Origin of the sequence: Streptomyces sennicomposti, from assembly GCF_019890635.1 — a bacterium.
GTDB classification, from domain to species: domain Bacteria; phylum Actinomycetota; class Actinomycetes; order Streptomycetales; family Streptomycetaceae; genus Streptomyces; species Streptomyces sennicomposti.
In genome coordinates, this window is record NZ_JAIOAB010000044.1 from 1 (window position 1) to 57,671 (window position 57,671).

General features: G+C 73.6%; 39 protein-coding genes. 19 read left to right on the plus strand and 20 right to left on the minus strand.

What is annotated here, in order from left to right; genetic code table 11:
- Positions 1 to 206 precede the first annotated feature (206 nt).
- Both K7787_RS22310 and K7787_RS22315 read left to right on the plus strand, forming a co-directional pair.
- Positions 207 to 971, plus strand: a complete 765-nt coding sequence (locus K7787_RS22310) for a bestrophin-like domain (RefSeq protein ID WP_009191755.1) — start codon at positions 207 to 209, stop codon at positions 969 to 971.
- 309 nt (positions 972 to 1,280) lie between these two features.
- Entirely contained in the window at positions 1,281 to 1,703 is a 423-nt protein-coding gene (locus K7787_RS22315; protein ID WP_223002719.1) for a hypothetical protein, read from the plus strand.
- Positions 1,704 to 1,805: 102 nt separating this feature from the next.
- Here the strand turns inward: K7787_RS22315 and K7787_RS32305 are convergent, their stop codons facing one another.
- Positions 1,806 to 2,876 carry a hypothetical protein gene (locus tag K7787_RS32305; protein WP_308036430.1) on the minus strand — a complete coding sequence of 357 codons (1,071 nt, stop codon included), beginning with the start codon at positions 2,874 to 2,876 and terminating at the stop codon, positions 1,806 to 1,808.
- A gap of 330 nt (positions 2,877 to 3,206) precedes the next feature.
- Here K7787_RS32305 and K7787_RS22325 point away from each other — a divergent pair, with 330 nt between their 5' ends.
- Complete coding sequence (locus K7787_RS22325) at positions 3,207 to 3,890, plus strand: class F sortase (RefSeq protein WP_009191753.1); 684 nt, start codon at positions 3,207 to 3,209, stop codon at positions 3,888 to 3,890.
- A gap of 93 nt (positions 3,891 to 3,983) precedes the next feature.
- Here K7787_RS22325 and K7787_RS22330 read toward each other — a convergent pair whose 3' ends face one another.
- On the minus strand, positions 3,984 to 4,820 hold the full coding sequence (locus K7787_RS22330) for a polysaccharide deacetylase family protein (RefSeq protein WP_223002693.1): 837 nt from the start codon (positions 4,818 to 4,820) through the stop codon (positions 3,984 to 3,986).
- Between the two features lie 169 nt (positions 4,821 to 4,989).
- On the opposite strand from K7787_RS22330, the gene K7787_RS22335 reads away from it, so the two are divergent.
- The gene (locus tag K7787_RS22335) at positions 4,990 to 5,469 is read left to right on the plus strand and encodes a universal stress protein (protein ID WP_009191751.1); all 480 of its coding nucleotides are present in this window, start codon (positions 4,990 to 4,992) and stop codon (positions 5,467 to 5,469) included.
- Positions 5,470 to 5,592: 123 nt separating this feature from the next.
- A complete protein-coding gene (locus K7787_RS22340) occupies positions 5,593 to 7,038 on the plus strand; it encodes an amino acid permease (RefSeq protein WP_223002694.1) in 1,446 nt (481 codons plus the stop codon).
- Between the two features lie 122 nt (positions 7,039 to 7,160).
- On the opposite strand, the gene K7787_RS22345 is transcribed toward K7787_RS22340, so the two are convergent.
- Positions 7,161 to 8,315: a CapA family protein gene (locus K7787_RS22345; protein ID WP_223002695.1), complete on the minus strand. Its 1,155-nt coding sequence runs from the start codon at positions 8,313 to 8,315 to the stop codon at positions 7,161 to 7,163.
- Between the two features lie 334 nt (positions 8,316 to 8,649).
- Between K7787_RS22345 and K7787_RS22350 the strand changes: the two genes are divergently transcribed.
- The 3 genes from K7787_RS22350 (at position 8,650) to K7787_RS22360 (ending at position 10,768) form a co-directional block, all read left to right on the plus strand.
- Entirely contained in the window at positions 8,650 to 9,198 is a 549-nt protein-coding gene (locus K7787_RS22350; protein WP_019985435.1) for a sigma-70 family RNA polymerase sigma factor, read from the plus strand.
- Between the two features lie 146 nt (positions 9,199 to 9,344).
- On the plus strand, positions 9,345 to 9,860 hold the full coding sequence (locus tag K7787_RS22355; protein WP_019985436.1) for a hypothetical protein: 516 nt from the start codon (positions 9,345 to 9,347) through the stop codon (positions 9,858 to 9,860).
- Positions 9,861 to 10,108: 248 nt separating this feature from the next.
- Positions 10,109 to 10,768, plus strand: a complete 660-nt coding sequence (locus K7787_RS22360) for a zf-HC2 domain-containing protein (RefSeq protein ID WP_223002696.1) — start codon at positions 10,109 to 10,111, stop codon at positions 10,766 to 10,768.
- A gap of 95 nt (positions 10,769 to 10,863) precedes the next feature.
- Here K7787_RS22360 and K7787_RS22365 read toward each other — a convergent pair whose 3' ends face one another.
- Positions 10,864 to 11,727: an Fpg/Nei family DNA glycosylase gene (locus K7787_RS22365; protein WP_223002697.1), complete on the minus strand. Its 864-nt coding sequence runs from the start codon at positions 11,725 to 11,727 to the stop codon at positions 10,864 to 10,866.
- Between the two features lie 111 nt (positions 11,728 to 11,838).
- Complete coding sequence (locus tag K7787_RS22370) at positions 11,839 to 13,926, minus strand: SpoIIE family protein phosphatase (protein ID WP_223002698.1); 2,088 nt, start codon at positions 13,924 to 13,926, stop codon at positions 11,839 to 11,841.
- A 166-nt stretch (positions 13,927 to 14,092) separates the two neighbouring features.
- Here K7787_RS22370 and K7787_RS22375 point away from each other — a divergent pair, with 166 nt between their 5' ends.
- Complete coding sequence (locus K7787_RS22375; protein WP_223002699.1) at positions 14,093 to 15,514, plus strand: lipase maturation factor family protein; 1,422 nt, start codon at positions 14,093 to 14,095, stop codon at positions 15,512 to 15,514.
- A gap of 63 nt (positions 15,515 to 15,577) precedes the next feature.
- On the opposite strand, the gene K7787_RS22380 is transcribed toward K7787_RS22375, so the two are convergent.
- Positions 15,578 to 15,958 carry a hypothetical protein gene (locus tag K7787_RS22380; RefSeq protein WP_009191743.1) on the minus strand — a complete coding sequence of 127 codons (381 nt, stop codon included), beginning with the start codon at positions 15,956 to 15,958 and terminating at the stop codon, positions 15,578 to 15,580.
- Positions 15,959 to 16,279: 321 nt separating this feature from the next.
- On the opposite strand from K7787_RS22380, the gene K7787_RS22385 reads away from it, so the two are divergent.
- Positions 16,280 to 17,623 (plus strand): amidase, encoded by a 1,344-nt coding sequence (locus tag K7787_RS22385; RefSeq protein ID WP_223002700.1) that lies wholly within the window; start codon positions 16,280 to 16,282, stop codon positions 17,621 to 17,623.
- 44 nt (positions 17,624 to 17,667) lie between these two features.
- On the opposite strand, the gene K7787_RS22390 is transcribed toward K7787_RS22385, so the two are convergent.
- Both K7787_RS22390 and K7787_RS22395 read right to left on the minus strand, forming a co-directional pair.
- Complete coding sequence (locus K7787_RS22390; protein ID WP_223002701.1) at positions 17,668 to 18,150, minus strand: GNAT family N-acetyltransferase; 483 nt, start codon at positions 18,148 to 18,150, stop codon at positions 17,668 to 17,670.
- A 128-nt stretch (positions 18,151 to 18,278) separates the two neighbouring features.
- Entirely contained in the window at positions 18,279 to 18,452 is a 174-nt protein-coding gene (locus K7787_RS22395; RefSeq protein WP_009191740.1) for a hypothetical protein, read from the minus strand.
- A gap of 429 nt (positions 18,453 to 18,881) precedes the next feature.
- Here K7787_RS22395 and K7787_RS22400 point away from each other — a divergent pair, with 429 nt between their 5' ends.
- Positions 18,882 to 19,325: a hypothetical protein gene (locus K7787_RS22400; RefSeq protein WP_223002702.1), complete on the plus strand. Its 444-nt coding sequence runs from the start codon at positions 18,882 to 18,884 to the stop codon at positions 19,323 to 19,325.
- Positions 19,326 to 19,349: 24 nt separating this feature from the next.
- On the opposite strand, the gene K7787_RS22405 is transcribed toward K7787_RS22400, so the two are convergent.
- From K7787_RS22405 to K7787_RS22415, 3 genes are all read right to left on the minus strand, one after another.
- The gene (locus K7787_RS22405) at positions 19,350 to 20,873 is read right to left on the minus strand and encodes an SDR family NAD(P)-dependent oxidoreductase (RefSeq protein WP_247721171.1); all 1,524 of its coding nucleotides are present in this window, start codon (positions 20,871 to 20,873) and stop codon (positions 19,350 to 19,352) included.
- Positions 20,874 to 20,978: 105 nt separating this feature from the next.
- The gene (locus K7787_RS22410; RefSeq protein ID WP_043261575.1) at positions 20,979 to 22,352 is read right to left on the minus strand and encodes a wax ester/triacylglycerol synthase family O-acyltransferase; all 1,374 of its coding nucleotides are present in this window, start codon (positions 22,350 to 22,352) and stop codon (positions 20,979 to 20,981) included.
- Positions 22,353 to 22,497: 145 nt separating this feature from the next.
- Positions 22,498 to 24,819, minus strand: coding sequence for a GH92 family glycosyl hydrolase (locus K7787_RS22415; RefSeq protein ID WP_223002703.1), 2,322 nt, complete (start codon positions 24,817 to 24,819; stop codon positions 22,498 to 22,500).
- 262 nt (positions 24,820 to 25,081) lie between these two features.
- On the opposite strand from K7787_RS22415, the gene K7787_RS22420 reads away from it, so the two are divergent.
- Positions 25,082 to 25,459 (plus strand): cupin domain-containing protein, encoded by a 378-nt coding sequence (locus tag K7787_RS22420; RefSeq protein WP_169436280.1) that lies wholly within the window; start codon positions 25,082 to 25,084, stop codon positions 25,457 to 25,459.
- Between the two features lie 19 nt (positions 25,460 to 25,478).
- Here the strand turns inward: K7787_RS22420 and glgC are convergent, their stop codons facing one another.
- From glgC to K7787_RS22435, 3 genes are read right to left on the minus strand one after another with little or no spacing between them, the layout of a single operon-like run.
- A complete protein-coding gene (glgC, locus tag K7787_RS22425) occupies positions 25,479 to 26,699 on the minus strand; it encodes a glucose-1-phosphate adenylyltransferase (protein WP_027758698.1) in 1,221 nt (406 codons plus the stop codon).
- Positions 26,700 to 26,749: 50 nt separating this feature from the next.
- Positions 26,750 to 27,925: a glycogen synthase gene (gene glgA, locus K7787_RS22430; RefSeq protein ID WP_223002716.1), complete on the minus strand. Its 1,176-nt coding sequence runs from the start codon at positions 27,923 to 27,925 to the stop codon at positions 26,750 to 26,752.
- Positions 27,926 to 27,979: 54 nt separating this feature from the next.
- Positions 27,980 to 28,948, minus strand: coding sequence for a (2Fe-2S)-binding protein (locus tag K7787_RS22435; RefSeq protein ID WP_308036432.1), 969 nt, complete (start codon positions 28,946 to 28,948; stop codon positions 27,980 to 27,982).
- Positions 28,949 to 29,265: 317 nt separating this feature from the next.
- Here K7787_RS22435 and K7787_RS22440 point away from each other — a divergent pair, with 317 nt between their 5' ends.
- On the plus strand, positions 29,266 to 30,696 hold the full coding sequence (locus K7787_RS22440; RefSeq protein ID WP_223002704.1) for a DMT family transporter: 1,431 nt from the start codon (positions 29,266 to 29,268) through the stop codon (positions 30,694 to 30,696).
- Between the two features lie 380 nt (positions 30,697 to 31,076).
- Here K7787_RS22440 and K7787_RS22445 read toward each other — a convergent pair whose 3' ends face one another.
- Complete coding sequence (locus K7787_RS22445) at positions 31,077 to 32,354, minus strand: transglycosylase family protein (protein ID WP_223002705.1); 1,278 nt, start codon at positions 32,352 to 32,354, stop codon at positions 31,077 to 31,079.
- A gap of 352 nt (positions 32,355 to 32,706) precedes the next feature.
- Here K7787_RS22445 and gnd point away from each other — a divergent pair, with 352 nt between their 5' ends.
- Positions 32,707 to 34,140, plus strand: coding sequence for an NADP-dependent phosphogluconate dehydrogenase (gene gnd, locus K7787_RS22450; RefSeq protein WP_223002706.1), 1,434 nt, complete (start codon positions 32,707 to 32,709; stop codon positions 34,138 to 34,140).
- 876 nt (positions 34,141 to 35,016) lie between these two features.
- On the opposite strand, the gene panD is transcribed toward gnd, so the two are convergent.
- Entirely contained in the window at positions 35,017 to 35,439 is a 423-nt protein-coding gene (gene panD, locus K7787_RS22455; protein WP_027758700.1) for an aspartate 1-decarboxylase, read from the minus strand.
- Between the two features lie 164 nt (positions 35,440 to 35,603).
- Between panD and K7787_RS22460 the strand changes: the two genes are divergently transcribed.
- Positions 35,604 to 36,824, plus strand: a complete 1,221-nt coding sequence (locus tag K7787_RS22460; protein ID WP_223002707.1) for a metallophosphoesterase — start codon at positions 35,604 to 35,606, stop codon at positions 36,822 to 36,824.
- A gap of 37 nt (positions 36,825 to 36,861) precedes the next feature.
- Here the strand turns inward: K7787_RS22460 and K7787_RS22465 are convergent, their stop codons facing one another.
- The 3 genes from K7787_RS22465 to K7787_RS32150 all read right to left on the minus strand — a co-directional run bounded on the left by K7787_RS22465 (position 36,862) and on the right by K7787_RS32150 (position 47,381).
- Positions 36,862 to 37,020: a hypothetical protein gene (locus tag K7787_RS22465; RefSeq protein ID WP_223002708.1), complete on the minus strand. Its 159-nt coding sequence runs from the start codon at positions 37,018 to 37,020 to the stop codon at positions 36,862 to 36,864.
- Positions 37,021 to 37,412: 392 nt separating this feature from the next.
- Complete coding sequence (locus tag K7787_RS22470) at positions 37,413 to 37,706, minus strand: hypothetical protein (protein ID WP_164389646.1); 294 nt, start codon at positions 37,704 to 37,706, stop codon at positions 37,413 to 37,415.
- A gap of 18 nt (positions 37,707 to 37,724) precedes the next feature.
- Positions 37,725 to 47,381 (minus strand): polymorphic toxin-type HINT domain-containing protein, encoded by a 9,657-nt coding sequence (locus K7787_RS32150; RefSeq protein WP_223002709.1) that lies wholly within the window; start codon positions 47,379 to 47,381, stop codon positions 37,725 to 37,727.
- A 484-nt stretch (positions 47,382 to 47,865) separates the two neighbouring features.
- Here K7787_RS32150 and K7787_RS32155 point away from each other — a divergent pair, with 484 nt between their 5' ends.
- Positions 47,866 to 49,833 carry a DUF8189 domain-containing protein gene (locus tag K7787_RS32155; RefSeq protein ID WP_282107278.1) on the plus strand — a complete coding sequence of 656 codons (1,968 nt, stop codon included), beginning with the start codon at positions 47,866 to 47,868 and terminating at the stop codon, positions 49,831 to 49,833.
- A 179-nt stretch (positions 49,834 to 50,012) separates the two neighbouring features.
- Positions 50,013 to 53,387 (plus strand): LamG-like jellyroll fold domain-containing protein, encoded by a 3,375-nt coding sequence (locus tag K7787_RS22485; RefSeq protein WP_223002711.1) that lies wholly within the window; start codon positions 50,013 to 50,015, stop codon positions 53,385 to 53,387.
- Here the strand turns inward: K7787_RS22485 and K7787_RS22490 are convergent.
- Positions 53,344 to 55,263, minus strand: coding sequence for an ABC transporter ATP-binding protein (locus K7787_RS22490; protein ID WP_223002718.1), 1,920 nt, complete (start codon positions 55,261 to 55,263; stop codon positions 53,344 to 53,346). The two genes, K7787_RS22485 and K7787_RS22490, sit on opposite strands and share 44 nt — an antisense overlap.
- 152 nt (positions 55,264 to 55,415) lie before the next feature.
- On the opposite strand from K7787_RS22490, the gene K7787_RS22495 reads away from it, so the two are divergent.
- Positions 55,416 to 56,180 (plus strand): crotonase/enoyl-CoA hydratase family protein, encoded by a 765-nt coding sequence (locus K7787_RS22495; RefSeq protein WP_223002712.1) that lies wholly within the window; start codon positions 55,416 to 55,418, stop codon positions 56,178 to 56,180.
- Between the two features lie 364 nt (positions 56,181 to 56,544).
- Complete coding sequence (locus K7787_RS22500) at positions 56,545 to 57,633, plus strand: mechanosensitive ion channel family protein (protein ID WP_223002713.1); 1,089 nt, start codon at positions 56,545 to 56,547, stop codon at positions 57,631 to 57,633.
- The last annotated feature ends 38 nt before the right edge of the window (positions 57,634 to 57,671 follow it).

Consider the following 57,671-nt stretch of genomic DNA (forward strand, 5'->3'; position numbering starts at 1 on the left):
AAACCCGCGCCGAAGCCGAGACCGACGCCCAGTCCGCGTCCCCGCCCGTCGGTGAAGCCGGTGACATACCCGAAGTACCACGCCCAGCCGCACCGGCGGACCCCGCCGCGCGCCCCGTCGCCGATCACCTACGTCCTGCTCATCGCGGTGCCCGCCCTGGCCGCCGTAGTCGCGCTCCGCCCGCGCTGACCCTCTGGAGGAACCCGTTGTCGGAATGGCTTGTTCTGCTCCTTGCGATGCTGGCCGCCTGCGCCGTGGTGGTCGTCATCACCCTGCTGCGGCACCGCACGGCGGCCGAGGACGACGATCCCAGTGAGACCCCGGACGTCATCGAGTACATGACGATGTGGATCGGCGTGGTGTACGCCATCGTGCTGGGGCTCGCCATCGCCGGCGTCTGGGAGGCGCGCGTCGCGGCCCAGGACCATGTGCAGGCCGAGGCACTGGCGCTGCACGAGATCTCCGAACGGGTCCGGGTCTACCCGCCGGACGTGCGCGACGGCATCCGCGCCGACGTCCACGCCTATGTCTCGCACGTCGTGGACACCGAGTGGAAGACGATGGCCGAGCACGGGCGGGTCACCCCTGAGGGCGACCGGCTGCTGGAGAAGATCCGCGCGGACGTCACCGACTACCAGCCGAAGTCGGACTTCGAGGCGCAGGCCTACCAGCCGCTGGTGGACCAGGTGACCGCCGCCGACCAGGCCCGCGCGGCGCGCGCCGACTCCACCGGGGCCACGATGCCCGGCGTGGTCTGGTTCGGTCTGATCGCGGGGGCCGTCGTCACCATCGGCATGGTGTTCGTGCTCCAGATCCGGCGCACCGCGCGCGAACTGGTTCTGGCCGGGCTGTTCTCCGCGCTGATCGCCTTCCTGCTCTTCCTGATCTGGGACTTCGACGCGCCCTACAGCCGGGGCGTCGGGGCGTCGGCGGGCGCCTTCCTGGACCTGTTCCCGAACCTCACCGGGTGATGGGCTGACGCCCCCTCACCGGCGCGGGGGCGGCGGGGCGCCTGACGCCGCCTCACGACCGCCGGGCCCCGGCCGCCGCACCGTCGTCGTCTCCCCTGCCTCGCCCCCGGTCCCGCCTCCGCTCCCGCACCCGGCCCCCGGTGGCCCCGGCGGAAGCCCCGTCCCCCGTGCGGCGCACACCGTTGCCCCGTTCGCCCGAGTGTGATCGCGCCGCGGCGCACATGTTCCTAGCGTTTCGATCATCGAGGCGCATTTCCGGCATACGCGGAAAAAGTCCGCGGCTGCTCCTCGGGGACCGGAGGAACCATCATGCGCGTAATAGGCGTCGTTTCGGCCGCGGTGCTGGGCGTCAGCGCCCTCACCTTCGCCGCGCCCGCCGCCCTCGCGAGCGGCGGTGACGGCCACTCCTACGGCAGCGACAGCGGCGGGGGCGGCGGCGACCGCTCCTACGGCGGCGGTGGCGGCGGGTCGTACGGCGGCGGGGGCGGCGGCGGGTCGTACGGCGGTGGCGGCGGCTCCGACGAGGGCGACGACGGCGGCTACGGCGGCGGCCGGGGCGGCGGCGGTGGCAAGCCGGAGCACTTCCAGCACGGTGTCCGTGCGGGCGAGGGCGGCACCATCGCCGGCTTCGACCTGAAGGAGATCGGCATGGGCACCGCGCTGATCGGCGGCTCGGTGGGCGCGGCGTACTACCTCTCGCGCCGCCGTACCGGCGAGGAGGGCACCGCCTGACCGCGCCTTCCGCCTCGGCGCACAGCACACGGCTTTCGCCCCGGACCTCGGAAGGTCCGGGGCGAAAGCCGTGTGCGCCGTGTGCTGTGTCCGGTCGCGTCGTCAGACCCGCTTGCCGGCGCGGCGGCGCAGCCAGAACACCCCGCCGCCGACGGCGCCCGCGGCCAGCAGTCCACCGCCGATGGCCACGTCGGCCTTGGTGGCGCCGGTGGTGGTGCCGCCGCCGACACCGCCGTTGACGCCGCCGACGACGGTGAAGGCCGCGGGTCGGGTCAGGGAGCGGCCCTCGCAGTTGGCGGTGATGTCGTAGGTGCCGGGGCGGGCGTCGAAGCGGATCGTGGCGGTGCCGCGGGCGGTCTCGCCCGCCGCGTTGAAGGGCCTGAGCGGGGTCGGGGCGAAAGCGGGCGAGGACGCGGTGCCGCCGTTGCGGCAGCCCTCGACCGTGATCGTCAGCCGTCCGCCGCGGGCGATCGCGGCGGGCAGGGCCGTGATGTTGCGGACGCCGCTGCCCCCGCCGACCCCGCCGCCCGGGCCGCCGCCGACGCCTCCGACACCGCCCACGCCGCCGCCCCAGCCGCCGGGGCCGTTGCCGAGGCCGCCGCCGGGGCCGGGTCCGGGGCCGTTGCCCGGTCCCACCTGGCCGTTGCCGAAGCCGTTTCCGGGGCCGAAGCCCCCGGGACCGCCGCCGGGACCGAAGCCGGGTCCGTTGCCCGGCTGCCCGTGGTGGAAGCCGTGCCCGTGCCCGCGGCCGTTCTCCACGCCCCCGGACCGGCCGTTGCCCGGACCGTTGCCGAAGCCGTTGCCCGGACCGTTGCCGAAACCGTTCCCGGGCCCGACGCCGGGGCCGTTGCCGAAACCGTTCCCAGGCCCGACGCCCGGCCCGTTCCCCGGTCCGTTGCCGGGTCCGTTCCCGAAGCCGTTGCCCGGGCCGACGCCCGGTCCGTTGCCGGGGCCGTTGCCGAAGCCGCCCCCCGGCCCGGTCCCGAAGCCGCCCCCGGGAGCGTTGCCGAAGCCGCCGACCTGCCCATTGCCGCCGACCTGACCGTTTCCGGGACCGCCTCCCGCGTTGGCGCCGGGGACGTCGCCGCCCTTCGCGACGGCCGCCGGCGCCGCCAGCCCGACCGCCGCCAGGGCCGCCACGAGGACCGGCAAGGGGGTACGAGTAGTGCGCATGTGCTCCTCCGCGGAAGGCGCCCCGGGACCCGTACCCGGACGTTCGGCGAGAAAGCACCTCCCGAAAGGAACCCTCGGCCGCCCTGTTCCGGGCCGCATTTCGGAGCTGGTCCGTATCGGTGAGCCGATACGCCGCGGAATTCACCCCGTTGGACAACGGTGCAGGTCACCACTTGCGGGGAAACACCCGCCCGGCTCGTCCCGGATGGCGCACGGGAAGTGCGGCGGCCACCCGTTCGCCGCCGTCCCGTCGCCGGTTGCGCGTGCGCGACTTAGCGTTCTCGTATGCGCGAACGGCGGGGCGACGGCCACGCCGAGAGGGGATGGCGAATGTCTGTGAGCGAGCTGTCCGTTGGTGCCGCCGAGGAGGAGCACGAGCCGCGGCGGAAGCGTGCTCCGTGGGGCGTGATAGCGCTGGTTCTGCTCACCGGGCTCGCTCTCATCCGCAACGGCTCCGGGGAGTTCGACGTCGGCCCGCCCCAGCCCGCGAAGGCCGCCGCCCCGGACATCACCCACGCGCCGCCCAGCGCCCCGCCCGCGAGCGGAGTGCAGGCGCTGGACCGCTCGGTGCCCGACCGGGTCAGGATCCCCGTGATCCAGGTCGACGCGCCGGTCACCCCGGTCGGCGTGGACGCGGACGGCTGGGTCGCCGCGCCGCCGCCGGACGACCCGAACCTGGCCGGCTGGTTCAACGGCGCGGTCACGCCCGGCGAGAAGGGCACGGCGGTCGTCGTCGGCCATGTGGACAACAAAATGGGCCCGGCGGTGTTCTACGGACTCGGCGCCCTGAAAAAGGGAAACCACGTCGAAGTCCAGCGGCAGGACGGAAAGACGGCCGTATTCGAGGTGTACGGCGTGGAGGTGTTCGAGAAGGACGATTTCCCCGGCGACCGGGTGTACGGCTCGAAAGGGACGCCGGAATTGCGGCTCATCACCTGCGGCGGCGAATACACCAAGCAGACCGGATACCAGGGGAACGTCGTCGTCTTCGCCCGCCTGATCCAGACCCGTTGAGCGGTCCGGGCCCGTGCACCGGTCCGCGTCCATGCACCGGTCCGGGTGGGCGCACCGATCCGGCCCGGCCGGGCGGTCGGGCCGCGCCCGGCGTCAGGTGTACGTCCGGCGCGGCACCGTGAAGCGATAGCCCTTGTCCAGCAGTTCGGGCAGGTACTTGCGCAGCGCCCGCACCGTCTGCGTGCGGTCGCCCCCGGCGTCGTGGGAGAGCACCACGACGCCGGGAGCGGCGCCGCGTTCGACCCGGCGGACGATGGTGCCGGTGCCGGGGGTGGTCCAGTCGAGGCTGTCGACGGTCCAGGCCAGCGGTTCCATGCCCATCTCGGCGTTGAGCTGGAACACCGTGCGGTTCCAGGCCCCGTAGGGGGCGCGGAACCACAGCGGGCGTGAGCCGTACGCCTTCTCGATGACGTCGCTGGTGCTCTCGATCTCGTCGCGTACCTCGCTGCGGCTGAGCTGGGTGAGCAGCGGATGGGTCCAGGTGTGGTTGCCGACGACGTGCCCCTCGTCGGCCATCCGGGCCAGCAGGTCCCCGTTCCAGTCGGCCATCTCCCCGCACACCATGAAGGTCGCCCGGATGTCGTACTTGGCGAGGGTGTCCAGGATGTGCGGCGTGTACTCGGGGTTGGGGCCGTCGTCGAACGTCAGCAGCATGGTGTTGCCGCGGCCCGAGAAGTGCAGGATCGGCGCGGTGCGCACCTTGGTCGGCAGGGGCTGGGCGCGTTGCGGGACGTCGCCGGTCAGGGGCCGCAGCCGGTAGGCGGAGGAGTTCTGGGGGCCGCGCGCCTGGGGGCCCGCGGCGGGGGCGGCGGACCGGGTGTCGGAGGAGCCGGTGAGCAGCAGGCCGGCCGTGCCCGCAGCGCCCGCCCCGAGAGCGGCGGCGCCGGCGAACAGCAGTCGGCGCCGTGTGATCAACTGATCCTTCTGCATGACTCATCAGTGACCGGAGCGTCCGCCCTGCACCGGTACGGCGGCACGAAAGCACCCGCCCGGCCCATTCGCGGCGAACCGCTTCGACAACCGCCCGCTCGGCTCCCGTCCCGCACTCGGGCACCGCCCGGGCCTCAACGGGAACGCGTCCTTCCGATAGCCTCGCGGCGTGACGGAACAGCACGAGGAGCACGAGCGGCAGCAGCACCGTTTCGAACGGGGCACGGACGGGCCGAAGGTCATCGTGGCCGGGGTGGACGGCTCGGAGTCCTCGATGCGGGCCGCCGCGTACGCCGCCGGACTGGCCCGGCGTCAGGGCGCGTTGCTCGCTCTGGTGTACGTCCAGCCGGTGATGACGGCGGGGGCGGCGCTCGGGGCGCCGGTGGCGGACACGACCGACGAGATCGCCGAGGACCTGGTCCAGCAGATCCGGGAGTCCGCCGAGCGGCTGAAGGGGATATTCGCCGTTCGCTGGGAGTTCCACACCTTCCGCGGGGACCCGTACAACGGCCTGGTGAAGGCGGCGGACGAGCTGAAGGCGGACGCGGTGGTCGTCGGCGCCTCGGAGCAGGCGGGTCATCGCATCATCGGCTCGGTGGCGGTCCGCCTGGTGAAGGCGGGACGATGGCCGGTGACGGTGGTGCCGTAGACCGGTGCGACCGGCCGGCCGCCGCGCTCGGCGTCCGGCCGGTACGCGGTCTTCGGGGGCCGGCGGCCCTGGGCCGTCATGATCCGCCGTCAGCCGACTGCCGTCTGCGAAGAGGTGAGGCTCATGGCCGGACTCCGGATGGGTGAGGGAATCCTCCGCCGTAAACCCATCGAACACATCGAGGAGACGGAAGCCGCCGAGGGACCCCGGCTCGAACGTTCGCTCGGTCTGTTCCAGCTGACCGCGATCGGGGTCGGCGGCATCATCGGCGCGGGCATCTTCACCCTGGCGGGCACGGTCGCGAACGGCACGGCGGGCCCCGCGGTGCTGGTGTCCTTCCTCATCGCGGGCGTCGCCAGCGCGGCGGCGGCCCTGTCCTACGCCGAGTTCGCGGGCATGATCCCGAAGGCGGGCTCGGCCTACACCTACGGCTACGCGGTGCTCGGCGAGTTCGCCGGCTGGTTCATCGGCTGGGACCTGCTGCTGGAGTACACGGCGATCGTGGCGGTGGTCGCCATCGGCATCTCCGGCTACTTCAGCTTCCTGGTCGAGGACATGGGCGCGCATCTGCCCGCCTGGATGCTGGGGGCGCCGGGGACCGGGCCGGGCCACAAGGTCGACCTCTTCGCCGCGATCCTGTGCCTGCTCATCGCCTGGCTGCTGACCCTCGGCATCCGCAGCGCCGCCCGCTTCGAGACGGTGGTGGTGGCGCTGAAGGTCATCGTGGTGCTGGTGGTGATCCTCGTCGGCGTCTTCCACATCGACACGGCCAACTACCACCCGTTCTTCCCCTACGGCGTCGGCGGGGCCTTCACGGGCGCGGCGACGGTGTTCTTCGCGGTGTTCGGCTACGACGCCATGTCCACGGCGGCCGAGGAGTCCAAGGACGCGCAGCGGCACATGCCGAAGGCGATCATCTACTCGCTGGTGATCGCGATGGTGCTGTACGTGGCGGCCTGTCTGGTGCTGACCGGGATGCAGAACTACAAGGACATCGACAAGGAGAGCGGCTTCTCGACCGCGTTCAAGTCGGTGGGGCTGAACCGGCTGGCGGACGTGATCGCGGTGGGCGCGATCATCGGCATCCTCACGGTCATGTTCACGTTCATGCTGGGCGTGACCCGGGTGTGGTTCGCGATGTCGCGCGACGGGCTGCTGCCCCGCTGGTTCGCCAAGACCCATCCCACGCGGCACGTGCCGACCCGGGTGACCTGGATCGTCGGGGTGGCCTCGGCGCTCATCGCCGGGTTCCTGCCGATCGCGGAGGCGGCGGAGCTGACCAACATCGGCATCCTGCTGGCGTTCGTGGTGGTGTGCGCGGCGGTGATCGTGCTGCGCTACCGGCAGCCCGAACTGCCGCGCGCCTTCCGCACGCCGTGGATGCCGTTCGTGCCGGCGCTGGGCGTGGTCTTCTCGATCTGGCTGATCACGTTCCTGCAGTGGCAGACGTGGCTGCGGTTCGTGGTGTGGTTCCTGATCGGCTGCGTGATCTATTTCGGGTACTCGTACAAGCGGTCGGTCCTGGCCCGGCCCCGGCCCACCGACAACACCGGCGGCACCGGAGACTGACCGGCCGGACGCCCGACCGACCGGCTCCCGACGGACCGAACGTCCCGCCGTCCCGCCTCCCCGCCCTCCCGTCGACGCGGCGACGCGGCGACGCGGCGACGCGGCGACGCGGCGACGCTCCCTCAGCGGCCCATCACCAGCCCGTCCTTCGCCGCGCCCCGGGCGAGGACCGTCGCGCGGATGCGCTCGCGTACGCCCTCCAGGTCGGCGCCGCGGGCGATGGCCTCGCCGAGGTCGACCACCCGTCCGGCGTCCCTGTCGTACAGCGTGGGGACGAACTCGGCGCGGACCACCTCCCAGCGTCCGCCGGGCCGGGCGGGCGGGGCGAAGGTGAAGCGGGCGAGGGTGCTCTCGCCGGCCCGCGGGCCGGCCGTGCCGTTCGCGCCGGCCGGGACGCCCGTGATCTGGTCGCCGGCGCCGTAGACCACCCAGGTGCCGTTGACCTTCTCGTAGGGCTGCGGGGCGTGGGCGCCGCCGCCGAGGACCAGGTCGACGGCGGGGCGTTCGCCGTCGCGGGCGGCGGTCAGCCGCCGGGCCAGGTCCAGTTGGCGCGCGTCGGGCCGGTCCTGTCCGCGCGTGCCCCAGTCGAGGGAGACGACGACCACGTCGGCGCCGACCTTCCGGGCGGCACGGGCGTCGGCGACGATCCGGTCGGCGTCGGCCAGGTTCAGCGCCCACGGCTGCCCGGGCGGGAACGGCCGGTCCGTGCCGTCGCTGTAGGACAGATGGGCGACCAGGGCGGAGCCGGCGCCGAGCAGCGCGACGCCGCGCGCCTCCGCCTCGGCGCGCGCCGACCCCGCGTGCCGTACGCGGGCCTCGTCGAGGGCGTCCAGGGTGCGCCGTACGCCGTCGCCGCCGTCGTCCAGGGTGTGCTCGGAGGCGGTCGCGCAGCCGTCGTAGCCGGTCGCGGCCAGGCCCTCGGCCAGTTCGGGCGGGGCCAGCGGGACGTTCTGCCGCGGGCCGCTCGCGCCCAGGACGGTGTCCAGGTGACACAGCGCCAGGTCGGCGCCGGCGACCAGGGGCCGTACGTCCGCCAGCATCGGCCGGAAGTCGTGGCCCGCGCCGCCCGCGTCGAAGGCGGCCCGGTCGGCGGCGGAGCCGTCCGCGAGGAGGGAGCCGGAGGCCACCAGCGTGAACGCGCCCGCGCGCGCTCCGGGCGCCGCCGGGGCGGGCCGGGGCGGCGCGGCGTCCCGCGTCAGGAGTTCGGCCCGGCAGGCGGCGCCCGCGGCGAGGAGGGCCGTCACGGCCAAGGCCACCTGGTGTCTGCGTGCGATCATCGGTTCACCTCACTGCGAGCGTGCGTCGGGGCGCCGGTGCGCCGGGACGGTCGTGCGGACGGGTGCGGGACGGACGGGCGGGCGGGTGCCGGAAAGGGGCGGGCGAGGGTGCCCACGGGTGGGCGATGTCGGTCATATGGACGGACAAGACAGACAATGACTACGAAGTCGTCCGCCGTCGCAAACGGCGCGGGCGCGGCCGTTAGCCCGTCCGGTGGAGGACACGGGGCCTGACGGACCGTTCGTCGTACCGTTCACCGACGCCATCGACCGTCCGTCGCACAGCCGTGTCCGCCCCCTGTCCCCGCACGGTCCGCTGCGGTGCCATACGGCCATGACGGCCGGAACCACCCTCACCCGTGTGCCCACGACCGCCGAGCACGAGCTGGCAGCGCTCCAGCGCGAGCACGGCCGGCCCCTGTTCGCCCTGCTGCTGAGGCTGTGCGACGGCGACCGGCAGCGCGCGGAGGACCTCGTGCAGGAGACCCTCGTACGGGCCTGGCAGCACCCGGAGGCGCTGCGCGCCGACGCGTTCGACTCGGTGCGCCCCTGGCTGCTGACCGTCGCGCGCCGGCTCGCCATCGACGCGCGCCGGGCCCGGCAGGCCAGGCCGCCGGAGGTCGGGGACGCCGTCCTGGAGAGCGCCCGGGTGATCGCCGACCACGCCGAACGGTCGGCCGCGACGCTGGATGTGCGCGAGGCTGTGAAGACACTCACTCCGCGCCACCGTGAAGTCCTGGTGCTGGTGTATTTCCAGGGGGCCAGTGTGGCGGAGGCCGCCGAGGCCCTGGGCATTCCACCCGGTACCGTGAAATCCCGCGCGTACTACGCGTTGCGCGCCCTGCGCCGGATGCTGCCGGGCTACGCGGCCGACCTGCGGTGAAACCGTCGGCAGCGTCAAGCCTTCGCAAAGCGCCTTGCTGTGGACCACGGTTGAGTAATCGGCTGTCCTCAGGCGTGTTCCGGACGCGCCTGGCCCGACGAGCCGGGGCCGGGTGACGCGCACGCACCGGAGGAAGGCAGGAAGGGATGCTGCACAGAGGTCGAGAGGGCACGGACGGCGAGGGCGGCGACGCCTCGGCCGTCCCCATGGCCTGGTTCTACGCCGAGTACATCGCCGACGAACTGCTGCGCACCGGGGACCTGATGCCGCCGGCGTCGGTGGAGTTCCGCGCGGGGCGGGACGCGCTGGCGCTGACCGTCTTCCTGTCCGACACCGGCGGTGAGCTGTCCGGCATCCGGGTGATCTCCCAGCTGGAGACCTGGCTGTCGCTGACGGCGTACGACCAGCCGTGGCAGGACTGGGTGTGCGAGCGGCTGGCCGCCCTGGCGGCCGACGCCCACGCCCGCGGCGCCGCGTCGCCGGACCTGGCGCTGGCCGAGGCGGCCTGGCGCTGGCTGGTGGAGACGGAACTGCTCGCGCCCGACCTGGACGCGGTGCCGGACGGCGCGGGTGCGGTGGGCGAGGACGAGGGCCCGAAGGTGTGGACGCCGGCCTGGCAGCTCGGGCTGCCTCTCGGCCATCTCGCCATCCACCTTTTCTAGCCTCTTCCCGGCCTCCGGATCGGCCCCGCAGCGGGGCCGAGCGGGGGCGCGGGGGTGGCGCGTACGGTTCCGTTTCCGGCTCCGGGGCGCAGCTCGGAAGCCATTTCCCGAGCGCGACCAATCCACGGGCCCGGCCGCTCCGAATCTCTTGGTCACGATTCGGTGCGTGGCTTGAGTGATTCGGCTGTGCGGTGCGTACGGGTGGGAGCAAGGAGTAACCCCGCCCGCACCCACCGCGAGGATTCGGCATGAGGTCCCTGGAACGGCATCGCGACGTCGGCGCGTACGCGCTCGGCGTGCTGGACGAGGCGGACGCCTTCCGCTTCGAGGACCACCTCACGGAGTGCCCCCGGTGCGCGGCGCAGGTCACCGAGTTCGGTCCCACGGCGCGGCAGTTGCTGCTGTACCGGCGCGCCACGCCCCGTTTCGTGCATCCGACGGCGCAGCCCGGGCCGCGGCTGCTGGAGCGGCTGGCCGGGGAGGTGACGCGGCGCCGGCGGGCGGGCCGGCGGCGGACGCTGTTCGCGCTGGCCGCCTGTGCGGTGCTCGCCGTCGGCGGTCCTGCGGCGACGGCCCTCGCCCGGCAGCACGGGGGCGGGCCGGGGCCGGTCGCGGTGGCGGCGACCGACGCACGGACGGGGGTGCGGGCCGAGGTCAGGGCGGCGGACGCGGCCTGGGGCAGCGAGGTGTGGCTGCGGGTCGCGGACGGGACGGGGCCGCACGCGTGCCGGCTCGTCGCGGTCGGCCACGACGGCTCGGAGCAGACGGTGGCGACCTGGGCCGTCCGCTCCCACCAGACCCGGCCGGCCACCATGACGGGGGGCGCGGCGCTGCGGCCCGGACAGATCGCCCGCTTCGAGGTGCGCACGACGGACGGACGGCATCTGGTGACGCTGGACCCGCCTTGAGCGGCGCCCCGCCCCGCGCCTTCCCGGCCCGCGCGTGCCCGCCCCGCGCCTTCCCGGTCCGCCGGCGTGCGTCCCCGGTTGCCCGTCCGTCCCGGCTACTTGAGCAGCCGGGACAGTCTGCGGTCCGCCAGCGGCCGGCCGCCGGTCTGGCAGGTCGGGCAGTACTGGAGCGAGGAGTCGCTGAAGGAGACCTCGCGGACGGTGTCGCCGCACACCGGGCAGGGCTCGCCCGTCCGGCCGTGCACGCGCAGGCCGCTCTTCTTCTCGGCCTTCAGCCGCCCGGCCGCGACCCCTCGAGACCGCTCGACCGCCTCCGTCAGCGTGGTGCGCAGCGCCGCGTACAGGCCCGCGATCTCCTCCTCGGTCAACGCCGCCGTGCGTTTGAACGGGGACATCCGCGCGGCGTGCAGGATCTCGTCGCTGTAGGCGTTGCCCACGCCCGCGATCAGCCCCTGGTCGCGCAGGGCGCCCTTGATCTGCCGCCGCTCCCCGGCGAGCAGGCGGGCGAAGCGCTCCTCGTCGAAGTCGTCGGCCAGCGGATCGGGGCCGAGCCGGGCCACCCCGGGCACCTCCCGCGGGTCCCGTACGACGTACACGGCGAGGCGCTTCTGGGTTCCGGCCTCGGTGAGGTCGAAGCCCGCGCCGGTCTCCAGGGCGACGCGCAGCGCCAGCGGTCCCTTGCCGGGGCGGGGCGGGCCGTCCGGGAGGCGGTCCCTCCACTGGAGCCAGCCGCTGCGGGCGAGATGGGTGACCAGGTGCGGGCCGCCGCCGGTCTCCAGGTCCAGGAACTTGCCGTGCCGGCGCACCGCCGTGACCTCGTGGCCCTCCAGGGCGGTGACGGGCGGGTCGTACGTCTTCAGGACGCTGACGGCGACGGGCAGCACCCGGACGATCTCGTGGCCGACCAGGTTCTCGGTGAGGAAGTCCTTGAGCGCTTCCACCTCGGGCAGTTCCGGCATGCCTACCAGAGTGCCACCCGGCGCCGACAACGGCCCGGCACGCGCGTCAGCCCCGTACGCGGGGCAACCCGGGACGAGCGACGACCCGGGCCTGCGCCGCCTCCCCGCCGGTCAGCCGCGTTCCGGCACCACGAACTCGCACCACATGCACTTGCCGCCGCCACGCGCCTCCACGCCCCACACGTCGGTGAGCCGGTCCACCAGCAGCAGCCCGCGGCCCGAGACGCCCTGCTCCCCCGGCTCGCGGCGGCGCGGGAGCGCGCTGGAGGAGTCCTCGACCTCGACGCGCAGCCGCCGGTCGGTGCCGCTGAGCACGCGCAGGGTGACGACGGCCGCGCCCTCGGTGTGCATGAGGGCGTTGGTGATCAACTCGTCGGCCACGAGTTCGATCTCGTCGGAGCGTTCCCGGGCGCCCCAGGAGCGGACCGCCGCCCCGATCATGTGCCGGGCCTGGATCAGGGCCTCCGGGTCGCCGGGCGCCACGTGCTGCTGGATCCGGCCGACCGGCTGGCGTTCGGTCAGGGCCCGGCGGCGCAGCACCAGCAGGGCCACGTCGTCGTCGCCGCCGCGCGCCTCGGCCAGCGCGATCAGCCGGTCGGCGAGTTCGCGTACGTCGTCGGGGCCCGCGGCGACGGAGGCGGCCAGCGCGCGCATGCCGTCGTCCAGGTCGGCGCCGGGCTGCTCCACCAGGCCGTCGGTGCACAGGATGAGCGACTGGCCGGGGTCCAGCTCCATGGCGCACACCGGGTAATCCAGGCTGCCGAACTCGGCGGACAGGCCGAGCGGCAGCCCGCCGTCGACCTCGACGCGCCGGCAGGTTCCGTCGTCCAGGCGCACCAGCGGGTCGATGTGGCCGGCCCGTACCACCTGGACGACGCCGGTGGACAGGTCGGCCTCCGCGTACAGGCAGGTCGCGAACCGGTCGGTGTCCAGTTCGTGCAGGAAGATGGAGGCGCGGGCCATCACGGTGGCCGGGGCGTGGCCCTCGGCGGCGTAGGCGCGCAGCACGATGCGCAGCTGGCCCATGACGGCGGCGGCGTGCGTGTCGTGGCCCTGGACGTCGCCGATGACGGCGCCGACCCGGCCGCCGGGCAGCGGGATGAGGTCGTACCAGTCGCCGCCGATGTCGCGGCCGAGGGAGCCGCCCGCGTAGCCGGAGCGGTAGCGCACGGCGACGTCGGCGCCGGGGACGCTCGGGATGGTGCGTGGCAGCATGGCCTGCTGGAGGCCCTGGGCGAGGTCCTTCTCCTGTTCGTAGAGCATGGCCCGCTGCAGGCTCTGCGCGATGCTGCTGCCGAGGGCGACGAGGACGTTGCGTTCCTCGGTGGTGAAGCCGTGCCGGCCGCTGTAGAGCAGGCCCATGCCACCGATCGGGCGGCCCTGCGCGATCAGCGGGAGGTAGGCGGCCGAGGTGATGTTCAGGTCGGTGATGTGCGGCCACAGGATCGGGTAGAGGTCGGCGAAGTCCTGGGCGGACTCGATGAAGCGCGGGCTGAGGGTGCGCACGGCCTCGCTCATCGGGTACGGCTCGTCGATGCGGGTGACGCGGGTGCCGGGCACGGAGGCGCCCTCGGGGCCCTCGGCGACGAGCCGGATCCTGCCCGCCTCGACCAGCCCGAGGACGAGGCTGGTGGAGCCGAGCAGGGGCAGCCCGTGGGTGTCCTTGACGATGTCGATGACGTCCTGGACGGTGTGCGCGTGGGCGAGGGCGGCGGTGGTGATCTGGACGACGTTGGTCTGGTCGCGCCGGGCGGCCTCGCGGGCGGCGCGCTCCTCGCGGCCGGCGATGTCGTCGAGTTCCGCGGTGGCGTCGCGGACGATGCCGAAGACCCGGCGGGGGCGGCCGGTCTCGTCGCGGCGGATGTAGCCCTGGGTGTAGACCCAGCGCCGGGAGCCGTCGCGGCAGCGCAGGCGGATGTAGGTGCCGTAGTTCTCGCGGCCCTCCTTGATCGCCCGGGCGACCAGGGCGTCCAGGCGCCGACCCTCGCCGCCGGGGACGCGGGGGACCAGGCTCACGGCGTAGCCGTCGTACTCCTCGGGGGTGACGTCGAAGATCTCGTAGGCCTGGGCGTCCATGCTGAGCAGACCGGTGTCCAGGTCCCAGTCGAAGCTGCCCATGCGGTTCAGCGCGAGGATCGGATCCCGGTTCGCGGGCCAGTCGGCCGGGAGTGACAGGGTGTGCGCTCCCCGTTCAGCCATGGGGCCACCTTGCCAGGATTTGCCTGATTCTTCGAGCGGGGAGCGGGGTAGCCGGAGCCCGTGACCGGTGTCCGCCTTCACACACCGGTGTCATACGGGCCGGGCGGCGGGCGCGGACGGTGCCCGCGGCGTCCGGCGGCACCGTCGTCACCAGGGAGTGCACACCGTGGGATGGTTCACCGCACCCGAGTACTGGCTGAGCCGGCTGGTGTTCCAGCGGGCGCTGGCCGCGGTCTACCTGGTGGCGTTCCTGACGGCGGCGCTGCAGTTCCGGGCGCTGCTCGGCGAGCGCGGCATGCTGCCGATCCCCCGGTTCGTCGGGCGGGTGCCGTTCAAGCGGGCGCCGAGCCTGTTCCACCTGCGCTACTCCGACACCCTGTTCGCGGTGGTCGCCTGGACGGGCTGCGCGGTGGCGGCGGCGCTGCTGGCGGGGCTGGACGCGTGGCTGCCGCTGTGGGGCGGGATGCTGCTGTGGCTGGTGCCGTGGGCGCTGTACCTGTCGATCGTGAACGTGGGGCAGACCTGGTACGGCTTCGGCTGGGAGTCGCTGCTGCTGGAGACCGGCTTCCTCGCGGTGTTCCTCGGCAACGACGAGGTGGCCCCGCCCGTCCTCGTGCTGTTCCTGCTGCGCTGGATCCTCTTCCGGGTCGAGTTCGGGGCGGGGCTGATCAAGCTGCGCGGCGACGAGTGCTGGCGCAAGCTGACCTGTCTGCACCACCATCACGAGACCCAGCCGATGCCGGGCCCGCTGAGCTGGTTCTTCCACCGTCTGCCCGGCCCGCTGCACAAGGTCGAGGTGGCCGCCAACCACGTCACCCAGCTGCTGGTGCCGTTCCTGCTGTTCACCCCGCAGCCGATCGCGACGGCGGGCGCCGCGCTGATGATCCTCACCCAGCTGTGGCTGGTGCTGTCGGGGAACTTCGCCTGGCTGAACTGGCTGACGATCGTGCTCGCGCTGTCCGCGGTGCGCTTCCCGGCGCATCCGCCGTCCGTGGCGGCGGCGCCGCTGTGGTACGAGGCGGTGGTCTGCGCCGTGGCCGCGCTGGTGGTGGTGCTGAGCTACCGGCCGGTGGTGAACCTGGTCTCGCGCCGGCAGGTCATGAACCGCTCCTTCGACCCGCTGCACCTGGTCAACACCTACGGCGCGTTCGGCAGCGTCAGCCGGGTCCGCTACGAGGTGGTGGTGGAGGGCACGCTCGACGAGGTGCCGCGCGAGGACTCCGACTGGCGGGAGTACGCGTTCAAGGGCAAGCCGGGCGACCCACGGCGCTGGCCGCGCCAGTTCGCGCCCTACCATCTGCGCCTGGACTGGATGATGTGGTTCGCCGCGCTGTCCCCGGCGTACGCCGGCGCCTGGTTCGGGGCCCTGGTGGAACGGCTGCTGGAGAACGACCGCGCCACCCTGCGGCTGCTGCGCCGCTCCCCCTTCCCGCCGGACACGCCGCCGCGCCATGTGCGGGCGCGTCTGTTCCGCTACCGGTACACCACCTGGCGGGAGCTGCGCGAGAGCGGCGCCTGCTGGCACCGGGAGTACGTGCGCGAGTTCCTGCCGCCGACCCGGCTGGACCGGGTGTCGCGGACGGGCTGAGCGGACGGGCTGAGCGGGCGCGCCGAGGTGCCGCGCGCCCGCTCGCCGCTGGTGACCCGCCGGTCAGCAGTGGGACACGTAGCTCTGGATGTGCCCGGTGCTCAGGTAGTAGTCGCTGACGTAGCGGTGCCCGTACGGGGTGTACAGGCCGGCCCAGATGGTGTAGCCGTTGACGGAGGTGCCGGTGGTCCAGCAGTCGACCTCCACCTTCTTGCCGTTGGCGAGGGTGAACGAGGTGGGTGCGCTGGTGCTCGGCCTGGTGTGGGCCTTCAGGCCGTTGGGCGCCTTCTGCACGTAGGCGCACCAGGCCCTGGGGTCGCTGCCGGCCGAGCCGCAGCGGAAGGCGTCGGCGGACGCGGTGGGCGCGAACGCCAGGCCGGTGGCCAGCAGCGCGGCGGAGCCGGCGGCGACGACGGACGCGGACTTCCAGCGTGAGCGGATCATGGTGTCTCCCCCTGATGACTTCGGTGCGGCGCGGCGGCGTCGGCCGCCAAACCGCGCGCCCGGCGGCGGCACCGCCGGGACGCAACGTCATGGACATGGAGAAACGTACGTCCGCGGGCCGGGTGTGGCGTCACACCAGGAGTGGACCCCGTCTGCCCCGTCGGTTGACCCCCGTCTGCACCCGGAGTCGGCCCCTGGGTAAACCCCTGCGGTAGTGGCCGGGCCCCTCGACGTACGGCTCCGGTCCGGGCAGAGTTCTCCCTACCTACTCGTGAGTACGACCCCCGGTGCGGGGTCGCCGTCCCGTTCCGAGGAGCGCCCGTGACCAGTTGGGCCGGCCGCAGTGCCGCCGAGATCGCCGCCGCCGTACGCGAGAAGCGGGCCACGCCCCGCGAGGTGGTGGCCGAGCACCTGGCCCGGATCCAGCGGCTGGACGGCCGGATCGGCGCCTTCCGCACGGTCCGCGCCGAGGCGGCGCTCGCCGAGGCCGACGCGGTGGCGGCCCGCGCCGATCTCGGCGAACTGCCGCTGGCGGGCGTGCCGGTGGCCGTGAAGGACAACCTCGCGGTGCGCGGCGAGGCCACCCGCGTCGGGACGGCCGCGACGAGCGACGCGCCCGCCGCCGAGGACCATGTCACCGTGGCCCGGCTGCGGGCGGCGGGCGCGGTGGTCGTCGGGCTGACCAACGTGCCCGAGCTGTGCGTCTTCGGCACCACCGAGGGCGTGTTCGGCACCGCCCGCAACCCGTGGGACCCCGCGCGCACGGCGGGCGGTTCCTCCGGCGGCAGCGCGGCCGCGGTGGCCGCCGGGATGACGCCGATCGCGCTCGGCAACGACGGCATGGGCTCGCTGCGCATCCCGGCCGCCAACTGCGGCCTGGTGACGATCAAACCGGGGTACGGGGTGGTGCCCGCGGGCATCGGCGAGGGCGACTGGTTCGGCATGTCGGAGAACGGGCCGCTGGCCACCACGGTCGAGGACGCCCGGCTGATGCTGTCCGTGCTGGCCGGGGCCGGGTTCCCGCGCGGCGCCGGGGACGGCTCGCCCGCCGTCGCGGTGTCCGTGCGCAGCCCGCTCGCCGGGACCGCGGTGAGCAGGCCGTACGCCCTCGCCGTCCGGGACGCGGCCCGGCTGCTGGCCGGGGCCGGTCTCCTCGTGCGGCGCGCCGACCCGCCGTATCCGCTCTCGCTGGGGCTCACCGCCCTGCGGCACTGGACGGCCGGCACCGCCGTGGACGCGGCGGGCCTGGACCCGCGCCGACTGGCCCGGCGCACCCGCGTGCACGCGGCCGTCGGGCGGCGGTTCCTGGCCGGGGTGCGCACCGGCACCGCGCGGGAGGAACTGCGCGGGCGGCTGGAGCCGTTCTTCGCCGAGCACGACGTGCTGCTCACCCCGGCGCTCGCCCGCCGCTCCCCCAAGGCCGGGCCGTGGCACGAGCGGGGCTGGCTGCGCAATGTGCTGGCCGACACCAACTACTCGCCCATGACGCCGCCGTGGAATCTGACGGGCTGGCCGGCGATGGCGGTCCCGTTCGGCACGCTGCCCTCGGGGGCGCCCTGCGCGGTGCAGTTGGCGGGACGCCCCGGTTCGGAGGCGGTGCTGCTGGACGTCGCGCAGCGGATCGAGGAGCTGCGGCCGTGGCGCAGGACCGCTGAACCAGCTTAGGAGCAGGGCGAGTTGCGCACTGCCTGATCCGTATGGCCGTCGGCTCAGAGGTCCTTGTACATGATGTGCAGCCCGACCAAACCGTGCCGCGGGTGCTCATAGGCCCGCGGCACGGTGCCGAGGACGGTGAAGCCCAGTGAAGTCCACAGCGCCACGGCGGGGTTGGTCTCCACCACGGCGTTGAAGACCATGCCGCGGTAGCCGTCGGCCGCGGCGGCGGCCAGGACGTGTTCGGCGAGGGCGCGGCCGGCGCCCCGGCCGGTCTTCTCCGGGTCGACCATGAAGCCCGCGTTGGCGATCCGGGCGGCGGGGCCGCCGTAGTTGGGGGTGAGGTAGGCGGAGCCGAGGATCGCGCCGGTCTCGTCCTCGGCGACGAACACCCGCTTGGCCGGGCTCATCCACAGCGCGCGGGCGTCCTCCTCGGAGGTGTCCGGGTCCCAGGCGTAGGTCTCGGCGGCGGCGACGACGCGGTGCCAGAACGGCCAGATGCGCGGCCAGTCGCCGGCCACGGCTTCCCTGATCAGCATGGGTGTGAGTCTCGCACCTGATCAAGCTTGGGCGTGCGTCTCGCATCGGCATGGGCGTGCGTCTCGCACGGGTCACGCCCATGCCGTCGGCGAACGGGGACCGGCGCGGGGCCGGGCCGGAGCGCCGGTCAGTCCACGCTGGGCAGGATGTGCGGCTCGGCGAGGTCTTCCTCGTAGCCCGCGAGCCGGATGGGGGCGGAGCGGGCCCACACGTCCAGGCTGCCGAGGTCTCCGGGCCGCCGGCCCGAACGCTCCGCGCGTTCGCTGGTTCCCTGGTCGAGATTCGTCTTCTCCGGTGTCACCGCGCACTCCTTATGTGTCGGTCACCCTCGGGGCCCTTCGGCCACCGTGCGCCACGGCGCCTGGGTCCCGCTCGGGTATGGGTCAAGCAGGTCGGACGCGGTGGCGTCGGCAACCGAGGTCCGATCCGGCCGTGGTGCACCGGCTCGCCCCGGGACGGACCGTGGGTGTGGTGGGAACCCTTCGGTGCTGTCCGTCTGCTCCAGATTAACCAAATGAGCGGCCCCCTGCTCGATGGGGCCGCAAAGAGCGGGTAACTATCTGGAGTCAAGCGTGTTGCTTGCGCGGCTTCGCGGCGATTCGTCCCCGTGACGGGGACCGAAATTCACTCGTTCGGTCTACGTCCCGTCGTTCAGATCCCGTTGGCCGCATCGAAAGCTGGCCATGATCTGCTGATATGCCGAACGGCTGTCTCGCGGGAGGACTGGCGCATGGAGCTGCGCAGTGTCGAGGAGCTGATGGACCTGCTGTACGCCTGCCGGGGCGCCGCTCTCGCTCCGGCCGGGCCCGGCCGCCGTGTCGATGCGCACGAGCACGCCCTGCGCACCGCCGCGCTGCTGCGCCGGCGCCGCCCGGCCGACAAGGAACTCCAGGTGGCGGGCCTGGTGCAGGGCATCGGGCAGTTGCTGGGGCCGGGCCCGGGCACGGGCCCGGCCGAGCGTGCGGCCGACGCGGTCCGCCCGTTGCTCGGCGCCCGCGTGGCCCGGCTGGTGCGGGCGGCGGCCGCCGACGGGCCGGACGAGGACGCGGCCGCCCTGCGCCAGGCCGCCGAGGAGGCCCTGACCGACGGCTCCGACGCGGGCGTCCTGGAGGACTGGCGCACGCTCCTCGGACTGCTCGCGGCGCGCGACTCGCGCCTCGAAGCCGTCGACTGATACCCCGTCAGAAAGCGGCTCGGCCTACCACTTGCCCGGCGCGTAGTCCTTCAGGAAGACGCCGTACAGGTCCTCGCCCGCCTCGCCGCGCACGATCGGGTCGTAGACGCGGGCCGCGCCGTCGACCAGGTCGAGCGGGGCGTGGAAGCCGGCCTCGGCGAGGCGCACCTTGTCGGGGTGCGGGCGCTCGTCGGTGATCCAGCCGGTGTCGACGGCGGTCATCAGGATGCCGTCCTTCTCGAACATCTCCTGGGCGCTGGTGCGGGTGAGCATGTTCAGGGCGGCCTTGGCCATGTTGGTGTGCGGGTGGCCCGCGCCCTTGTAGCCGCGGTCGAAGACGCCCTCCATGGCGGAGACGTTCACGATGTACGTCCGCCGGGCCGCGGCGGCGGCCATCGCCGGGCGCAGCCGGCTGATCAGGAGGAACGGCGCCGTCGAGTTGCACAGCTGGACCTCCAGCAGCTCGACCGGCGTGACCTCCTCCACCGTCTGGATCCAGCTGTTGGTCTCGTGCAGGTCCGGGACGAGGCCGCCCGCGTCGATGGCGGTGCCGGCCGCGATGCGCTCCAGGGAGGCCGAGCCGGACACCAGGGCCAGGTCGGTGACGTCCTGCGCGGTGAGCGCGCCGGAGCCCGCCACCGGCAGCGCGGCGACCGCGCCGGAGCCGAAGGTGCCGATCACCTCGGCCGCGGGCAGTTCGCCGGCGGGCAGCGGGGCCGACTCGGCGGCGACCAGCTCGCTGTAGGCCTGCGGGGAGCGGCGTACGGTCTGGGCGGCGTTGTTGATCAGGATGTCCAGCGGGCCCTCGGCCGCGACCGAGTCGGCGAGGGCGACCACCTGGGCGGGGTCGCGCAGGTCGATGCCGACGATCTTCAGCCGGTGGATCCAGTCGGCGCTGTCGGGCTGGGCCTTGAAGCGGCGGATCGCGTCGTTCGGGAAGCGCGTCGTGATCGTGGTGTGCGCGCCGTCGCGCAGCAGCCTGAGCGCGATGTACATGCCGATCTTGGCGCGGCCGCCGGTGAGCAGGGCGCGCTTGCCGGTCAGGTCGGTGCGGGCGTCGCGGCGGGCGCGGTTGTCGGCGGCGCACTTCTGGCACAGCTGGTGGTAGAAGTAGTCGACCTCGACGTAGCGCTGCTTGCAGACGTAGCAGGAGCGCGGGCGCCGCAGGACGCCGGCGATCGCCCCCTCCTCGGTGCGCGAGGAGGGCAGGATGCCCTCGGTCTCGTCGTCGATGCGCTCGGCGGAGCCGGTGGCCGTGGCCTCGGTGACCGCCTTGTCGTGGGCGGTCTTGGCGGCCCGGCGCTCCTGGCGGCGGCGCTGCTTGACCATGCGGTAGATGTGCGAGGTGGCCCGGCGCACCGCGATGGCGTCGGGGTGGTCGACCTCTATCCGGTCCAGCTCCTGGAGCACGTCGAGGCAGACGGCGAGGCGCTCGGGGTCGATGCCGGGGCCGTACCCGGCCGCGTCGCCCGGCTCGTACGCCGGCTCGCCGCCCGGTGCGTACACCACCTCGTCCGTGGCCGTGGAGCCCTCGTCTGTCACCGTCATCGCGCTGCCGCTTCCCTGGTCGTCCACACGGCGCGTGAAGTCGCGCTCGCTTTCGAACGGGGGATTTTACGGCAGCGGCGCGGCGTACCGCCAAACGCGCGACGATCAAGGCGCGCAGACCGTGAGAAGGGTCTCCACCTCCTCGGACAGGGCGCGGGCCAGCCGGTTCAGATCGGGTACGGCCCGGGCGTCGGCGACCAGTCCGTAGTGGACGCGGCCGCGGTAGGTGGAGACGGCGACGGCGAGGGACTGGCCGGGGGCGAGGGGGGCGAAGGGGTAGACGGCGGTGAGGGGGTGGCCGCCGAGCCGGAGGCCGAAGCCGGGCAGCGGGACGCTGGTGACGAGGATGTCGAACCAGAGCCGGGCGGCCTGGCCGACCAGAGGGCCGCCGAGCCGGTGGCCGAGGGCGGGGACGTGGTCGGCGAGGAGGGCGACGGCGCCCGCGCCCCGGTCGGGTCCGGCGTCCTTGTTGCGGTCCATGGCAGTGCGCACGGCGGCGAGCCGGCGCAGCGGGTCGGCGACGCCGACGGGCAGTTCCATCAGATAGCCGGAGAGCCGGTTGCCCTGCGGGTGGGCGGTGCGCGGCCGGCGCCGGGAGACGGGGATCAGGGCGCGCGGGGCGGCGCCCTCGCTGGAGTCGCCGCGCTCGTCGAGCCAGGTGCGCAGGGCGCCGGCGACGACCGCGATCAGCACGTCGTTGACGGTGCCGCCCACGGCCTTGCGCACCAGGTGCACGTCGTCGAGGTCGAGGACGACGCCGGCGGTGCGGCGGGTGCCGGTGGGCTCGGCGGTGAGCGCGGGCAGGGGGCGGGTGGCGAGGGTGGAGCGGGCGACGGAGGCGCCGATGTCCAGGGCGCGGCCGACGTCGGCGAGCGCGCCGCGTACGAGGCCGGGCAGTCTGCGCACGTCGGGCAGGGCGCCGCGGGCGGGTTCGGCGGGGCGGGGGCGGCGCTCGGGCAGGTCGATCGGGTCCATGATGGCGGCGGCGAGGCTCAGGGCGCGCAGTCCGTCGGCGAGGGCGTGGTGGAACTTGAACAGCACCGCGAAGCAGTCGCCCGCCTCGCCGGGCAGCACATGGGCCTCCCACGGCGGCCGGTTGCGTTCCAGCGGGCGCTGCATGAGCCGGCCGGCCGCCGCCTGGAAGTCGCGGGCGGGGGCGTGCAGCCGGACGTGGTGGAGCGGGTCGAAGCAGGGGTCGGGTTCGCGGGTGGCGCCGCCGAGGGCGAGGGGCCGGCGCAGTCCGTCCCGCAGGCCGTGCGGGAGGGGGTGGCGCAGGTCGAGGGGGCGCCAGGTGTCGCGGATGCGCATGCGCAGTCCGGGGACGGCGGCGGCGCGGGCGGCGAGCAGGTCGGCGGCGTGCGCGGCGGCGGTGGCCGAGGGCGCGGAGAAGATGCCGAGGGCGCCGAGGTGCATGGGGTGGTCGGCGGACTCGATGTTCCAGAACGCCAGGTCGAGGGGAGCGAGTGGATCGGAAGTCATGGCTTGCCTCGCGTCGGCGGTGAGTGAGTCTGCAGTCAACCGCTCTCGACCGATTACGGTCAAGTACGATCAGGCTACGCACGGTTACCTTCGGATGACGTCCCGCCCCGTGATCCGCACCGGGACCGCGGGGCGGGACGGGCGCTCATCGCAGCGCGGGCGGCGCCGCCTGCGCCGACGTTCCCCAGGACGAGGGGCGCGGGCCGACGGTGTAGTGCAGGGTGCGCAGCGAGCGCAGCGCGGCGGTGGTGAGATACGTCCGCTCGTACGTCACTCCGTCGGCGCGCACCGTCTGGACGTACCGCGTGTCGTGGGAGGTGCCGGGCGCGGTGACGGTGAGGGCGCCGCGCGGGTAGTAGCGGCGGTCCAGCCTGAGGTCGACGCGGTCGAAGACGGGTGTGGACAGGCCCCAGGTGGGATAGCCCGGCTGCACCGGGTAGAGGCCGATGGACGACAGCACGTTCCAGGCGGACATGGTGCCGAGGTCGTCGTTGCCGGTCAGCCCGGTCGGCTCGTCGGTGAACAGGGTCAGCGCGGCGTGCACCACGTCGGTGGTCTTCCACGGCTGCCCGGTCGACAGGTAGGTGTAGGGGGCGAGCAGGTCGGGCTCGTTCTGCGGGTTGTACTTGTCGGTGTCGTAGTAGGCGTACGGGCCGTTGACCCACACCTCGCGGGCCGTCTTCGCCGGGTCCTTCAGCAGCTGGTCGTAGGCGAAGAACTCGTCCAGCCGCTCGTTGGCGAGCCGTTCGCCGCCGATCAGGCGCACCACGCCGGGCAGGTCCTGCGGCACCAGCCACTGGTACTGCCAGGCGGTGCCCTCGTGGAAGCCGACGCTCTGCGCCGGGCTCCACGGCCCGGTGAAGGCGCCGGAGGTGTCGCGGGCGCGGAAGAAGCGCGTCGAGGGGTCGAACAGGTTGCGGTAGTTCAGCGACCGGGCGGCGTAGCGGTCGGCGTCCTCGCGGTGCCCGAGGGCGCGCGCCATCTGGGCGAGCATGGCGTCCGACAGGGCGTACTCCAGGGTCGCCGAGCCGCCGAAGGCGTAGTCGGAGTGGCCGGCCTTCGCCGGTTCGTGGCCCTGGATGTAGGGGGCGAAGCCGCGGGCGAGGTAGTCGGGGGCGGCGTCGCGGCCCACCGCGGGCGAGGCGGCCGGCGGCACTTCGTCGGCATTGCGCTTGAGTGCCTGGTAGGCGCGCTCCTCGTAGCCCTTGAGCAGGCCGTGGTGGAAGGCGTTGGTGAGGAAGGGGGTCACCGGGTCGCCGGTCATGATGTTGGTCTCGACGGTGCCGTAGCCCCACTTGGGCAGCCAGCCGCTCTCCTCGGCGATGCGGACGACGGAGATCGCCATGTCGCGGGACTCGTGGGGGGCGAGCAGGGCGAGGAACTGTGCCTGGGTGCGGTAGGTGTCCCACAGCGACCAGTTCTGGTAGTAGGTGAACCCGTCGGTGCGGTGGACCCGCCGGTCCCAGCCGGTGTAGCGGCCGTCGGCGTCGTTGCCGACGTTGGGCGCGAGGAAGGCCCGGTACAGCGCGGAGTAGAAGGTGCGCCGCAGCGTGTCGGCGCCGCCGTGGACCTGTACGTCGGCCAGCCGGTCCTCCCAGGCCCGGCGGGCGGCGGCGCGCACGGCGTCGAAGGGGCGCCCGCCCTCCGCGCGCAGGTTGCCGGCCGCGCCGGCCGCGTCCACGTACGACAGCGCGGTGGTGGCCTCGACGGTGCGGTCCTCGGTGGTGTCGAAGCGCAGATAGGCGCCGCCGTGTCCGGTGCGCGCGCCGGCGGTGACGGTGGGACCGTTCCAGGTGCCGTAGGCGGTGAAGGGCCGGTCGAACCGGGTGATCGTGTAGACCGTGTAGGGCAGGGTGTCCTTGCAGAAGCCGCGGCCGGTGATCGCGGTGCGCACGGTGTGGTCGTCGAGGATCTCCACCGTGCTCGCGACCGTCCGGTGCAGGGCCTGGCCCGCGTCGATGAGGACGTTGGCCTTGTCGGTGGCGGGGAAGGTGTAGCGCTGCACGCCGGTGCGGGTGGTCGCGGTCAGCTCGGCCCGGATGCCCGAGTCCAGGCCGACCCGGTAGTAGCCGGGGCTCGCGCTCTCGTCCTCGTGGCGGAAGCCGGCCGCGTACTTGGCGTTGTCGGTCTGGGTGATGTCGCCCGTGGTCGGCAGCACCGGCAGGTCGCCGCCGAGGCGGCAGCCGACGCCGGAGAGATGGACCAGGGAGAAGCCGCGGACGCGGTTCTGCGAGTAGTCGTAGCCGGTGCTGTGGCCGGTGTCGGGCGACAGCTGCACCATGCCGAACGGCACGGCGGCGCCGGGGAAGGTGTTGCCTTCGTTCGCCGTTCCGATGAACGGGTTGACCAGGTCGGTGAGCCGGGCGTCACGCGGTGCGGCGGCCCGTGCGGTGACGGGGGCCGCGGACAGCGCGGACGCTGCCACCGCCCCCGCCAGGCACAGGCGCAGGCGCCGGGTCCATCTCATGCGGGCAGTCCTTTGGAGGAGACGACGTTGCCTGCATGATCACGTCTGGGGGCCGGTGAGCCGGGCATCCCGGCGGTGTCGCGCGCCACGCGTCGCGCGGGAGCCGGCCGCCGAGGCCGGCTCGCGCGGTCCCGGGCCGCGCGGTCCCGGCCCCGGAGATCCAAGTGGACCCGCGGCCTTCGGGGCGCGCACCATGGGGGCGTCGCTTCCGCGTCGTGCCGGCCCCGGCGACGCACCTCACCCGCGGAAGGAAGTGGACCAGATGCCCAAGGTCTCCCGGGACACCGCCACCCAGGGCGGCGACTACGGCCCGGTCGTCGAGCAGTCCGAGGACCTGGAGCCGTACACGGTGGACTTCCGCAGCTTCCGCGAGGACGTCGACCTGACCCCGCTGCTCAGGGAACTGCCGGACGGCCGCTGCCAGTGCCCGCACTGGGGCTACGTCTTCAAGGGCGAGCTGAAGCTGCGCTACCCCGACCACGACGAGGTGTACACGGCCGGGGAGGCCTTCTACGCCCCGCCCGGCCACGTCCCCGTGCACACCGCGCCGGGCACCGAGTACGTCCAGTTCAGCCCGGCCGACGAGGTGCGCCGGGCCAGCGCGATCACGCTCAACCACTTCCCGCCGCTGACCGGCTGAGCGCGCCGCCCCTGGTCGCCTACGGCACCCGCTGCCCCTTGCCGAGGGCGATCACGCCGCCCTTGGACACCGTGTACAGCTCGGCGTCGCGCTCCGGGTTGACGCCTATCGTCGCGCCGGGCGGCACCTCCACGTTCTTGTCCAGCACCGCCCCGCGCACCACCGCGCCCCGGCCGATGTGGACGTTGTCGTGCAGCACCGAGCCCTGGACCACCGCACCCGGATCGACCCGCACGCCCGGGGACAGCACCGAGCGCGTGACCTGGCCGCGGATCAGGCAGCCCGCGCTGATGATCGACTCTCCGGCGATGCCGCCCGCGTTGAACCGGGCCGGCGAGAGCTGGTAGGAGTGCGTGTAGATCGGCCAGTCGCGGTTGTACAGGTTGAAGGCGGGGCGCTCGGCGATCAGGTCCATATGGGCGTCGTAGTACGCGTCGAGGGTGCCCACGTCCCGCCAGTAGCCCTGGTCGCGGCTGGTCTCGCCGGGCACGTGGTTGGCGCTGAAGTCGTACAGCTGGGCCTCGCCGCGCTCGGTGAGCTGGGGCAGGATCGAGCCGCCCATGTCGTGCACCGAGTCGGGGTCCTCGGCGTCCCGGTGCAGCGCCTCGATCAGCGCCTTGGTGGTGAACAGGTAGTTGCCCATGGAGGCGAACACGCACTCCGGGTCGTCGGCGAGGCCCGGCGGGTCGGCGGGCTTCTCCAGGAAGCGCTCGACGGTCAGCCCGTCGGAGCCCGGCGTGATCACCCCGAAGGACGAGGACTCGGCGCGCGGCACCCGGATGCCGGCGACCGTCACCCCCGCGCCGCCCTCGATGTGCTGCCGCAGCATCTGCCGCGGGTCCATGCGGTAGACGTGGTCGGCGCCGAACACCGCGACGTACTCGGGCTGCTCGTCGTGGACCAGGTTGAGGGACTGCAGGATCGCGTCGGCGCTGCCCAGGTACCAGCGCGGGCCGAGCCGCTGCTGCGCGGGCACCGGGGTGACGTAGTTGCCGAGCAGGCTGGACATCCGCCAGGTGGTGGTGATGTGCCGGTCCAGCGAGTGCGACTTGTACTGGGTCAGCACGCAGATGCGCAGGATGTCGGCGTTGACGAGGTTGGACAGGACGAAGTCGACGAGCCGGTAGGTGCCGCCGAACGTGACCGCGGGCTTGGCGCGGTCGGCGGTCAGAGGCATCAGGCGTTTGCCCTCTCCGCCCGCAAGGACGATTCCGAGGACCGAAGGTCCACCACGACGCATGGCCGCTCCCCTCACCCGGTTGCACCACTACTGCCCTGGTGCGCGGTCGGCTAAGCCTGCTTGCGGATCTCCTCGTACAGCTGCGCGGTGCGCCGCGCGACCGCGTCCCAGCCGAACTCCTCGACCGCCCGCCGCCGCCCGGCCTCGCCCATCCGGCGGGCGGACTCCGGGTCGCCGAGCACCTCGTCCAGGGCCCGGGTCAGCCCCGCCTCGAAGCCGTCGCCGACGTCGTCGCCGGTGTCCACGAGCACGCCGGTGCGGCCGTCCTCGACCACCTCCGGGATGCCGCCCACCCGCGAGGCCACGACCGGGGTGCCGCAGGCCATCGCCTCCAGGTTGACGATCCCGAGCGGCTCGTACACCGAGGGGCAGACGAAGACGGCCGCGTGGGTGAGCAGCTGGACCACCTCCGGGCGCGGCAGCATCCGCGGCACCCAGTGCACGCCCCGGCGGGCCCGGCTCAGCTCCTCGTACAGCTCGCGGAACTCTCGGTCGATCTCCGGCGTGTCGGGGGCGCCCGCGCACAGCACCACCTGCACCCCGGGGTCGATGCCGCGCACCGCGCGCAGCAGATGGGGCACGCCCTTCTGGCGGGTGATGCGGCCGACGAACAGCACGTAGGGGCGGTTCGGGTCCACGCCGATCCGGGTGAGCGCGTCGGTGCCCGGGTCGGGGCGGTACAGGGCGGTGTCGATGCCGTTGTGGATGACGTGGACGCGGGCCGGGTCGAGGGCCGGGTAGCAGCCGAGGATGTCCTCGCGCATGGCCCCGGAGACGGCGACCACCGCGTCGGCGGCCTCGAACGCGGTGCGCTCGGCCCAGCTGGAGAGGGCGTAGCCGCCGCCGAGCTGTTCGGCCTTCCACGGGCGCAGGGGCTCCAGCGAGTGCGCGGTCACCACGTGCGGCACGCCGTGCAGCAGCTTGGCGAGGTGGCCGGCGAGGTTGGCGTACCAGGTGTGGGAGTGGACCAGCTCGCGGTCCTGGAGGGCGGCGGTCATGGCGAGGTCGACGGAGAAGGTGCGCAGGGCGTCGTTGGCGCCGTCCAGGGCGCGCCAGGAGCGGTGGCGTACGACGCCGTCGGCGCGGTCGCCCGTGGACGACTCGCCCCAGCAGTGCACCTCCAGGTCGACCAGGCGCCGCAGTTCCCGGGCGAGGAACTCGACGTGGACGCCGGCGCCGCCGTACACGTCCGGCGGGTACTCCCGGGTCAGCAGTCCCACTCGCACGCGCAACCCCCTGGGTCCTCGGCCGCCGGCCGCCGCGGCCGGTCCCTTTCATGGTCACCCGGACGGGCCGCGTGGGGAAGAGCGCGGGACTCGTGCGAAACAACAGTCACCGCAGACCCCGCCGCCGGGCACGCGGTAGTAGAGGCAGCAGCTGCGCCGCCGGAAGGCGAGGTCCGTCCCGTGCGCGGTGAGCGTTCCGGCGCCGACGAGCAGGGGGTGGGCGAGGAGGTCCGCCGCCAGGGCGCGGGTCCGGCCGGCGGCCTCCAGGTCGCCGTTCTCCCGCGCCCACCGGGCGAGCCGGCGGGCCGCTCCGGCCAGCGCCGAGGCCGCGTTGCCCCGCAGCAGGCCGGCGGCCGGGCCGTGGCGGGCGCGCAGGGCCGCCGCCAGGGGCTCCAGATGGCCGTGCAGGACGGCGCCGGCGAGCGTCGCCGGGTCGGCGGGCCGCTCGCGCACCTCGGTCAGCCACAGGTCCTCGGGCGCGCTGCCCGCCGGGTCCCAGCGCAGGAGGCGCGGATCGAGGTCCGGGAGGCGCCCGTAGCGTACGGCGCAGCCGAGCGCGACGGACCACAGCCGGGCGGCCAGGGCCTGGTGCGCGACCGAGGCGGCGACGCGGGGTTCGCGGGCGCCGATGCCGGCGGCGACGCGGCGGACGCGGGTGTCCAGCGGGTGGGGGTGCGGAGGCGGGGGGCAGGGGTGGCGTTCCGGGCCGTGGTCGGGGCCGGGGGCGGGGCCGCGAGCGGGGTCGGAGTCGGGGTGTAGGCCGGTGTCGGGGCGGAGGTCGGCGTTGGGGCGGAGGCCGGTGTCGGGGCGGAGGTCGGCGTTGGGGCGGAGGCCGGTGTCGGGGCGGAGGTCGGCGGCGGGGCGGAGGTCGGCGGCGGGGGCGGTGGGTGTGCGGTCGTAGGCCTGGGCGAGGGTGGGCAGCGGGCCGTGCGGGGGCTCGCCCGTGCGCAGGGCGAAGAAGCCGCCGAGGGGGGCGAGCGCGGCGAGTCGGGCGTCGAGGTGCACGAGGAGCAGTAGTACCAACAGCGGACGGGCAAGCGGCCCGCCGGGGCCGTGGCGAGGGCCGGGGAGGGCTGTTTCCGGACGATCTTCGCAGGCCCTGGGGGCTTCCGCGGGGGGTGTACGGGCGTCCTGCCGACGGTCCCCGGTACGGAAACCCCCTCTTCCGTCGCCCGCCCAGGGGAGGAGAGGGCAACAGGCGTACTCCATCGGCAGTATGACCCATTGAGTGCTCAGGGGGGACGACGGGAAGAGATCGGCGCGGCAGGCTGTTGGACCATGGAAGCCGACCGTTCGCCGCGCCGGGCCCACCGCCCCCGCCGCCCGCAGAGGAGCAGCCGATGAGCGCCCTCGCGTTGTCCGTGCTGCTGTCGTTCGTGTCCGCCGTGGCCTACGCGGGCGGCGCGATCGTGCAGGAGCGGGTCGCGGTCACCACCCCCGGCAAACGGTACGCGCCGCTGCGCCGCGCGGCCTGGTGGGCGGCGGTGGCGCTGAACGGCCTGGGCGGACTGCTGCACGTGGTGGCGCTGGCCTACGGTCCGCTCAGCCTGGTGCAGCCGCTGGGCGCCCTCACCATCGTGTTCGCGCTGCCGATGGCGGCGCTCTTCGTGGGCCGCCGGGCGGGCGCCGCCGCGTGGCGGGGCGCGATCATGACGACGGTGGGCCTGGCCGGTCTGCTGTCGCTGGTGGGCGCCTCCCCCGCGCAGTCGCTGAGCGGTGCGCAGCGGGTGGCCCTCGCCGTGATCACCGGCGGCGCGCTCGCCGCGCTCACGGTCGCGGGCCGGGCGGCGCACCGGCATCCTGCGGTGCGCAGCGTGCTGCTCGCCGTCGGCGCGGGGCTCGCCTTCGGCATGTCCTCGGTGTTCACCAAGACGGTCGCGGTGGACTGGACGGACGGGGTCGCGGCGGCGGAGCTGCCGTCGCTGGCCGCGATCGGCGCGCTGGCCACGGCGGGCATGCTGCTGTCCCAGGCCTCCTACCGCGGCGGCGGTCTGACGGCGCCGCTGGCCACGCTGACCGTGGTGAACCCGGTGGCGGCGGCCGCGGTCGGCATCACGATGTTCGGCGAGGGCTTCCGGTACGGCACGACGGGCACCCTGCTGGCGCTCGGCTGCGGGGTGGTGGCCGTGGGCGGCCTGATCCTGCTCACCACCGAACGCATGGGACGGACGACACGGCCGGTGAGGACCGGGGCGGCCGGGGCCTCCGGGGATGCCGGGACCGTCGGGTCCGCCGGGGCTGCCGGGGCAGGCAGGGCTGCTGGGGCTGTCGAGGTCGCCGGGGCTGTCGGGGTCGCCGGCAAGGACGCGCCGGATCGGACGGGGACGGCGGGCGGGGCGGGGGCCGGGCGCTTCGACGAGCCAGCGTCGGCCGCCGCGGCAGCGGCCGGTGAGGTGCGGGCGGGCGCCGGGCCCGCGCAGGAGCCGGTGCGGGCGGACGTCCCCGCCGGGGCGGCAGCCGTGGCGGCGCCGACGAGTGCGGCGCCTACGAGCATGCCGGGGCGGGCGGCGCTCGCCGACCTCCCGGTGGGGGCGGTGCTCGGGGGCGGGATTCCCGCGCAGCTCGGCACGCCCGTGGACGGCGGCGGTCCGGGGCCCGCGCGCCCGGCCGCCGAGGACGCCGGACAGGGCGCCGGACCGGAGGAGCACGGCGAACCGTCCCCGAGCCCGGCGTCGCTCCTGGGCGAGGCGCTGCGCGCCGTGCCCTTCCGCATGGTCGCCTACGTCCCGCCGCCGACCACGGATCGACACCGGCCGCGCGTCAGCTCCTGACGGGCACCGCCCGGGGGCCGGATGCCGACGGACGACACCCACAGGCCGAAGACCGGACGAACACCGGCCGGGGGCCAGAGGCCAACACGCATCACCCCGGGCGGAGGCGGACACGCACCGCCCAAGGCCAGAAGCGGACACGCTTCGCCCGGCAACGGAAGCCGACCGCCATCGCCCGCGCCTCAGATCCTCACAGGCACCGCGGAGGCCAGATGCCGACGGGCCACACCCGCAAGCCGAAGACCGAACGAACACCGGCTGGCGACCAGAGGCCAACACGCCTCACCCCGGGCTGAGGCGGACACGCGCCGCCCGGGGGTGGAAACGGACACGCTCCGCCCGGCGGCGGAAGCCGACCGCCTTCTCCCTTCTCCCGTGCGTCAGATCCTGACGCCGCCGGCGCGGAGATAGGCGAGCGGGTCGATGTCCGAGCCGAAGCCGGGGCCCGTCCGCACCTCGAAGTGCAGGTGCGGGCCCGTCACGTTGCCCGTGGCGCCCGAGCGGCCGATGCGCTGTCCCGCGCCGACCGTCTGCCCGGTGCGCACCGAGATCGCCGACAGGTGCCCGTACTGGGTGTAGCGGCCGTCGGCGTGCCGGATGACCACCTGGTAGCCGTAGGCGCCGCCCCAGCCGGCGCTGACCACGTGGCCGGCGGCGGCCGCGTGCACCGAGGTGCCGGTGGGCACCTCGAAGTCGACGCCGGTGTGGTAGCCCTTGGACCAGTGGGAGCCGCTCGCCCGGTAGCCGGTGCCGATCGGGGCCTGCACGGGGGCGACGAGGGTGTGCGAGGTGGTGTGCGACGTCCCGGCGTGGCTCGTCCCGGACCGGGTCGCGGGCTTGGCCTTGGTCTTCGGCTTCGCCGTCTCGGTTCTCGGCTTGGTCCGCGTCTTCGGCTTCGCCTGCTTCTTCGGCTCGGCGGCCGGGCGGGCGGCGGCGGAGCCGCCCTGGTGCGGCGCGGTGTGCGTCGAGCGCAGCGAGAGACGCTGGCCGGGCATGATCAGGTCGGGGTCGTCGCCGACGGTGGCGCGGTTGGCGGCGTACAACTGGTGCCAGCCGCCCCGGACATGCTCGTCGTCGGCGATCCCGGAGAGGGTGTCGCCGCGGACCACCGTGTACATCTCGGCGGTGCCGGCCCGCGACTGCGGGGTGGTCTGCGGCCGTACGTCGTGCGCCGAACTCCGCTTCTGCGGGGCGCTCTTCTGCTGCGGGGTGCTCTTGGCGCTCTGGGTGTGCACCGGCCGGGTCGCCGCGGCGTCCGGGTGGACGCCGGGGTCGCCGCCGCCCCGGGTCAGTCCGGCGCGCACCGAGCACACCGGCCAGGCGCCGGGCCCCTGCCCGTCGAGCACCTTCTCGGCGACCGCGATCTGCTGGTCCCGGGTGGCGAGGTCGGCGCGCGGCGCGTACCGCGTGCCGCCGTACGCCGCCCAGGTGGACCGGGTGAACTGCAGCCCGCCGTAGAAGCCGTTGCCGGTGTTGATGCTCCAGTTGCCGCTCGACTCGCAGGCCGCCACCTTGTTCCAGGTGGACGCGTCGGCCGCGTGCGCGACGCCGGCGCCGATGAGCGGGATGGCCATTCCGGCGCCGCCCGCCGTGACGGTGAGGGAGGCGCGGTTGATCCTGTTCGGCTGGTACCGGCGGTGCCGGCCGCGTGCGGCCATGTCTGAAGCCCCTTCGCCCTGCGTCAGGAGCGGCAAAAGTAGACGCCGCCAACAAGCCACGACAAGACGGCTATCGGCCGCATTGGGCCTCAAGTGGCCGGTAAGGGGCTATGGTTGGCCGGTTCGTCCGGTTCGGCCGGATAGCGGGGCGGGTGCGGACCGGCCGGTCGGCGCTGAGGCGATGGGGGCGTGCGGTACGTAAGGGAGGGTCCATGGGACCTGAGCCGGACCGCGCCCCGGTCCGGGCGCCGGGCGGCGGGCCGGTACGGATGTGCGGTCGCCGTACCGGCGCGCCAGGATGGTCGAAGACGTCCCAGCCGATGATCCACCGGATTCCCAAGGAGCAGGCGGTATGAGCACTACAGCCCAGATCGGCGTCACCGGGCTCGCGGTCATGGGCCGCAACCTCGCCCGCAACTTCGCGCGCAACGGCTACACGGTCGCGCTGCACAACCGGACCGCGTCGAAGACGCACGATCTGGTGAAGGAGTTCGGGCACGAGGGCGAGTTCCTTCCCACCGAGGCCGCGAAGGACTTCGTGGCGGCGCTGGAGCGGCCGCGCCGGCTGGTGATCATGGTCAAGGCGGGCGATCCGACGGACGCGGTGATCCAGGAGTTTGCCCCGCTGCTGGAGCCCGGCGACATGATCATCGACGGCGGCAACGCGCACTTCGCCGACACCCGGCGGCGCGAGCGGGAGCTGCGCGAGCGGGGCATCCACTTCGTCGGCACCGGCATCTCCGGCGGCGAGGAGGGCGCGCTGCACGGGCCGAGCATCATGCCGGGCGGTTCGACGGAGTCGTACGACTCGCTGGGGCCGATGCTGGAGAAGATCTCCGCGAAGGCGAAGGACGGGGCGCCGTGCGTGACGCATGTGGGCCCGGACGGCGCGGGCCACTTCGTCAAGATGGTGCACAACGGCATCGAGTACGCCGACATGCAGCTGATCGGCGAGGCATACCAGCTGCTGCGGGACGTCGCCGGCTACTCCCCCGCGCAGATCGCGGAGATCTTCCGCACCTGGAACACCGGGCGGCTGGACTCGTACCTCATCGAGATCACGGCGGAGGTGCTGTCGCACGTGGACGCGGCGACCGGCGAGCCGTTCGTGGACGTGGTGGTGGACCAGGCCGAGCAGAAGGGCACGGGCCGCTGGACGGTGCAGATCGCGCTCGATCTCGGGGTGCCGGTGTCGGGCATCGCGGAGGCGGTCTTCGCGCGCTCGCTGTCGGGCCACGCGGCGCTGCGGGAGGCCTCACGGGAGCTGGCGGGGCCGAAGGCCGCGCCGCTGTCGGAGGCGGCGGCCTTCGCCGACCGGGTGGAGCAGGCGCTGTACGCCTCGAAGATCGTGTCGTACACGCAGGGCTTCCACGAGATCGCGGCGGGCAGCGAGGAGTACGGCTGGGACATCGACCTCGGGGCGATCGCCTCGATCTGGCGGGGCGGCTGCATCATCCGGGCGGCTTTCCTCGACCGGATCCGCGCGGCGTACGACGCCCGGCCGGACCTGCCGAGCCTGCTGTCCGACGAGACGTTCGCCCAGGAGATCGCGGCGGCGCAGGACGACTGGCGCGAGGTGCTGGTCGCGGCGACGCGACAGGGCGTGCCGACGCCCGGCTTCGCCGCGGCCCTCGCCTACTACGACGCGCTGCGCGCCGAACGCCTGCCCGCCGCCCTCACCCAGGCCCAGCGCGACTTCTTCGGCGCGCACACGTATCGGCGAGTGGACCGCGAGGGCGCGTTCCACACGCTGTGGGGCGGGGACCGGTCGGAGGTGGGGGCGTAAGGGACGCGGCGGGGCCGCTGCCGGGCGGGTGAGCGTGGGCGTGGGCCGCCGCCGGGCCGGTAAGCGTTGCCGGCGGGCAGGCGGGCGTGGCGGCGCGGCCGAGTCACCGGCCGCGCCCGCCGTCTGCCTCATCGGCCGTACGCCTCACCAGCCGTGCGCCTCGCCTCGCCGGCCGCCCGCGTCACTGGCCGCCTGCCTTGCCGGTCGTCCGCGTCACTGGCCGCCTGCCTTGCCGGTCGTCCGCCCGGGCCGTGCGCCTCGCCGGTCATCCGTATCGTCGGCCGTGCGCCCTGCCGGTCGTCCGCCTCCGGCCGTGCGCCTCGCCGGCCGTGCGCCCGGGCCGTGCGCCTCGGGTCCCTCAGGTCAGGGGCGGGCCCGGTTCCGGGGTGGGGGTGGGGTCCGGGCCCGGCGGGATCGGGGACGGGGGCGGCTCGGGGTCGGGTTCGGGGGCGGCGTCGGGACCGGGCCCGGCGGCGGCACGGGGGCCGGGGGCGGGGTGGGCGCCGGGGGCGGTGTCGGCTCGGGCGGCGGTGGCGGTACCGGCGTCGGCGGCCCCGGCACCGGGGGCGGCTCGGGGGCCGGGTGCGGTGCGGGCGTGGGGACCGGGTCCGGGTACGGCTGCGGCGGATCGGGCGCGGGCGCCGGATCCGGGTGCGGCTCCGGGGGCTGCGGGTCGGGGCCCGGTGCGGGACCCGGGGTGGGCCCGGGCGGTACGGGGTCGGGGTACGGGTTCGTCATGCTGTCCTCCCGCCAGTCGGTCGGCCTCGGCTCTGGACTACTCCCCCGCCTACCCGGCACCCGCACGGCCAGTCACCCGGGGGCGGACACGCGGAACCCGTCCGGCCCCCGGGCCGGACGGGTGCGCCGGGGTCGCGGTCAGGCCGGGAGGACGGCCTGCGGACTGCGCTGCTGGTCGGTGCCCGGCACCGGGGCGGACGGGTCGGCGCCGAGGGCCACGATCCGGTTCTCCGCGTCCACGTGCACGACCCGCGGCTTCAGCGCCCGCGCCTCGGCGTCGGTCACCTGCGCGTAGCTGATGAGGATCACCAGGTCGCCGGGGTGCACGAGGTGCGCGGCGGCGCCGTTGATGCCGATGACGCCCGAGCCGCGCTCGCCCTCGATGACGTAGGTCTCCAGCCGGGCGCCGTTGGTGATGTCCACGATGTGGACCAGTTCACCGGGCAGCAGATCGGCGGCGTCCAGGAGATCCGCGTCGATCGTCACCGATCCCACGTAGTGCAGGTCGGCCTGGGTGACGGTGGCGCGGTGGATCTTCGACTTGAACATCGTACGCAGCATGGAATGCTCCAGGAGGTCGGCTCCCTGCCTGCTCGTGCAGGTCAAGGGCGTCCTTCACTTTACAACCGGCATGCGCTCGCCTCCGCGTGAGGAACATCGCTCCGAGCGGAGATACAGTGCGCGGGACGGCAGCCCGGTCGGGGAAGCGGTCAGGGAGGGGAAGCGTGACCGACACCAGTGACACCCGGCCCGCCGAAGGGGAGGCGCAGGCGCCGCGGCGGAGTCTGCTGCGCCGTGTGACGCGGTACATCCCGCTGATCGCCCCCGTCCTGCTGTGGGCCGTGCCCTGCTGGGTGCTGCTGCACGCCGGCCAGCACTGGCCGCTGCCGGTCAGCCTGGCCGGCACCGCGCTGTTCGCGCTCGGCCTCGTCTCCATGCCGCTCGCGATGGCGCGCGGTCACGGCCGGCGCCAGCAGGACCGGGCGGCGGTCGTCGGCGACACCCTGCTGGGCGCGAGCTGGGTCCTGTTCACCTGGTCCGTGCTGCTCGGCGTCCTGCTGCGGCTCGCCCTGACCCTGGCCGGCGTCGGCGAGGGCCCGGACCGGGCCCGGATCGTCGCCTGGGCCGTCCTCGGCGTGTCCGCCGCCCTGCTCGCCTGGGGGTACGCCGAGGCCCGCCGGGTGCCGCGCGTGCGCCGGTTCGACGTGCGTCTCCCGCGGCTGGGCGCCGGGCTGGACGGCCTGCGGGTCGTCCTCGTCACCGACACCCACTACGGCCCCCTCGACCGCGCCCGCTGGTCGGAGCGGGTGTGCGAGACGGTGAACACCCTGGAGGCCGACCTGGTCTGCCACACCGGCGACATCGCCGACGGCACGGCCGAACGCCGCCGCGCACAGGCCGTCCCGCTCGGCACCGTGCGGGCCACCCGGGCGCGGGTCTACGTCACCGGCAACCACGAGTACTACAGCGAGGCCCAGGGCTGGGTCGACCTGATGGACGAGCTGGGCTGGGAGCCGCTGCGCAACCGGCATCTGCTGCTCGAACGCGGCGGCGACACCCTCGTGGTCGCCGGCGTGGACGACGTCACCGCCGAGTCCTCCGGCCTGGCGGGCCACCGCGCCCACCTCGCCGGCGCCCTGCACGGCGCCGACCCCGACCTGCCCGTGCTGCTGCTGGCGCACCAGCCCAAGTTCGTCGACCGGGCCGCGGCCGGCGGCGTCGACCTCCAGCTCTCCGGTCACACCCACGGCGGCCAGATCTGGCCGTTCCACCACCTGGTCCGCCTCGACCAGCCCGCCCTGGCCGGACTGAGCCGGCACGGCGCCCGCACCCTCCTCTACACCAGCCGCGGCACCGGCTTCTGGGGACCGCCGTTCCGCGTCTTCGCCCCCAGCGAGATCACCCTGCTCGTCCTGCGCTCCCCGCAGCCGCGCATCGCGCCGTAGCACCGCGCGGGCATGGGCAGCCCGGGCGGCGGCGAGGTCACGTCTTCTGGGGGCGGTCCGCGGCGAGGGCGGACCGGTAGAACTCCAGCCGGTCCTCGTCCTCGTCCACGAACTCCAAGATGTCGAAGACGGCCCCGGCTTCCCCGGACACCGCCTCGGCGTACAGCGTCACGATGCCCTCGCGCGCCGCGGCCACGCACTCCTCCGCCAGGTCGGGGCGGCCGGCCTCGGCCTCGCTGCGGTGCGACCCCCCCCGTCACGAGGTACTCGAGCATGCCCAGGAAGTGCCGCCGGACGCAGTCGTGCAGGTCCTCGGCGAGCGCCGCGAGCATCACCGGCACGGCGTGCGGGGCCACCTCGAAGAGCATGCTCTGCACCTCCAGGTGGTTCTCCAGCGTGTGCCCGGCCGTCTCCCGCGCGCTGCGCGCCGCCAGCAGCCGCCGGAAGCTCTCCGCCAGATGCGCCCCCGACCGCCCGCAGCCGCAGCGCAGCGCGGGCCAGTCGTGGCGCCCCAGTTCGAGGCGCCACGCTGTCATCAGCGGCCCCGCCCGGGTCGGCGGTCGGGTCCGGGCGGCCCCGGTGAGCGCCTCATGTGCGTCCTCGCCCGGCGAACCGCAGTTCTCGCAGCAGGTCGGCCAGCTCGGGCGGCATCTCGGACATCACGCCCCCGGCCACGTCGACCAGCAGGCGCACCGCGCGGTCGAGTCGCTCCAGCGGGCGTCCTTCCTCCAGTGCGAGATAGACCTCCGCGAGGGGCGTGGCGATGGCGCTCTCCACCGACTCGGGCAGAGCGTCCAGGTAGGCGTCGTCGTCGGTGAACACGAGGTCGACCACCCGCGTCGCCGCCTCTTTGAACGCCTGCTCGTCCGTGATGCCGGGCATGTCCTTGCTCCTCCTCGGCTACTTGTCGTGGTCGATGCCGACCCAGTCGAGACGTGGCTGGCAGGTGTGCGCGCAGGGCGTCGCGGGGGTGCCATGGGCGGTGCCCCCGGAGTTCAGTCCCCGGACCCTCACCACCTCCATCGTCCCGTTGAGCAGAGCGGAGTCGCCTTCGGCCTGCTCGGCGAGAATCATGCACATGGTCTCGGCGCACTGGTCGTGGCCGCGCTTGCCCTTCTGACGGATCATCCGGTCGAGGAGTCCTCCGGGCTTCGCCTCCAGGCCGTGCCCGTTGTAGCCGAAGTAGCTCCGGCCCGAGGGAGAGGTGTACTTCGCCGCGTAGACCACTCCGCGCTTCTTGGAGTGCGGGCGCAGGAAGTCGGCGTATCCGACGAGGTCCGGGGACGGGCCGCAGTTGTGGACCAGGGTCGACGTCTTGCCCGCCGCCACGTAGTACGTGTGCGCGGTGTCGACCGTCAGGTTGTAGACCGCGGCCTGCTGGGTCCAGGCGGTGACCGCGTCGACCTGGACCCAGGTGCCGGAGCCGGTCTGGAGCCACTGGCCGGGCTTCAGTTCGCCGGCCTTCAGCCACTTCTTCAGGTCCGGGACCCAGAAGGGGTGGCCCTCGGTCGCCGTGATGGTGTCGGTCGCCCGCCCCTGGTCGCCGTCGGTGTCGACGGTGATCCGGACGAGGTGCTTGGCGCCCTCGCCCTCGATGGTGCCGGTGACCTTCTCCTTGGAGGTCTCGCCGGTGGTCGGGTCGGTGGCGAGGACCTCGTCGCCCTCCTTCACCTCCTCGATCGGCTTGCGGCTGCCGTCGGCCATCACGACGTCCGTACCGGGTACGAAGCTGTTGGCGCTGGCGAGCGAGGCGACGTCACTGGCCGTGGAGACGCAGTCGGCCACCTCCTCGGCCTCGTTGAGGACCTTCTTGCCCTTCTCCGCCGCCTTGGCGATCTCGTCGGCGTACTTCGCCGCCTTGGCCGCCATCCGTCCGGCCTTCGCCGCCCGGACGGCCGCCGCGCCGGCGCCGCCGAGGACGATGCCGCCCACGGTCGCCGCCGCCCAGGCGCAGGACTCCATGTCGCCGGTGGTGACGCAGTTCTTGATGTCGTTGAAGCCGGTGACGTCGCCGACGATGGTGCCGACCGTCTTGACGTCGTCCCAGACCTCGCCCCAGTCGACCGCGTCCGAGACGGTCTCCACGACGCTGCCGACCTGCTTGACGACCTCGTCGCGGATGGCGTCCGCGGCCTTGGCGGCGTCGGCGACCACCTGGACGGCCGCGCCGACGATGATCGCCGGGAGGTTGGGGTCGGCGGTGACGATCGCCTTGCCGACGGCGATCAGCGGTTTGGTGGCCGCGACGATCGCCGGGATCGGGTTGTGCTGTGCCGCGAAGGAGGCCGCCTGTCTGGCCTTCTTCGTCAGGTAGACCTTGGCCTGGTAGGCCGCTCTGGCCGCCTGCTTCGCCTTCTCCCGGGCCCACTGGGTGATGCCCGTCTTCTGGCCGACCCATTTGACGGCGTTGACGGTGGCGTCGACGACCGTCTTCAGACCCGACTTCTTGTAGACCCAGTTGGCGGCCCTGCCGACGTAGTTCAGCGCCAGCTTGAACGCGGCGCCCGGGTTGCGCCACGCCCACTGCACGCCGTGCCAGACGGACTGGGCGGTCTTGGACACGTAGTTGACGCCCTGGTGGAACTTCTTGCTCGTCCAGCTCACGGCCTTCTTGCACCAGCCGCAGCTCGGCCAGTGGCCGTCCGGGTCGGTGTAGTCCAGCGGGTCGCCGGCGCCGTAGGCGTAGCGGTTGGCGAGGATCGACGCGCCGGAGCTGTAGGTGTAGGAGTCCCGCGAGTCGAAGGTGCCGGTCCCGGGGTCGTACCAGCGGGCCTGCATGTCGACCTGCCGGGTGTCCGGGTCGGTCCAGTCGCCCTGGTAGCCGGCGTTGCCGGACACGTCGGAGGCGCCGAGGACCTGGCCGAACGGGTCGAAGGCCGTGGTCTCGTCCAGGGCGGGGGCCGCGCCGTCCGCGGCGGACATGCTGCCGACGACGTCGCCGTGCTCGTCCTCCAGTGTCAGCCGGGCGGTGCCGCCGTTCTCGGCCACCGACAGCAGCTCGTCGGCGGCGCCGCGGCCGTAGGCGGCGCTCTGGTCCTTGACCGGGTCGGGGGCGAGGCCGGCGTAGGAGAAGTCCACGCCGTTGCGGGACGCGACGCGGTCCAGCGCGTCGTAGGCGTACTCCGTCCCGGACTCGCCCGCCTTCACCATCCGGTCGAAGGCGTCGAAGGTGAACTCCTCCTTCAGGCCGGAGCTGGTGCGGGAGGCGAGCGTGCCGCGCGAGGTGTAGTCGTAGGTGTAGTCGCCGTCGGCCAGCAGCCGGTCGCGTTCGTCGAAGGCCGCCGTCTTGGCGCCGTTGCGCACCCGGTTGCCGCTGTCGTCCCAGCCGTACTGGGTGGTCGTGCCGTCGGCGGTCCAGGAGGTGAGGCGGCCCGCGTAGTCGTAGCCGTAGGCGTTGGCGCCGGCCTTGGCGGTGCCGGCGGTGGTCTTGGACGTCAGCCGGTCGTCGTCGTCATAGCCGTAGTCGGTGGAGGCCATGGTCCGCCCGGCGCTGTTCTTCAGCGTGTCGGTGTCGAGCCGGCCCAGGTCGTCGTAGGTGAAGCTGCGGGACTGGCCCGCGCCGTAGTCGACCTGCTTGACCGCGCCCGAGCCGTCGTAGGTGTAGCTCTGGCGCACCCCGGTGAGCGGGTCGGTCGCGGAGGACAGCTGCTGCTTGACGTAGCCGAAGGAGGCGGTGCCGGACGCGTCGGTGCGGCTGGTGAGCAGGCCGTCGCTGTCGTAGGTGTACGTGGCGTCGCCGGACGGGCCGGTCGCGCTCAGCAGCCCGCCGCGGTCGTCGTAGTCGTAGGTGTCGTCGCCCTTCGGGGACGAGGCCTGGACCAGCCGGCCCACCGGGTCGTAGCGGAACCGCTTCTCGGGGGTGGTCACGGCGGCGCCGCTGCCGCTCTCGCGGACCAGCTGTCCCGCCTTGTCGTACTCGCGCTCGCGGACCACGCCGCCGGGTGCGGTGAGCTTCACGGGCTGGCCGGCGGCGTCGTACGCGGTCGTCCAGGTGCGGGCCTGCGGGGACGGGTCGCGGGCGGTGGCCGGTTCGATCACCGACTCGGCGAGGCCGAGCGAGTTGACCGTGTAGATCGTCGCGTTGCCGCGGCCGTCGGTGTAGCGGGTGCGGTTGCCGAGCGCGTCGTAGCCGAAGGAGGTGGTGATGGACTTGGTGTCGGAGACCGGCTCGGTCTGGCCGGTCATCCGGTTGAGGGCGTCGTAGGTGTACGTCGTGGTGCGGTTGAGCGGGTTGGTCGAGGTGACCAGGTTGCCGGCCTTGTCGTAGGTGTAACTGACCTTGCGCAGCCGGCTGCCCGCCGCGTCGAGGTCCTGGTCCTGGACGAGCTGGCCGAGCTGGTCGTAGATCTTCGCCGTGGTGCGGCCCATGCCGTCCGTGTGGCGGACCTCGCGGCCCTCGGCGTCGTAGCCGAGCTGGGTGACGGCCCCGCTGGGCTCCTGCATGCGGGTGAGCTGGCCGAGGGCGTCGTAGGCGAACTGGCTGACGGCGCCGCTCGGCGAGGTCTGCTTCACCACGTTGCCCGCGTCGTCGTACTCGTTGCGGGTGGTGAACGCGCCGGGCTGCGGCTTGCGTTCGATCTGGGTGGTGGTGACCGGGCGGTCCAGGTCGTCGTAGGTGGTCTCGGCGCGGGCGCCGTTGGGGTCCGTGACCGACAGCAGTTCGCCGGTGCGGGTGTAGGTGTACTTCCACCGGGCCCGCTCGTCGCCCGTGCCGACCGGGGCGTCCTTGACGGTGAGCCGATTCTGGCGGTCGTACTCGAACTTGGTGACGCGGCCGAGCGGGTCGGTGGTCTCCACCAGGTTGCCGAGCGCGTCGTAGGCGTTGGTGACGGTCGGGGCGACGGTGTCGGTGGAGCCGGGCGCGGTGTAGGCGGGCGCGGTCTCGGTGATCGCGCGGCCCAGCCGGTCGTAGGCGGTGCGGTTGACGTTGCCGAGGGCGTCGACCGACTCCGTCACCGCGCCGAAGGTGTCGTAGCCGGTGAAGGTGGTGGGCCGGGTGGTGGCGGGCGCGCTGCCGCCGGACTCGGTCTGCACGGCGGGCGCGGTGACGGAGACCGGGCGGCCCAGCTCGTCGTAGGCGTACTCGGTCTTGTCGCCCGCCGGGTCGGTCTTGGAGGTGGTGAGCCCGCGGTCGTCGTAGGTGTAGTCGGTGGTGCGCGAGTCGGCGCCGTTCTCCAGGGTCTCGTGGACGACGTTGCCCGCGTCGTCGTACTCGTAGCGGACGGAGTCGCCGCTGACGTTCACCGGCCAGGGGACGTTGGAGGGCGCGCCGCTGGAGGCGGTCGTCAGCACGTTGCCGGCGAGGTCGTAGGTGTACGTGGTGCGCCGCGCGAGGCCGTCGGGGTCGGCGACCTCGGACTTCACCCGGCCGACCGGGTCGTAGGTGTACTGGGTGACGAGCTTGCCGCCCGCGGTCGTCTCGGTCAGGACGTTGCCGGCGCCGTCGTAGGTGTCGGACTCCACGACGATGTCGCGCTTGGCGCCGTCGGGGTCGTGGAAGTCCTTGAGGGTGATCGACTTGACCAGGTCGTCGCCGTAGTACTGGTAGATCAGCGAGCGGCCCATGGAGTCGGTGTGCCGGACGAGCCGGCCGGCCATGTCGTAGGCGTAGGACTGCAGGACCGTGTAGTCGTCGTCGCCGCCGTCGTCGTCCCAGTCGCGCAGCCGGGTCTCGGCCATCATGTTGCGCGCGGTGTAGACGTAGTCGAAGTGGTTGCCGCCCGCGTCGACCATCGACGTCTTGTTGCCGAAGACGTCGTAGGTGTACGTGGTCTCGTTGCCCTCGGCGTCGGTGACCCGCTCCGGGCGGCCGTGGTCGTCCAGGTCGAAGGTCATCACGCGCGCGGCGTCGCCGCCGAGCAGGTCGCTGATCTCGGTGCGTACCACGTTGCCGTCGGCGTCGTAGTCCGTGGTGGTGCGCCGCTGGTGCCGGCCGGAGGTGAAGGCGTTGGTGGCCGCCGGGTCGGTGAGGGTGTGGACGCGGGAGAGCTTGTCGTAGGTGAAGGCGGAGGTCGTGCCGGCCGGCTGTGCGTCCGTGACGACGGTCTCGGTGAGCTTGCGGCCGAGCGCGTCGTACGTGTACTTGGTGACGCGGCCGGACGGCTCGGTCACCCAGGCCAGGTCGCCGTTCTTGTAGTACTGGTAGCGGGTGACCTTGCCGCGCGGGTCGGCGGTGGTGAGCGGCAGCCCGGTGGGCGTGTTGCCGCCGCCGATCGCCGGTTCGGCGCCGGTGGTGTACGTGTTGCGGGCCGTGCCGCCGTCGGGCGCCGTCTGGGTGAGCAGCGCGCCGCTGGTGTTGTACGTGTACTTGATGAGGTAGCGGTCGTCGGTGGGGCCCGAGGAGCGGCCGTCGCGGGTCTCGGTGGGCTGGTCGGCGCGCAGGTCGAAGTCGCCGGCGGCGGCCGGGTAGGTGGTGTACGCGGTGTGGCAGTCGCCGGCCGCACGGCAGGTGGTCCGGCTGGTCACGTTGCCCCGGTCGTCGTAGCCGAGGGTGACCTTGTCGCCGTTCTCGCTGGTGACGCCGGTCTGGAAGCCGTTGTCGTCGTACTCGAAGGAGCGGATGGCGACGCCGTCGACCGGGTAGCGGATGAAGTCGGGTCCGTCGCCGCTGCTGCCGGGCGGGTCGGTGCAGAAGACGGGGTCGCCCGGGTCGGGGTGGGTGCAGATCTGGTCGGGGCCGGTCGGCGACGGGGACGGGGAGGGGGCGCCGGACTCGCGGGCGCCGAGCGCCATCGGCTCGCCGTAGCGCAGCAGCCGGGAGGAGAGCCCGTCGTACTCGTAGAAGTAGGGGGCGTCCATCGGGTCGCGGACCTCGACGGTGCGGCGCAGGTCCTTGTCGTCGCCGAAGACGGCGGGGGCGCCGATCTTCCAGGTGCCGCCGTTGCGGTCGGTGTACTCCTGGACGCGGTCGCGGGCGGTGTCGTACTGGACCTCGGAGGCGGTGCGGCCGCTCGGCAGGGTGGTCCGGGTCAGGACGTCGGCGGTGCGGCCGCCCTCGCGGTAGTGGGCGGTGACGGCGGCGGCGCCCAGCGGGTGGTGGTAGACGGCGACGTCGTCGATGGCGCCGGCGAAGGACTTGGCGGCGGTGGCGCCCCAGCCGGGCCAGGAGGCGGGGGCGGTGGCGTGGGCGGCGCCGATCTGGTTGTAGGTGAGGTCGGTCTGCAGCGGCTGCTTGCCGGTGAGGGTCCCGGAGAGCTTGCCGTCCAGGTAGAGGCTCTGGGTGGTGCCGGACATGGACAGCGCGGCGTGGTGCCACTGGCCGTCGTTGACGTTCTTGGTGATGTCGGTGATCGGGGCGGCCGTGCCGGTCCAGAACTGGCCGCGCAGCTTGCCGTCGGCGCCGACGTACAGCATCGGGACGCCGGTGCCGGGCGTGGTGCCCCAGGCCTTGTCCTGGTAGCCGACGAGCGGGCCGCCGACGCCGCCGGCGATGGTCTTGAACCACACCTCGACCGCTTCGTCACGGCTCTTCTTCAGGGTGCCGGCGGGCAGGTCGACGCGTGAGGTGGAGCCGTTGAAGGAGGCGGCGGTGCCCGGGTCGCCGCTGATCGCGCCGGCGGCCTTGAGGGTGACGTTCTGGTAGGCGCCGCGGTCCTTGCCGAGGTTGGCCTGGTTGGCGCTGTTCGCCGCGGTGCCCTCCTCCTCGCCCAGGCGCCAGTAGGACTCGGGGCGCGAGTCGAGCACGGTGGAGGCGTAGTGGCTGCCGCTGCCGTAGGTGTACTGGGTGCAGCCGTTGAGCGGATCGCAGACCTTGTCCAGGAGATCGCCGGTGTAGCTGTACGTCCAGGTCAGCGGGGCGCCGTCGACGGGGGTCGTCTGGACCCTGGTGACGTGCGCGCCGGTCCAGGTGAAGGTCAGCGAGCGGGTGGTGCGGTTGTTGGTCGCGGTGGCGAGCTTGCCGGCGCTGTAGGTGTAGGTGACCGAGTTGGAGTACGGGTCGGTGATCTTCGCGAGCAGGCCGCCGGTGCTGAAGTCGTACGTGGTGCCGGACTTGTCCTGGAGGCGGTAGGTGTTGCCGGCGGAGTCGTAGGTCAGCTTGGCGAAGCGGCCGGGCGGCGGGGCGTAGGTCCCGTCGGCGTTCTTGCCGAAGCGGACGTCCTGGCCGTCGGGGTAGCGGATGACGACGTTGCCGCTGCCGTCGTCGTCGGGGGTGAGCCGCATGTCGAAGCGGGTCGTCCAGCCGGCGCCGAAGGCGAGGTCGCGCCGCGGGTCGAGGCTGTTGTACGTGCGGATGAGCGTCAGGTCGGGGCCGACGCCGGCGAGGGAGGCGTCGGTCGCGCTGGCGGTGAAGTTGCCGACGTTCGGGTCGAACTCCTTGCCCTGCGCCCCGGAGAGGTGGGAGGTGATCTCGGGCTGCGGCACGGTGGCGACCAGTGCCACCTGCTGGGTGGGCACCTCGTTGGAGGCGTCCTTGACGAAGCCGCGCCACAGGTAGGTGGTGCCCCACTTCAGCCGGCCGGCGGGCACCGGGTAGGCCGAACTCGTCTGGTAGGACGAGGTGGTGCAGGCGGTCGGCTTGCCGTCCTTGCCGGCCTCGCAGATCTCGAACTTGTACTGGAGCGCGGAGCCGGGGGGCGCGTCGATGTCGACGCCGGCCGCCCACAGCTGCGGGGTCAGGGTCTGGGCCTGGTAGCCGTTGGGCGGGAACTGCTCCTTGACCACCGGCGCGATGTCGAAGACCTGGATGGTGAGCCGGCCCGGCGGCACCTGCTCGTCGGTGAAGACCTTGCCGCCCTGGCGGACCATCGTGAAGTCGAGCATGTAGACGCCCGGCGGGAGCGCCTTGATGGTGGCGTCCACCGTCGCCCTGGCGCCGTGCGCGACGTTGCCGGTGAGGGCGCCCGCCCGCTGCTGGGTGACCAGCTTGCCCTTCTTGTCGTAGGCGCGGTAGGCGAGGTAGTAGGTGGACGGCGTCCAAGTCTCGGCGCCCTTGTTGGTGACGGAGACCTGGACCTTGCCGGCCTGGTTCTGCAGCACCGGCGGGTCGGGGACGGGCTTGGGGAAGGTGTAGGAGGCGTTGTACGGGGAGTGCGTGACGTACAGCTTGGGCGGGTTGGCCGTGGCATGGCCGGTGAACTTCTTGAAGCCGAGCGGGTCGGTGGCCGAAGCCCGCAGGGACAGGCCGTAGTTGGCCTGGGTGCCGTCGACCCAGCGCTGCACCAGGTCGCGGCCGCCCTTGCCGAGGTCGAAGAGTTCGCCGGCGGTGGGGCAGGCGGACCTCGACCGGCCGAAGTCGATGTGGCCGTAGGCGAAGGACTTCGAGGCGAGGGCGCCGCTGACCGAGGGGCCGGGGTAGGCGGTGCCGGTGCCGGCGGTCCACGCCTGGGTCACGGGGTGTACGGAGACCGGACGCGGTTTGCAGGAGGCGGAGTCGAAGTTCACGACCTGGAGCTGCACGCCGAAGATCTGGTGGTACCGCAGTTCCTCGTCCAGGTCCGGGAAGCCGAGGTAGGCGGCGGAGGCGCCGTCCGGGCCCTTGCCGACCTGGAGTTCGCTGGAGCCGACGACGGAACCCCCGCTGCGCACCGTCATGGAGGTGGAGGCGGCCGTGGTGTCGACGGAGGGGTCGATGCGGACGGGGAAGGAACGGGCCGGGTCGGCCAGCCACTTCGGGTCGGCGGTCACCTTCAGCGCCTGGCCGCCGCCGGGCTGCCGGACCAGTTCGTAGGACACGTCGTGCGAGACGGCCTGGGCGGCGTCCTCCATGAAGCCGGCCGGAATGACCGCGCGGGTGTGTCCCTGGGCATCGGTGAGTGTGATCGCCCCGCCGTCGGCCTCGGCGGTGAGGCCCTTGAGGCGGAGCGGGAAGAGGAAGCTGCCGGGGGCGGTGGCGGACTTCAGGACGAGGGTCTCCTTGACCCCGCCCGCCCGGGAGTCCAGCCAGAGGTCGGTCTCGGGGAGCACCTGCTCGTAGCCGACGCGGGCGCCGTCCGCGCGGCCCGGCACGGAGGCGGCGCCGCTCAGCCCGTAGCCGAAGGACTCGCCGGACGGCAGGGTGACGCCGGCCAGCTCGTCGGCGTCGGCGCGGCCGGCCAGGCGCAGGGTCACGGAGTCGGCGGCGTTGGTCCAGCCGTCGCCGTCCTGGACGAGCGAGGTGTCGATGGGCCGCCAGTCGCCGTGCGCGTCGCGGTAGTTGACGGGGTCGGTGGAGATCTCGCTGGTGCGGGTGCCGTCCTCGTTGGCGTAGGTGCGGCTGCGGGCGTCGCGCTCGGCGACGATCTCCTTGCTCGTCGCGCGGTCGAAGCCCTTGACCGGCGCGGGGGCCGGGGTGCTGACCCGCACGGTGTTCTTGCGCACCGCGGGCCGTGCGGCGGCCGGGTTCTTCAGCGGGTACTTGGCCCGCAGCGACCGCGGCACCTCGTTGTTGCGCCGGCCGCCCGCCTCGTGGCTCAGCCCCTCGGCGCTGCCCCAGCGCTGGTCGGGGCCCTCGGCGGCGGCCGGGTCGGCGGGGAAGAGGTGGATGCCGACGCCCGCGACGGCGAGCGAGCCGACGGCGATGACCGTCGCGAGGGCGAGCGCCACGGCCGTACCCCAGCGCGAGCGCACAAGTCTGGGCATCAGCAGCTTGCACACGCGTTTCCGGTACGCCGTCACGGTTCCCCCACAGGCCGAACAGATAATCGGCAGCGAGACTGACGGTTCGTCGGGTGGCTTGTCGACATGTTGTCCAGTCCATTCATCCGGGCGTGATCACCTTGTGATCATTTCCGGTGGCCCGGAACTCAGCATTTCCACAGGCCACTTACAGTTTTGCCCCCTGGGACGCCTGCCACCTGCGGCCGGACGGCCCGACGGCCGCGGGGAACAGCGTTCGGCGAAAGGTGGCGTCGAATACACCCACCGTTCACCTCGCGCCGCGAAGAAAGCCCTCTCGGCGGTCCGGCGCCGTCGAATTCGGGGACCGTCGAGCCGATACGCCATCAACTTGGTTGAATTCGAACGCCGTTGAGACGAACCGTTTACCTTCAGGATTCCTAGCGAAGATCTTTGTTCACCTGACTGAAACGGCATCGTTCACCATCCGATGCTTACCGTCCACGTCATGCATCGGATTTCACCTCGCGCACTCATTTCCGCCACCGCGCTGGCCGCGGCCCTGGCGACGGCCCTGCCGCTCACCGGCGCGCTGCCCTCCGCTCCCGCGGCGGCCGCCGTGTCGCTCACCTGCGGCACCAACGGGGCCACGTACACCCTGGATTCCGCGGGCAAGCTCAACAGAGCCGACATGCCGAACCCGGCGGTCGGCAACGCCCTGCCCGCCGGCAACACCATCGACAGCACCTGGACCGGCTACGGCGTCATGCTCGCCGGCCCCGGCGCCCGGTTCTACGGCATCAAGTCGGACGGGCTGTACTACAGCCACCGGGTCACCGCCACCACCACCTGGGACGTCCACCACCGCAAGATCAGCTCCGACTTCACCCAGTTCAGGGCCGCCGGCCGCACCGACGACATCACCATCGACCGGGGCGGCTACCTCTGGTCCCTCTCCGGCGCCACCAACGACCTGCGCTGGTACCGCTACGACGCGGACGCCGACAAGTTCATCGAGGGCAGCGGCAAGATCGTCGACAAGGGCTGGAACTACGACGCCATCTACGCGGGCGAGACCGGCGTGATCTACGGCCGCGACGCCACCGACGGCAGGCTCTACCGCTCGCGCTACGACTACACCAGCCAGCGCTGGATCGAGCGCCATGTGCTGGCGTCCGCCGCCGACTGGAGCGACACCAAGTTCATGTCGTCGTACGGCGGCGACACGCTGTTCCGCGTCAAGGGCGGCGGGGCGGTGGCCTACTACCGCTACGACGAGGACACCCGGGACTTCCCCGTCTACAACAAGCAGGTCGAGGCGTCCGGCTGGGCCGGCTACGTCTCGGTCTCGGCGGCGCCCGACATCTGCAGGCTCAACGTCAGCCACACGCCCGCGGCGACGCCCGTGCCGCTGGAGTCGTACACCCCCAACACCGTCATGCAGGCCTCCGACGGCAAGCTGGAGATCGCCTACACCGACAACATCGGCCGCCTGGTCCACGGCCGCACCGACCCCGCCGACATCAACAACGCCCAGTGGACGGTGATCTCGGACCAGGAAGCCTTCACCGGCACCCCCTCGCTCTCCGCGCACAGCGACGGCCGCGTCGTCGTCACCGCCCACAACACCTCCGGCAGCGTCTGGCAGCGCAACCAGAGCGCCGTGGGCGGCGCCGACTGGGGCAACTGGATCAACCTGGCCGGCGCCATGCAGCAGCACCCCGTCACCGGCAAGACCCCCAGCGGCCTGATGACCCAGTTCGCCGTGGACGCCGACGGCAAGCCCTGGTACCGCATCCAGCAGCGCGCCAACGTCGACTTCATGGGCTGGACGCCGCTCGCCGGCGCCGGCTTCTCCGGCCCCTTCACCGCCGTCACCGTGCGCGACGGCATCCAGCTCTTCGGCCGGAAGACCGACGGCACGCTGGCCACCGCCCTGTTCAAGGAGGGCGGCACGCTGTCGGCGTGGACGAGCCTCGGCGTCCAGGCCGTCGCCGGCACGCCGTCGGTCATCGTCTACCCGGGCTACCGTGTGCGGGTCTTCGCCGCCGACGCGAGCGGCAACGTGCTCACCACCGCGCAGTCCGCCGAGGGCGGGGCCTACGGCGCCTGGGAGACCGTCCCCGGCATCACCGCGCAGGGCTCCCCCAGCGCCGTGATCTCCCCGCTGACCGGCCTCACCGAGGTCGTCGTCCGGGGCGCCGACGGCTACGTCCACGGCACGGGCGAGACCACCCAGGGCAGCGGTGAGTGGCGCGCCTGGAAGCAGGAGAGCTACGAGACCTCGGCCACCGACCCGACGGCCTTCACCTACACCAACCCCACCGGCCCGACCTGGGCCTACACCTTCCGCACCGCGGACAACCAGACCCGGATCTACCAGGTCCAGCAGTCCTCCTCGCTCAGCGCGATGCGCGCCGCGGCCGACGCGCCGACGTTCCGCGGCGCCGAGCTGCCCGCGCCGCCGGCCAAGTGAGCCCGCGCTAGCGGCGGTCGGTGGCGGCCCGACGGCCGTCACCACCGTGCCGAAACCGCCGCCGCCCGGCCCGCCCCGCCCCCGCCCCGTCGGCGGACCGGGGCGGGCCGGGCGGCGGTCCGCCGACGGCCGGGTCCGCGCCATGCCCCCCGTCCCGCCCCAGAAAGGTCTGCATCGCCGTGTCCCGGCTACGCATACGCGGCCCAGGCGCCGCCCTCCTCGCCCTGGCCCTGGTCCTCCTCGGAGTCCTCGCCCCGCCCGCGGCCGCGAGCGGCACCCAGCCGTCGGCCGACGGTCTCGTCGGGAGCGAACAGATCCTCTTCCGCTCCGGGACCGCCGGGTACGGCTGTTTCCGCATCCCCACCCTCGTCCGCACCAAGACGGGCGCCCTGCTCGCCTTCGCCGAGGCCCGCCGCTCGCCCTCCTGCGCCGACCGGGGCGCGATCGACATCGTCGTCCGCCGCTCCACCAACGACGGCCGCACCTGGGGCCCGATCCGGGTGGCGCTCGCCGGCAGCGACACCGACCCGGAGGCCCCCTACACGCGCGGCAACCCCTCCCCCGTCGCCGACCTGCGCACCGGCGACGTGCACCTGCTCTCCACCTCGGAACCGGCCGAGCCGGGCGGCAGACGGCTGCCGTGGGTGCAGCGCAGCACGGACGACGGGCTGACCTTCGGCGCGCCCGAGCGGCTGCCGCGGCTGTCCGACCCGCAGGACGGCTGGTTCGGCACCGGCCCCTCGCACGGCATCCAGCTCAAGCGCGGCGACAAGCCGGGCCGGCTGGTGGTGGGGGCGTACGAGTCGCCGCCGGGGGCCGATCACCGCCAGCTCGTGGGGGTGATCTACAGCGACGACGGCGACCACTGGTTCGCGAGCGACACGGCCGACTCCGCCGGCCCCGGGCTGGCGCCGGGCGAGCCCTCCGTCGCCGAACTCGACAACGGGCAGGTCTACCTCAACGCCCGCAACAACAACGGCACGTCGTCCGGGCACCGCACCCACGCCGTCAGCGACGACGCGGGCGCGACCGTGCCCGCGCAGCAGGTGGTGCCCTCACTGACCACGCCGGAGGTGCAGGGCTCCGTCCTCGCGCTGGAGCAGACGTATCGCACCAGGCCCGGCGACACGCTCGTCCTGTCGGCGCCCGGGCACGCCACGGACCGGCAGAACATGCGGATCCGCTACTCCACGGACCGCGGCGCCACCTGGAAGGACGGGGCGCAGATCAACGCCAAGCGGGCCGGGTACTCCGATCTGGCCGAGCTGACCGACGGCGAGATCGGCCTGGTCTACGAGGGCGGCGACGGCTTCTCCGCGGCCAACGTCTACTTCGATCGCTTCACCCCGGCGGCGGCCGGCGTGCCCGGCGCCTTCACCGGCGCGGTCTACCCGCAGGCCTCCCGGGCCGCCGGCCGCACCACCCCAGACACCGCCGCGGACGCGAACGACGCCTATCTGGCGGGCAGTTCGACGCTCGGCGCCGGACGCTGGAACCAGGGCCTGGTCCTCGACGCCACCGGCGAGTACGCCGACGTGCCGTACGCGCCGGGCCTCGACCCGGGCGACGGCGACTTCACCTGTTCGCTGTTCTTCAAGTACAAAGCGCAGGCCACGGACACCCAGGCCCGGGTGCTGATGTGGGCCTACGGGTTCGGCGCGGCGAAGCCGCAGGTGTGGGTGCGCGCCCAGCCCGGCCAGGACCGGCTGTACGCCTGGGTGCAGGGCACCGGCGGCACCGCCTCCGTCGCCCTGCCCGACACCGGTCCCTCGACGGCGTTCGGCGACGACGCCTGGCACCATCTGACGCTGGTGCGCGAGGGCGGCCGGATCACCCTCGCGGTGGACGGCACGTCCTCGGCGCAGGCCACCGGGGTCGCCGGGTCGGTCGGTTCCGGCCGGGTCGCCGGGGTCGACGGCATCCGGCTCGGCGCCAAGCCCGAGACGGCGGCCGGCGACCCCTTCAACGGCGCGCTGGACGAGTTCCGGATGTACCGCGCCGCGCTGACCGACGCGCAGCTCGCCACGCTGCGCACGGCCAACGACGCCGCCCCGGCGGCCGGTTCGCTCGCCGTGCGGCTGCCGTTCCAGGTGATCGACACGGCCGACGCGCCCGCGCTGACCCAGGTCCCGATCGAGGACGACGTCACCGGGCACTGCGCCGACGGCACCCTGCTCGGCGGGGTGCCCGGCGAGGTGGCCGGCCGGATCGGCAAGGGCGCGATCTCCCTCTCGTCGTCCCGGCCCGGCGTCGAGGTCCCGTATCTGCCGGCGCTCGACGTCGGCGCGGGCGACTTCACCTACACCCTGTGGTTCCGGCACACCCTGACCGCGTCCGACCCGAACGCCGCGCTGCTGTGGGCCTACGGCTCGGTCTCCGGCGAGCCCTCGCTGTGGGTGCGGGCGCAGCCCGCCCAGCGGCGGCTGTTCGCCTGGGCCGAGACCCCCGCGGGCCCGGTGCAGGTGGCGCTCGCGGACACCGGCGCGGCGCCCGCCTTCGGGGACGGCGCCTGGCATCTGCTGGCCCTCACCCGCAGCGGGGGCACGCTGCGGCTGAGCGTCGACGGGACCGCGTCCGCGGAGGCGACCGGCCTGTCCGGCGCGCTCACCTCCGCCGCCACGCCGGAAGGGCTGCGGGTCGGCTCCAAGCCGGGCGACCTGGACGTGTTCACGGGCGCCCTGGACGAGGTCCGGCTCTACAAGCGGGCGCTGACGGCGGACGAGCTGACCCGGGTCGCGCGGTCCGCCGCCGGTTCCGCGGGCGGCTACCCGGCCGACCGGCCCGCCCTGGCGTGGACCATGGAGAACGGCAACACCGAGTCCCACCTGGTGGCCCGGCCGGCCGCCGGCCCGGCCACCCCGGACGCGTCGGTGCACTGCGACCACGCCTATGTACGGGGCGGGGCCCGGCCGGTGGCCTCGGCGGGCGGCGGGAAGTTCGGCGCGGGGCTCGCCCTGGACGGCACGGACGACTCCGTCGAGGTGCCCTACGGCGCGGACACCGCCCTCGGCTCGGGCGACTTCACCGTGGCGACCTGGCTGCGCTACACAGCCGGCCAGACCAGCGCCAACCAGGTGGTCTTCTGGGCCTACGGCGTCGGCAGCACCGAACGGCAGCTGTATCTGCGGGCGCAGCCGGGCCAGGACCGGCTCGCCGCCGTACTGCAGACCGACACGGCCACCACCACCGTCTACGCCGCCGACGCCGGCGCGGCCTACGCCTTCGGCGACGGCGCCTGGCACCACGTGGTGCTCCAGCGCTCGGGCGGGAAGCTGAGCCTGTCGGTGGACGGCGGGACGCCCGGCGAGGCCGCGGCCCCGGCCGGGTCGGTGACGTACGACGACGGCTTCGCCGTGGCCGGGTTCCATCTGGGAGCCCGGCCGGACGGGGCCGACCGGCTCAAGGGCTCCCTGGACGAGTTCCGGCTGGTGCGGCGCGCGCTGACGGCGGACGAGGTGACCGCCCTGCGCACCTCCGACGCGGACACCGGGACGGCCACCACCGTCCGGCTCACGTTCGAGACGCTGTCGCCCCGGCCGTACGCCCGGATGTGAGCCGGTCCTGGCCCGGCCGCGACCGCTCGGTGAACTGGGTGCGGTACAGCTCCGCGTACCGGCCGCCCGCCGCCAGCAGCTCGTCGTGCGTGCCGCGTTCGACGATCCGGCCCGCCTCCAGGACCAGGATCAGATCGGCGGCGCGCACCGTGGACAGCCGGTGGGCGATCACCAGGGCGGTGCGGCCGGCCAGGGCCTCGGTGAGGGCTTCCTGGACGGCGGCCTCCGAGGTGTTGTCGAGGTGGGCGGTGGCCTCGTCCAGGATGACGACCCGCTGGCGGGCCAGCAGCAGCCGGGCGATGGTCATCCGCTGGCGTTCGCCGCCGGAGAGACGGTAGCCGCGTTCGCCGACGACCGTGTCCAGGCCGTCGGGCAGGGCGCGGACCAGGGTGTCGAGGCGGGCCCGGCGCAGCGCGTCCCACAGGTCCGCCTCGCTCGCCTCCGGGCGGGCCAGCAGCAGGTTGGCGCGGACCGAGTCGTGGAAGAGGTGGCCGTCCTGGGTGACCATGCCGACCGTGGCGCGCAGGGAGGCGGCGCTCAGGTCGCGCACGTCCACGCCGCCGACGCGCACGGCGCCCGCGTCCACGTCGTACAGGCGCGGCAGCAGGGCCGCGACGGTGGACTTGCCGGCGCCGGAGGAGCCGACCAGGGCGACGGTGCGGCCGGGTTCGGCGCGGAAGGAGACGCCGTGCAGGACCTCCTCGCCGCCCCGGGTGTCGAGGCTCGCCACTTCCTCCAGGGAGGCGAGGGAGACCTTGTCCGCGGCCGGGTAGCCGAAGCGGACGCCGTCGAACTCGACCGCGACCGGGCCGTCCGGGACCTCCCGGGCGCCCGGCCGCTCCCCGATCAGCGGCTGGAGGTCCAGCACCTCGAAGACCCGCTCGAAGCTGACCAGGGCGCTCATCACCTCCACCCGCGCCCCGGCGAGCGCGGTGAGCGGCGCGTACAGGCGGGTGAGGAGCAGGGCGAGGGAGACGACGGCGCCCGGTTCCAGGGCGCCGCGCAGGGCGAACCAGCCGCCGAGGCCGTAGACCAGGGCGAGCGCGAGGGAGGACACCAGGGTCAGGGCGGTCAGGAACACCGACTGCGCCGTCGCCGTGCGGATGCCGATGTCCCGCACCCGGCGGGCGCGGGCCGCGAACTGCGCCGACTCCTCCTCGGGGCGGCCGAAGAGCTTGACGAGGGTGGCGCCGGGGGCGGAGAAGCGCTCGGTCATCCGGGTGCCCATCGCCGCGTTGAGCGTGGCCGCCTCCCGCTGCATCCGGGCCATCCGGGCGCCCATCCGCCGGGCCGGGAGCACGAACAGCGGCAGCAGCGTCAGCGCGAGCAGGGTGATCTGCCAGGACAGGGTCAGCATGACGGCGAGGGTGAGCAGCAGGGTGACCACGTTGCTCACGACGCCGGACAGGGTGGTGCTGAAGGCGCGCTGGGCGCCGATGACGTCGTTGTTGAGCCGGGAGACGAGCGCCCCGGTGCGGGTGCGGGTGAAGAACGCGACGGGCATGCGCTGCACATGGTCGAAGACGGCCGTGCGCAGATCGAGGATGAGCCCTTCGCCGAGCGTCGCCGACAGCCGCCGGCCGAGGATGCCGAGCGCGGCCTCGGCGACGGCGATCGCCGCGATCAGCAAGGCGAGGCGGACGACGACGGCGCGGTCGCCGTGCGAGACGATCGCGTCCACGACCCGCCCGGCGAGGACGGGGGTGGCCACCGCGAGCAGCGCGGTCACCACCCCGAGGGCGACGAAGGCGGCGATACGGCGGCGGTGCGGGCGGGCGAACGCGCCGATGCGGCGCAGCGTCGCGCGGGCGAAGGGGCGGTGGCCCTGCTGGGCGTCGATGACGCTGCGCAGCTGGGTCCAGGCGGTGGTCTCCATACTCATGAGGGCGAACGTAGGACCTCGAGCAATGTTGAGGTCAACTGTGCGGTGCGGGCGTGTCATGTGTGACCGGCCGGGTGCGGGGGCGGCCGGGTGTGGTGACCGGGGAGTAACCTGCCGTTCCCGTCCCGCCGAAGGAGGCCACCGCCATGCCGGTACGTGTCGAACGCCAGGGGTACGTCACCACGGTCGTGCTGTCCCGGCCGGCCGCCCGCAACGCGGTGGACGGTCCCACCGCGGCCGGACTCGCCGCCGCCTTCCGGGAGTTCGAGGCCGACGAGGGGGCCAGGGTCGCGGTGCTGTGGGGCGAGGGCGGCACGTTCTGCGCGGGCGCGGACCTGAAGGCGGTCGGCACCGAGCGCGGCAACCGGGTCGCCGAGGACGGCGACGGCCCGATGGGGCCGACCCGGATGCGGCTGTCCAAACCGGTGATCGCGGCGGTCGCGGGACACGCCGTGGCCGGGGGCCTGGAGCTGGCGCTCTGGTGCGATCTGCGGGTGGCCGAGGAGGACGCCGTGTTCGGGGTGTTCTGCCGCCGCTGGGGCGTGCCGCTGATCGACGGCGGCACGGTCCGGCTGCCCCGGCTGATCGGGGCCGGGCGCGCGATGGACCTGATCCTCACCGGGCGCCCGGTCCCGGCCCGGGAGGCGTACGAGATGGGACTCGCGAACCGGGTCGTGCCGACCGGGCGGGCCCGTGCCGAGTCGGAGCTGCTGGCCGCGGAGATCGCCCGGTTCCCGCAGGAGTGCCTGCGCTCCGACCGCGCCTCGGCCCTGGACCAGGAGGGGCTGCCGGAGGACGAGGCGATGCTGCGTGAACTGCGGTACGGCGCGGCCGTGTTGCCGGCCGGCATCGAGGGCGCCGGACGGTTCGCGGCGGGGGCGGGGCGGCACGGGGCGTTCGGGGACGGGTGAGTCGGGGGGGCCTGCGTGCGGCGGTGTGCGGGAGTTGGTGAAGTGTCGGGAGCGGGTGAGGGGCCGGGGGTAGGTGAGGGGCCGCCGGGGGCGGGGGTGGGTGAGGCGCCGGGCGGTGGGCGGGGCGCGGAGGGCGGTGAGTTGTCGAGGGCGCCGTGCGGTGGGCGGGGCCGTCGCGGTGCGAACTGCCCTGCCGGATACGGCAGGATGAGCGGGCGCGCCGTACACGGAACACCCGGAGCACCGGGGACCGGCGGCGCGCTCGCACATCCCGCAATCGAGCAGGTGACAACGTGACGCAACCTCACTTCCGGCCGTCGGCGGCCGCCCCGTGCGCCGCAGAGCGTTCCACCGGAGGCCGCCGATGAACCGCGCCATGACCCTGGACGATCTCACCCTCGCCGGCATCGCCGTGGCCGCGGGACTGGCCGGGGCGTTCCTGTCCCGCACGGTGCTGCGCTGGCTGGCCAAGCACGCCAAGCGGACCAAGTGGAGCGGCGACGACGTCATCGTGGACGCGCTGCGCACGGTGGTGCCGTGGGCGTCGATCGCGGGCGGCGTGGCGGCCGCCGCGGCGATCCTGCCGCTGCACCGGGCGGTGCAGCACCACGTCGACCAGGGCCTGACCGTGTGGATCATCTTCGTGGTGACCCTCTCCGCGGCCCGCGTCGTCGCCGGACTGGTGCGGTCGGTGACGCAGTCCCGTTCCGGGGTCGCCGGTTCGGCCACCATCTTCGTCAACATCACCCGGATACTGGTGCTGGCGATCGGCTTCCTGGTGGTGCTGCAGACCCTGGGCATCTCGATAGCGCCGCTGCTCACCGCCCTGGGCGTGGGCGGTCTGGCGGTGGCCCTGGCCCTCCAGGACACCCTCGCCAACCTCTTCGCCGGCGTCCACATCCTCGCCTCCAAGACCGTCCAGCCCGGCGACTACATCCGGCTGAGCACGGGCGAGGAGGGGTACGTCGAGGACATCAACTGGCGGCAGACGACGGTCCGCCAGCTCTCCAACAACCTGGTCGTCATCCCCAACGGGCAGCTCGCCAAGACGAACATGACCAACTTCACCCGGCCCGAGCAGCAGCTGACGATCCTGGTGCAGGCGGGGGTGGGCTACGACAGCGACCTGGAGCACGTCGAGCGGGTGACGCTGGAGGTGGTCGCCGAGGTGATGCACGAGATCACGGGCGCGCTGCCGGAGCACGAGCCCGCGATCCGGTTCCACACCTTCGGCGACTCCCGGATCGGCTTCACGGTCATCCTGGGCGTGGGCGAGTTCAGCGACCAGTACCGGATCAAGCACGAGTTCATCAAGCGGCTGCACCGCCGCTACCGCGACGAGGGCATCACCATCCCGGCCCCGACCCGCACGGTGACGCTGCACCAGGGCGCGGTGGCCATACCCCACCAGCGCAGCGGCGCGGACGCGGAGACGAGTACGGGGGTGAACTGAGAGCGCCTGCCGTGCGGGCGCGGCGGAGGCTGGAGGCG

Coding starts and splice junctions, on each gene's coding strand:
- K7787_RS22315 (WP_223002719.1), top strand. CDS start 1,281: ATGCGCGTAATAGGCGTCGTTTCGGCCGCGGTGCTGGGCGTCAGCGCC.
- K7787_RS32305 (WP_308036430.1), bottom strand. CDS start 2,876: ATGCGCACTACTCGTACCCCCTTGCCGGTCCTCGTGGCGGCCCTGGCG.
- K7787_RS22325 (WP_009191753.1), top strand. CDS start 3,207: ATGTCTGTGAGCGAGCTGTCCGTTGGTGCCGCCGAGGAGGAGCACGAG.
- K7787_RS22330 (WP_223002693.1), bottom strand. CDS start 4,820: ATGCAGAAGGATCAGTTGATCACACGGCGCCGACTGCTGTTCGCCGGC.
- K7787_RS22340 (WP_223002694.1), top strand. CDS start 5,593: ATGGCCGGACTCCGGATGGGTGAGGGAATCCTCCGCCGTAAACCCATC.
- K7787_RS22345 (WP_223002695.1), bottom strand. CDS start 8,315: ATGATCGCACGCAGACACCAGGTGGCCTTGGCCGTGACGGCCCTCCTC.
- K7787_RS22350 (WP_019985435.1), top strand. CDS start 8,650: ATGACGGCCGGAACCACCCTCACCCGTGTGCCCACGACCGCCGAGCAC.
- K7787_RS22355 (WP_019985436.1), top strand. CDS start 9,345: ATGCTGCACAGAGGTCGAGAGGGCACGGACGGCGAGGGCGGCGACGCC.
- K7787_RS22360 (WP_223002696.1), top strand. CDS start 10,109: ATGAGGTCCCTGGAACGGCATCGCGACGTCGGCGCGTACGCGCTCGGC.
- K7787_RS22365 (WP_223002697.1), bottom strand. CDS start 11,727: ATGCCGGAACTGCCCGAGGTGGAAGCGCTCAAGGACTTCCTCACCGAG.
- K7787_RS22370 (WP_223002698.1), bottom strand. CDS start 13,926: ATGGCTGAACGGGGAGCGCACACCCTGTCACTCCCGGCCGACTGGCCC.
- K7787_RS22380 (WP_009191743.1), bottom strand. CDS start 15,958: ATGATCCGCTCACGCTGGAAGTCCGCGTCCGTCGTCGCCGCCGGCTCC.
- K7787_RS22390 (WP_223002701.1), bottom strand. CDS start 18,150: ATGCTGATCAGGGAAGCCGTGGCCGGCGACTGGCCGCGCATCTGGCCG.
- K7787_RS22400 (WP_223002702.1), top strand. CDS start 18,882: ATGGAGCTGCGCAGTGTCGAGGAGCTGATGGACCTGCTGTACGCCTGC.
- K7787_RS22405 (WP_247721171.1), bottom strand. CDS start 20,873: ATGACGGTGACAGACGAGGGCTCCACGGCCACGGACGAGGTGGTGTAC.
- K7787_RS22410 (WP_043261575.1), bottom strand. CDS start 22,352: ATGACTTCCGATCCACTCGCTCCCCTCGACCTGGCGTTCTGGAACATC.
- K7787_RS22415 (WP_223002703.1), bottom strand. CDS start 24,819: ATGAGATGGACCCGGCGCCTGCGCCTGTGCCTGGCGGGGGCGGTGGCA.
- K7787_RS22420 (WP_169436280.1), top strand. CDS start 25,082: ATGCCCAAGGTCTCCCGGGACACCGCCACCCAGGGCGGCGACTACGGC.
- glgC (WP_027758698.1), bottom strand. CDS start 26,699: ATGCGTCGTGGTGGACCTTCGGTCCTCGGAATCGTCCTTGCGGGCGGA.
- K7787_RS22440 (WP_223002704.1), top strand. CDS start 29,266: ATGAGCGCCCTCGCGTTGTCCGTGCTGCTGTCGTTCGTGTCCGCCGTG.
- K7787_RS22445 (WP_223002705.1), bottom strand. CDS start 32,354: ATGGCCGCACGCGGCCGGCACCGCCGGTACCAGCCGAACAGGATCAAC.
- gnd (WP_223002706.1), top strand. CDS start 32,707: ATGAGCACTACAGCCCAGATCGGCGTCACCGGGCTCGCGGTCATGGGC.
- panD (WP_027758700.1), bottom strand. CDS start 35,439: ATGCTGCGTACGATGTTCAAGTCGAAGATCCACCGCGCCACCGTCACC.
- K7787_RS22470 (WP_164389646.1), bottom strand. CDS start 37,706: ATGCCCGGCATCACGGACGAGCAGGCGTTCAAAGAGGCGGCGACGCGG.
- K7787_RS32150 (WP_223002709.1), bottom strand. CDS start 47,381: ATGCCCAGACTTGTGCGCTCGCGCTGGGGTACGGCCGTGGCGCTCGCC.
- K7787_RS32155 (WP_282107278.1), top strand. CDS start 47,866: ATGCATCGGATTTCACCTCGCGCACTCATTTCCGCCACCGCGCTGGCC.
- K7787_RS22490 (WP_223002718.1), bottom strand. CDS start 55,263: ATGGAGACCACCGCCTGGACCCAGCTGCGCAGCGTCATCGACGCCCAG.
- K7787_RS22495 (WP_223002712.1), top strand. CDS start 55,416: ATGCCGGTACGTGTCGAACGCCAGGGGTACGTCACCACGGTCGTGCTG.
- K7787_RS22500 (WP_223002713.1), top strand. CDS start 56,545: ATGAACCGCGCCATGACCCTGGACGATCTCACCCTCGCCGGCATCGCC.